Origin of the sequence: uncultured Chitinophaga sp. (assembly GCF_937898475.1) — a bacterium.
Classification (GTDB): Bacteria; Bacteroidota; Bacteroidia; order Chitinophagales; family Chitinophagaceae; genus Chitinophaga.
Window position 1 is genome coordinate 920,502 of sequence record NZ_CALEJS010000016.1, and the last position, 57,671, is coordinate 978,172.

Below are 57,671 nucleotides of genomic sequence, written 5' to 3' on the forward strand. Positions count from 1 at the left end.
GAAACTTCCAAGGCAGGTTTTCCCCACCTCATTTGCTTCTCAGGCAATCGCGAAGGCCTGGATGATGAAGCAGGACTGAAAAACTGCGCCCAGGGGCTGCAGCGTATCATGAACTATGCAGAGAAGAAAAAGGTAACCATCGTTATGGAACTGCTTAACAGCAAAGTAAACCATCATGATTATCAATGTGATCATACCGCCTGGGGCGTTGAGCTCTGCAAAGCCATCGGGTCTGAACGCTTTAAGCTACTGTACGATATTTATCATATGCAGATCATGGAAGGCGATGTGATCCGTACCATCCAGGAAAATCATCCCTACTTTGCCCACTACCATACCGGCGGTGTACCCGGCCGTAATGAAATAGACGAAACACAGGAACTGTACTACCCGGCCATCATGAAGGCGATACACGATACTGGTTTTAAAGGCTTTGTAGCACAGGAGTTTGTACCTAAACGCAGCGATAAACTGGCCTCGCTGAAACAAGGGGTGGAGATCTGTGATATTTAATCGCTTTTTGCCTACTTTTGCGTCCTTTAGTCTACAGAACTAATAGGATAAATACGCTGATATGCCACAATACTTCAGAAAGCCGCTAGGCTGGTTACTACAGGAATCCGCCCAGGAAGGCGCCCACACCTTAAAACGTACGCTTAGCGCTTTTCAACTGGTCACACTGGGGATAGGCGGCATTATTGGCGCAGGTCTGTTTTCCCTTAGCGGACTGGCCGCCGCCAATCATGCCGGTCCGGCAGTGACCCTGTCTTTCGTGGTGGCAGCCATCGGCTGTGCTTTTTCAGGCCTTTGTTATGCAGAGTTTTCCTCCATGATCCCGGTAGCGGGCAGCGCTTACACGTACGCCTACACTACCATGGGCGAAATGATTGCCTGGATCATTGGCTGGGACCTTGTGTTGGAGTTTTCCGTTGGCGCCGCTACCGTGGCTATCAGCTGGTCTAATTACCTTGTAAAATTCCTTAGCACATACGGGGTGTACCTGCCACCACAACTGGTGCATTCCCCGTTTGAAACAGCCAAACTGGCCAACGGCACGGAGGTGCAGGGCATCATCAACCTGCCCGCAGCATTGGTGGTGCTGGCCATGTCGCTGATACTGATACGCGGCACAAAAGGATCTGCCCTTTGGAACACTTTTGTGGTAATATTGAAAGTAGGGGTGGTAGTTTTATTTATTGCCCTTGGCTGGCGGTTTATACAACCGGCCAACCTTACCCCCTATATACCTGCTAATACCGGTATTTTCGGTGAATTTGGCTGGTCTGGCATCCTGCGCGGAGCAGGCGTGGTATTTTTCGTTTACCTGGGCTTTGATATCATTGCAGCTGCCGCCCAGGAAACCAGGAACCCGAGGCGTAACATGCCTATCGGCATCCTGGGATCATTACTGATCTGTACCGTTCTGTTCATCCTTTTTGCTCACGTAATGACCGGCCTCGCGCCTTATACGGCCTTCAAAGGCAATGCTGCGCCTGTGGCGGTAGCAATAGAACACACACCTTACATCTGGCTTGGACAGGCCATTATCATCGCTATACTGATCGGTTATACTTCTGTGATACTGGTAGATCTGCTGGGGCAAACCCGTGTGTTCTTCGCAATGTCTAAAGACGGCCTGCTGCCAAAGATCTTTTCAGATATACATCCCCGTTTCCAGACGCCCTGGAAGTCAAACATACTTTTCTGCGTTTTTGTGGGATTATTTGCCGCCTTTGTGCCCATCAGGGTGGTAGGCGAAATGACAAGCATCGGTACCCTGCTGGCTTTCGTGATCGTGTGCGCCGGCGTATGGATCATGCGTTATACCATGCCCGATGCGCCCAGAGCGTTCAAAACCCCCTGGGTGCCCTTTGTTCCGATTATGGGTATTGTTACCTGTGTTGGTATGATGTTGTTTCTGCCCGCAGATACCTGGATAAGGCTTATTGTCTGGATGGCTATCGGCATGATCATCTACTTTTGCTACGGTAAAAAGCACAGCCGCGTACGCCGGGAACTGCTTACTAAAAGCTAATACTTCCAGTCCTCCCTTAATACGCCCATTACCACCATGTCTACGTACTGGCCGTGTAATTTGGCACTGTGCCGCAGGATGCCTTCCTTGGTAAATCCAAGCCTGATGGGAATCTGTCCGCTCCGTTCATTCTGCAGCACAAACCGGATCTCTATCTTGTTCAGCCGCAGCTTTGTGAAGGCAAAGGAAATGAGCGCCTTACAACAGGCGGTGGCAATGCCTTTGCGCTGGAATGCCTCGCCCACCCAATAACCTATTTCAGCTTTTTGCAGTAAATGGTCCCACCCGTGCAGGTCCATTACTCCGCACAGCTCTTCCTGGTACCACATGCCAAGGGCCATGGCTTCCTGTTCATCAGCCTTACGCAGCATTAATTGTATAAAACGGAGAGAATGTTCTTCATTGGTATTGTAATCCACCCAGGGCAGGAATTTGCGCAGGCTTTTACGGGATAGATCTATCTGCCTGTACAACGGAGCAGCATCAGCCGGCTGCAGTTGCCGCATGGTTATCTTGTCATTAACGCGAAGTTCCAGCATATCAGCTCTAAAATAACAAAAAGCCCCGGCATTAACGCCAGGGCCTTTTGCGGATGATTATAGACTGACTATTATCACTGTTTCACTGCGGGTTGGTTATAAGCCATTAACTGTTGCTTGGCCATATCTTTAACGATCTGCCTGGCATACAGGTAAGCCTGCCGCGTTGCAGTAGGAGGGTCTACTGACTGTGTCTGCGCTGAGTATATCAGTTTGCGCTGATCCAGGTCGTAAAGGTTACTTTCCCAGTTGTATTGCACGTTTGACCGGTAATAACCAGGCTGGTACATAGTACCGTACCACCTGCTGTAATAAGGCCAGAAGCCGCCGTAATAATACGGGTAAGGACCATAGCCGGGACCATAAGGCACATAGTTCTTTTGTCTTGACTTATCCAGCAATACCACGGTAAGCACCTGGCTCGCATCACTGCCCTTCAGCTTGCGTAGCGCTGTTTTTTCATCCGTTTTGTCGTCAAATGCATTAGGGCCCAACTCACGGTAAGCAGAAGCGGCATTATATCCCTCCTTCTTCAGCTCAGTCACCAGGTTGTCCTCCATAAGCATACGCAACTGCTTTTCCTGTCTTGGTACCAGAGCCATTACCATTATCTTCCTGTCCCATTGCAATTGCGCGTCATTGGTCTTCCAGGATGAGGTAAGCTTGGTACTGGAACAGGCAGCCAGTAGCATCAATCCTGCACTGATGATGAATAATCCAAACTTTTTCATATCTACTTGCTTTAATCTTTACCTATTGATGGAGCATTTTTTAATTCCATCTTACAGCTATTAGACGTGAAAAGGAGCCGGAGGTTAACAGGGGGTTATGTTAAGGGATTGCTAAAAAAAAAGATCGTTAGTTGTTCATTGCCAGTTGTTAGCGCCTGCACTAGCCACCGGAAACAATCAACTAACGACCAGTATAAAAGCTATTAATAGTTAATGACCTGTTCTACAATAGACGCTGGTATTTCCCGGAATTCATACAGCTGTGTGCGCAGCTGCGGCTCAAAACCGGCTTCCCTTATCGCTTCCTGCATGGAGCGATAGGTAAAGCGGTGCGGTGCGCCGGCAGCGCTTACCACATTTTCCTCGATCATGATAGAGCCAAAATCGTTGGCGCCCGCGTGCAGGCATAACTGGGCAACCTGCTTGCCTACCGTCAGCCAGGAGGCCTGTATATTCTTGATATTCGGCAGCATGATACGGCTCATGGCGATCATGCGGATATATTCTTCTGCTGTGGTCATGTTATGCACCCCACGTATCCGGGCCAGCAGCGTGTCCACATCCTGGAAGGTCCAGGGAATAAAGGCCGTGAAGCCATAGTGCTCCTCCGGTTTTTCACTCTGTACCTGGCGGATGTCTACCAGGTGTTCAAAACGCTCCAGCACCGTTTCCACGTGGCCAAACATCATAGTGGCAGAAGAAGCAATATTCAGCTTGTGTGCAGCGCGCATTACGTCCAGCCACTCCTGTGCCCCGCATTTGCCTTTGGAGATCAGGCGGCGTACACGGTCATTCAGGATCTCGGCGCCAGCGCCCGGCAGGCTGTCCATACCAGCCTCTTTCAAGGCAGCCAGCACCTCAATATGGGTACTTTTCTCCAGCTTGGTAATATGGGCTACTTCCGGCGGCCCCAGCGTATGCAGCCTCAATGCGGGATATAGTTGTTTCAGCTGTTTGAACAGGTCTACATAAAAGCTCAGGCCCAGATCAGGATGGTGCCCGCCCTGCAGCAGCAGCTGGTCGCCACCGTACTTGAGGGTTTCCTCTATCTTCCGCTTATACTCGTCGATACTGGTAATGTAGGCTTCGGGATGGCCGGGAATGCGGTAAAAATTACAAAACTTGCAGTTGGCGATACAAACATTCGTAGTGTTCACATTCCGGTCTATCTGCCAGGTTACCTTACCATGTGGTACCTGTTGCTTACGCAGTTCATTGGCAATGTGCGTAAGCTCAGCCATAGGCGCTTTTTCAAACAGGTATACTCCTTCTTCCGCAGTCAGCCACTCAAACTGGAGGGCCTTCTGATATAGATCTTTCAATTGCATGTTACAACTTATGCAGACAAAGGTAATGATTGTGCATTAATAGTCGGCACTACTGTTACCTCACTGGCAACTTATACTACAGAACCTGCTGTTCATACGTTTTTCCTTCCGTTTGAAATATTTTTTTGCTATATGAAAGTATTTTAATGTTAAATTTATATGAACGAGAGCATCTCGCGCCTTCGTATGCGAAATACCTTACTGTTACTTTTCTGCTGGCTTTGCTTTCTAACGGCTTCCGGCAATTCCACGAACGCATCTGCCCTGGTTCCTGCCAGCACTGGTCAAGCCGATTCTACCATCAAAGATGCCGTGCTGATCACCAGTTTCCCCTTCAAACAATATTACGGAGGGGTAGTGGTTATCCTTGCTCAGCTGAACGGTATTCCCGATACCCTGCAATTCATTCTTGACACCGGCAGCGCCGGCATTTCTCTGGATACCGGTACCTGCGAACGGCTGGGTATACCGCTCACTCCCTCGGACAGGATCGTGCGTGGATTGGGCGGCGCCAGACAGGTGTCTTTTGCCATGGACCGCTCCCTCATACTACCCGGCTTAACGGTAGACAGCCTCGACTTCCACGTGAACGACTATGAGCTGATCAGCCAGGTGTACGGCCTGCAGGTAGACGGTATCATCGGGTACAGCCTGCTGAGCCGCTATATTGTGAATGTGGACTATGATAAAGAAAAGATAAACATTTATTCCAAAGGACGGTTCAGCTATCCAAAGGGAGGATTGCTCTTAAAACCATCGCTTACCCTGATACCCATCATATCAGCGCCTCTGCGTAATGGCAAGGCACAAACCAATAACCGCTATTACTTCGATACCGGGGCGGGCATGTGTTTGCTGCTCTCCAACCAGTTCGTGAAAGACAGCGGCCTGCTCTCTTCCCGCAAAAGGCAGCGCAAAATCATCCAGACAGAAGCACAGGGCCTGGGAGGCAAAATGGAAATGCATATTACCACCATCCAGGAGTTTAAGATCGGCAACTATAATTTTCGCAATGTGCCGGTGTACCTGTTCGATGATAAGACCAACATCACCGCTTACCCTTTCCTGGGCGGCATGATCGGGAACGACCTGCTGCGCCGCTTTAACCTGTTCCTGAATTATTCCAAAAAAGAGATCTACCTGCAGCCCAACACCCATTACCGTGATCCCTTTGACTACTCTTATACAGGCCTTATTATCTACCTGATCAACGGCCGGGTGGAGATCACCGATATCATAAAGAACTCCCCGGCAGAAAAAGCCGGGTTCAAAAAAGGTGATATCATCCTGGCCATCAACAACAACTTCAGCAGCAACCTCACCGTATACCGCGATCTGCTGAAGAATGTAGGCACCCGGCCTACCTTGGTGATCATGCGCAACAACGAATTGCAACTGAAGAAACTGCCAATAAAAAGTATCTTGTAGCCGTTATTAAGGTGTGAGCTTTTCATGAGGAAATTCGCCTTTTTATTACTGCTTAGTAGCAGCTGCGCTTTATTTGGTTACGCACAATCAGGCAAACGCCGCCCGGTCCAGTTGGAGAAAGGCGCCGTAGCAGTGATCCCTTTCCGCTTATACGGGCATCACATTGTGATCCCTGCCATGGTCTCCGGCCATAAAGATACCCTGCATTTTATTTTCGATACGGGCACCGAAGTGGCTGTGCTGCACTACGGACTGGCAGACACACTGGGCGTACAAGGCAGGCAGAAAGCAGGCGTTACCGCCACCAATAACCTTATGATAAAGGTGAACACCGCCACCCTGAACGTACTATATCTCGATAAAGCCCGCCTGCCATTTCTGAAAGTATATCTTGAGAATATTCCCGAATTCCGTAACGGCTCCCTGAAAATAGATGGCTTCATCGGGATAGATGTGCTGAAAGCTTATATCGTCAAGATAGATTATGCCCACCGGCAACTGGTGCTATACTCTTTCGGCACTGCGATTCCGGATATTGCAGGCCTGCAACCCATTCCCTTCCAGATCAATTTTCGCACGCCGGTGATCACCGCTTCCATAGAACTGCCTAACGGGCAGTCCCTGAGAGGTAACTATCACCTTACCACCGGCGGCGATTACGGCATCCTCTTTAACTGGCCCTATACTGATAAACACCAGCTTAACCAGCAACTGCCTACACTCAGTACAGACCGGGTGCAGGATCTGGTCAAAACCTATGACTATGTGAACAGCACCGTTCCTGCTCTCAGTATCTTCTCTTTTCGCCAGCAGAAAGTCCCCATCAGCTACTGCAAAGACGTAAACGATGATAGTCCTGTGATGGAAATAGCAGGCGCTATCGGTTACCACGTATGGAAACACTTCTCCGCCGTTATCATCAACTATCCCCAGAAAGAATTGTACTTACAGCAGTAAAAAGCTGTGATTGACCCGTGGGAATTGTAATTTTAATAACTTGCATTGTTCCCGCTTACGGCGGGATCATCTATATAAACCAATAAACGAATATGATCCATTATAATAAATTCAGTCTGGACAATGGTTTACGGGTAATAGTACATGAAGACCACACCACGCCAATGGCGGTGCTGAATGTACTGTACGACGTAGGCGCACGCGATGAAGACCCTCAGCGTACCGGTTTTGCCCATCTTTTTGAACATTTGATGTTCGGGGGATCTGTGAACATCCCCGACTATGATGAACCGCTGCAAATGGCGGGCGGGGAGAACAACGCCTTTACTACCAACGATCTTACCAACTACTATATAACGCTGCCGGCAGAAAACATTGAAACGGCATTCTGGCTGGAAAGCGACCGTATGCTATCGCTGGCCTTCAGCGAAAAAAGCCTGGATGTTCAGCGCAAAGTGGTAAGTGAAGAGTTTAAGGAGCACTACATCAACAAGCCCTATGGCGATGTGTGGCATAAGATGCGGGAGCTGGCCTACAGCACGCATCCCTACCGCTGGATGACCATCGGCAAAGAGCTGTCGCATATTGAGAATGCCACCCTGAAAGATGTGAAAGCCTTTTTCTCCAAACACTACTGCCCTGCCAACGCCATACTGGTGGTAGGGGGCAAGGTGACCACCGCACAGGTAAAAGCACTGGCACAAAAATGGTTTGGCAATATCCCCTCCGGAGAAAAATATCAGCGCCAGCTGCCCGTAGAACCAAAACAGACTTCCGCACACAAGCTGGAGGTAAAAGCAAACGTTCCGCTGGATGCACTGTATAAATGCTATCATATCTATCCACGTGGAGACAAACGCTACTACGCGGCAGACCTTGTTTCCGATGTACTGGGAGGAGGCAGCTCCAGCCGCCTGCACCAGGTACTGGTAAAAGAAAAAAAGCTGTTCAGCAACATAGAGTGCTACCACTTTGGCAGTATAGACGCCGGCCTGCTTACCATTGAAGGTAAACTGGTAAAAGGCGTTAAAATGAAAGATGCGGAAAAGGCCATCCGGGAAGAGCTGGAAAAACTGCAGCAAACCGTCATTCCCGAACGAGAACTGCAAAAAGTGAAGAACCGGGTAGAAAGTATGCTGGCCTTCGAAGATATGAGCCTGCTGAACCGAGCCAATAACCTGGCGTTCTATGAACTGCTGGGTGATGCTGCCCTGATGAATACCGAGTTTGATAACTATGAGGCCGTCACCGTAGCAGACATTCACCGCGAAGCCGGTATCATCTTTGACGATAGCAATTCCAACACCATCTATTACTACGCAGATAACCAGATATGATCAATAGAAAAATAGCCCCTGCTATCAAGGACGCAGTGGAGTTTGATATAACACTGAAACCATACGAAAAATTCACGCTGGATAATGGTATACCCGTATACGTTATAAAAGGCGAAGAACAGGATACCCTTCAGCTTGAAATGATCTTCTCCGCCGGCAGCTGGTACGAACAGGAAAGCCTTATTGCCGCCGCCACCAACTTCCTCATGAAGAATGGCAGCAGCAGGCATTCAGCGCTTGAGATTAACGAAAGCATAGAGTACTACGGCGCTTACCTGAACCGCAACAGCTACCACGAGAACGCTACCTACACACTGCATTGCCTTACCAAACATACGGAAGCCCTGCTGCCCATACTGCAGGAGGTGCTGCTGGACCCTGTTTTCCCTCCTGAGGAACTGGCCATCTACCAGCAGAATATGAAGCAACGGCTGGCGGTGAACCTCCAGAAATGCGATTTTGTGGCCAACCGTTTTATTGATAAATACCTCTTCGGAGAATTCCATCCATACGGCCGCATCAGCAGCATGATGGCGTATGATGCACTGCAGACAGAAAGCCTGCGCGCCTTCTACCAGAAACATTACACGTACAATAACTGTAAGATATTTGTGGCCGGTAAACTGCCCGCCAACATGATCACCCTGCTGAACCAGTATTTTGGCAGCACTCCCTGGAACGGTGAAACGCACCTGGTACGTCCCGAACTCCCGGTGCAGATGGCCGATGAGAAAAAGCACCGCATCTTTAATGATGAAAACGGGGTGCAGGGCGCGGTGCGTGTGGCCAGGCATTTCCCGAACCGCTACCATCCCGACTTTCCAAAAATGATGGTGCTCAATACGATCCTGGGCGGTTATTTCGGCTCTAGGTTGATGAGCAACATACGGGAAGAAAAAGGGTACACGTACGGCATTCATTCCCAGCTCTATAATTTCCGCCAGATCAGCGCACTCAATATACAGACCGAAGCAGGCCGCGACGTTTGCGAGGCCACTATCGACGAAGTATATAAAGAGATGATCCGCCTGCAGAACGAGCCGGTACCAGCAGAAGAACTGAACCTGGTTCGCAACTATATGATAGGCTCTATACTGGGCGACCTTGACGGCGCCTTTCAGCTTATACAACGCTGGAAAAGCCTGATCCTCAATGATCTGGACGAGCACTATTTCTACAACAATATCAATATCATCAAAACTATTACCGCAGAAGAGCTGCAGCACCTTGCCAAACAATACCTGTCGCCGGCCGACTTTTACGAACTGGTAGTTATATAAGTGGTAATTATCATATCTTTGCGGCTCCTATTATCCTAATAGACGAGCCTATGAGAAAATTGCTACTCTTCCTGTCCCTGTTGGTAGGCGTCCGCACTTTTGCCCAAACCAGGCGCGCTGCCGTAGACTCCCTGGAAATGAACTACCAGCTTTGCCTGGCTCAAAGCCGCTATACGTATGGTTGTGCCCTGGAGTATTATCAAAAGATGGATAGTATGCTGGATATTGTTTATCGCCAGCTGTACGCCAGCCTCGATACCACCCGTCGCCGCAACCTGAAGGTAGACCAGAGCGGCTGGCTGGAAAGAAAAGCATCCTACTTCAAACTGCTGGATACCAGGGTGGAAAAGTTCCGCACCAAAACCCTCGCCGGACTGGATGACCAGGCCATCTCTACCGATCAGAAAGCGGCTTACATAAAAGAACGTGTAACGGCCCTGATAAAAAACTACCCGGTAGCAGGCTGATTATTTTATTCCTAGCCCCTGCAGCCAGCTAACGCATAACTCCGGCCAGCTGTTCAGCACCGGGTCTTTCCCTCCAAGGCCATAACCATGACCGCCGTGGTCATAGACATGCAGTGTGGCGGGCACATGGTGCGCGCGCAATGCATTATAGAACAACAGGCTGTTTTCAACAGGCACTACGTCGTCGTCTGTGGAATGTATCAGCATGGTAGGAGGGGTTTGTGCAGTCACCCGGTTTTGTGTGCTCAAAGAGTCTATCATACTGGCAGCAGGCGAAGGTCCCAGCAGCATAGCAGTACTGCCTGCATGGCTGTAGGGCGTGTCCATAGTGATCACGGGATACACCAATACTGCGAAAGCCGGTTTAGTATCCGGTTGTATCATGGTAGCCACACAGGAAGCCAGATGCCCGCCGGCAGAAAAACCGATCACCCCAATCTTACCTGGATCCAGGCCCCAGGTAGCCGCTTTTGACTTTACCATCCGCATGGCCAGCGTAGCATCGTTATACTGGGCTGGGTACCTTGCGCCCTGCTGGGCTTCATCATTAACGCGGTAGTGCAGTACAATGGCATCATAACCCTTACTGGTAAAGAACTGTGCTATTTCTTTGCCTTCATGCCCGTCTGCCAGGAAAGTATAGGCGCCACCGGGTATCACCAGTACGCCGGCCCCGTTCTTAGTGCGGGCGCTGAAATGTTCTATATAGGGCGCTTCCTGCACCTTATCCTTTCCGCCTATATGCAGGTTTTTCTGATCGGGATACAGGTAGATCTTTTCCTGTGCTTGTGTACAATAAGTAAAGCCCGCCAGCAGAAGGGCCACCAATAGTTTTTTCATCATGGAATTATCTGTTTTATGGGTGATCACAATCTCTCCTGGTGTCTCAGCCACCTTTCGGGTATCTCGTTGTTGCTGGCCAGGAGGTAGTCGCTGTACGCACAGGGCACAAAATCCTTACCGGGCAGCTGCATCCACCAGCGGCCTGTTTTCTTGCTCTTCAGAAATACGGTGTCAATATCTGCAAAGGCTATATGAAATTCCCAGAAAGCATCCCTTTCTTCCAGCAGCGCTTCCTTGTTCCTGACAGAACGCCCGTCCATGAAGTACCACAGCATCTGGGCGATCTGTTTGGCGGTGAGCTGACTGGTATCATTAGCCGGACGGTATCCATAAATACCATAAGAGCTGAGTTGTGTGCTCATACCCGCATAGCGGGAAAGTGCACAGGCCTCTTCGCCGCTGAAACCGTTGGGTGAAAGCGTGTTGGCTGGTGCGTCTGTATGTTTGATAATATTGATGTCCAGGCTAAGCAGGTCGGTGTTACGCAATACCGGCTCGACTTCTTCCATGTTCTCTCTTATCTTACCCAGGCGGAAACAGTCAAAGCGCAGTTTATCGAGTGTTTCCAGCATACGCGGATGAACGAAATAGCTCTGGAAGCCAATGTGGTTATAATGGCGGATATAGTTGGGCTGCTCTGTTAGCATATCCATCAGGAAGCTGGTAGCAGGAACGGGGCTTTCCTCCTGCAGGTCTATCAATGCATCGGCCACGCTTACCTCGATAACGTACTGCTGGTGCGCATAGGCCTGGTATTGTGCATAGGTTAGATCATGTGAACCGCCCAGGATGATAACGGTCTTATGTGTATGCAGCAGCTCTCCCAGTACTGTTCTGAGCGCCGCATAGGTATCAGCCAGGCTAACCCCCTGTTGCAGGTTGCCAAGGTCTGCTATCTTTACATCTTTGTGCCAGTAATACAAACGGTAAAACTCTCTGCGGATAATATCAGGCGCATCGGTTCCCTTTTTACCAGGCCCATAGCCACGCTCTTCCCCTACGCCCAGCAATATGATATCTGCCGTTTCCAGGTCTGGTATATGGCCTTCCTCATAAAGGTCGGTAATGCCGCCTATCTGGCTTTCATCATACTCCTGGTCATCGTTCAGATATGCGCGTGAAACAGGCTGTAAAAAATCTTGCAGGTGCGTAAAGTCCGCCATTACAATAAGTTGTTTGTTTGACGGCAAACCTACAACAAGATTTTAAAAGTGAGAAAAAGGAAGAGACCGTATTTAAAAATTCAGGGCACATAGATCGCCCGTCCGGGCAGATAGGCTGGGAGTATAACTGTAAGCCTTTACCTGTATAGTGGAGTATACCGTTTTGATACTGGCTGTCTTAACATGGTCCCGACAGCTTTTGCTTACTGCTCATTACCGCCTGCTCATTACTGAGGCTGATACAAACTTAATCTTAAACTCTTCAACCGCTCAAACGTTCCATCTTCCCGGACGTCTGAGATCAGTTTTTGTGGATCACAAATTCGAATGGGCGCTGCGTCTTCCTGGAAAATACTTTCTCCAGTACAGAACGCTTGCTGGTAACCCGGTTCTTGTTGCAATCAACTACTTCCATTACTGCACACAGGTAGTCCATCGTTTCTACCACCGTCAGCATCTCGCTGATCTGCTTAACAGCAAACTGTATCTGTTGCTCGTTATAACGCTCCTCATGCAGCAAGATCAATAAATCCCTCTCTACAGGTTTCATGAAAAATAATGTTTGACGTTCCCTATAATTTTTATCCCGGGTTTTCAATAGGAAGATAGGGTGGAGGTATAGTGCTTTACCAATTAAGGTAAGGTTATTCTCTTAATGATGGGTATCAGTGCAATCGTGATTAATGCATGCGTTTTTTGTTCATGGTTGGGCAACCACAATCATTCTTCTTAAAAACATTGCAACCCTGCATTACAAGACTTCCGCACAAAAAAAAGATCAACAGCCATTTAAATTGCTTCATACGTATGTTTACTAATTCGTCGCTTGTTTAGCCTGTTCGAAGAGTTTACCTTTTCTTAACAATACACCTACTCCAATTTACGCTAAATTCGCAAAAAAATTTTAAAATATTTGTCCACAAGCTTTGCATCAAAAAAAATACTGGTAGTACCGCTTGACTGGGGCCTGGGACACGCAACTCGCGATATTCCACTCATCTACGAGTTATTAAACGCTGGATGCGAGGTGCTTATTGCAGCCGAGGGCAAACATGCCGCCCTGCTGCAGCAGGAGTTTCCGCAACTTACCATGTTGCCCCTGCCCGGATACCGGATACAATACGCGCAAAAGGGCAAATTCTTTGGTTGGAAGATCATTCAGCAAATCCCGCAGATCCTGCGCGCCATGCGTTACGAACGGCAGTGGCTGCAAAAAACCGTGGAAACACATGGTATCCAGGCAGTTATTTCAGATAACCGTTTCGGCCTCTACCACCCACGTATACCCTGTGTTTTCATCTCACACCAGTTGCTGATCAAAACGCCTTTTGGCGGTTTTACCGAGCGGCTGCTTCAGCGGATCAACTATCGCTATATACGTAAGTACAGCGCATGCTGGGTACCCGACTTTGCAGGAGATAATAACCTTTCCGGCGTGCTGGCCCACCCTGGTAAGCTGCCGCCGCATACCACCTACCTGGGCTGCCTCAGCCGCTTCAGTTTCCGCGAAGACGTAAAAAAACAATACGATCTGCTGGTGCTGATATCCGGCCCGGAACCGCAACGCTCCCAGCTGGAAAAGCTGGTGCTGGAGCAGGTTAAAGCGCTGCCGCTGCGTACTCTCATCGTTAGCGGTAAACCCGGAACGCCGCTAAGGGAACAGCTTACACCCAACGTACTGCAGGTGAACCACCTCAACGCAAGGGAGCTGAACGAGGCCCTGCTGGCGGCTGATATGGTGCTCAGCCGCAGCGGCTATACCACCCTGATGGATCTGGCCAAGCTGAATAAAAAGGCCATCCTTGTACCCACACCTGGGCAAACAGAACAGGAATACCTGGGTGAGTCCCTCATGGAAAAAGGCTACTTCTACAGTGTGCCGCAGGAAGGGTTTAACCTGGCCAAAGCCCTGGAAGCCGCGGCCATATTTCCTTTCCGCTCATTTCAACATGAACAGGATATGGAACAATATAAAGCGGTAGTTCGTAACTTCCTTATGCTTTTTTAACCGCCTTCTCCCGGCTTCACATAGGCTTTAGCCAGACTCAGGCTATTTGCCAAAATAGTATCGTTACCATGTTGTCGCTGTATACTTCTCAGCCGCTGTGCCGGACTTTTACAGGTTCTTCACCTCAGCCCCGATAAAGATTTTCTTCCCGTCAATAGCCACCGGCCGCTTCAGAAAAGTATACTCCTGTAATATCAGGCGGCGGTAATCTTTCTCCGTCAGCGTTTGCTCATGCAGCCCCATAGGCCTGAACTGCTGGCTGCGGCGGCTGAACAGCGCCTCATAGCTTCCCGCCAGCTTTGCCATCTCATCCAGCTGCTCCGGCGTTATCTTTTCAGTCTTGATGTCCTGCAGCACAAAGCCCTTCTCTTTGATCCCCGTATCTGCGATGATCCTTTTACAGGTACTACAGGTAGATAAATGATATAATTTCTTCATGTCTTGATAAATTACCGTCAAACTTACGTCCCTGTCAAATACTTTCAAACTTTAAACTCCTAACTTTGCACATTCCACATTTTCACGTAGGTTTAGCGCATGCAAAAGAAACTGTTTTTACTGGATGCAATGGCACTTATTTACCGTGCCTACTATGCACTGATAAGAAACCCCCGGCTCACCAGCAGCGGACGTAATACCAACGCCCAGTTTGGTTTTACATCTACCCTGCTGGACCTGATCAATAAAGAAAAGCCTACCCATATTGCGGTAGCATTTGATACCATGGCGCCTACAGACCGCCATACTTCCTTTGCTGAATACAAAGCCAACCGCCAGGAAGCACCGGAAGACCTCATTGATGCGCTGCCTGATATAAAACGCATCATAGAGGGCTTTAACATCCCGGTAATTGAGTTTGATGGTTATGAAGCAGACGATGTCATCGGCACCCTTGCCTGGCAGGCCGCCGATGCCGGTTACTCCGTATACATGGTAACGCCCGATAAGGACTACGGGCAGCTGGTGAAAGAGAATGTATTCATCTACAAACCTCCCTACCAGGGTAATAAGGAAGAAATAATGGGCCCCCGCGAGGTCTGCGCAAAATGGCAGATCGCTAATGTGAACCAGGTGATAGACATCCTGGGGCTCATGGGCGATGCGGTAGACAATATCCCAGGCATTGCGGGCATTGGTGAAAAAACAGCCATGAAACTGCTCTCGCAGTACCACAGCCTGGAAAACGTACTGGCTAACGCAGATACCATTGGCGGTAAAATGGGAGAGAAGATTAAGGCCGGTGCTGCAGATGCTATTTTATCCAAACAACTGGCCACCATCATCACAGATGTGCCGGTTACTTTCCATGAAGAAGACTTTTGTATCAAAGAACCTAATAAGGAAAAGCTTACCGAGATCTTTACCGAACTGGAGTTTAAAACCCTTGGTAAAAGAATCCTCGGAGACAGCTTCTCTGCCGTAAATACCGAAGCGCCCCTACCGGCTAAAAGCCAGCAGCAGGACCTCTTCGGTAATATCGTGGAAGATGCTGCCGTGCTCACCGCACGCGACGAAACGCCGGATACCGGTATCAATGTACTGCTGGCAGACAAGAACATAGACAACACGCCGCACACCTACCACCTGGTAGACACCGCTGAAAAGAGAGCCGAACTGATTGCCCGCCTTATGCAGGAAAAGGAAGTCTGCTTTGATACGGAAACCACCGGTACAGATGCCAATGCCGTAGAAATGGTAGGAATGAGCTTTGCCTGCTGCAAAGCAGAAGGATGGTACGTACCTGTGCCCGTTGATCAGGCAGCAACAAAAGCGATACTGGAAACCTTCCGCCCGCTCTTCGAAAATGAACAGATCACCTTTGTTGGCCAGAACATTAAGTACGATATGATCGTGCTTAAATGGTACGGTATTGATATCAAAGGCCCCATATTCGATACCATGCTGGCGCACTACCTCATTGAACCGGAAGGCCGCCGTAGTATGGACCTGCTCAGTGCACAATACCTGCAATATGCACCCGTATCCATAGAAACGCTGATTGGTAAAAAGGGCAAGAACCAAGGCAACATGCGGGATGTGGAGCTGGAAAAGATAAAGGAATACGCCGCAGAAGATGCAGATATTACGCTGCAGCTGAAAGAGAAATTCATTCCCCTGCTTACGCAGAAAAAAGTAGATAAGGTATTCTATGATGTGGAGAACCCGCTGGTGAAAGTGCTGACAGATATGGAATACGAAGGCATCCGGATCGATACACAGGCCCTCGCCGATTATTCACGGGAGCTGGAATCAGAGATCAGGCGCGCAGAAGAAAGTGTATACCAGCAGGCAGGCGTACGCTTCAACCTGGCTTCTCCGAAGCAACTGGGCGAAGTGCTGTTTGAAAAACTGCAGCTGGACCCCAAAGCCAGGAAAACACGTACCGGGCAGTATGCCACCGGTGAAGATGTACTGGCCAAGCTCTCGCACAAACACAAGATCGTGGAAGACATCCTTGTATTCCGCGAACTGAGTAAACTTAAATCCACCTACGTAGATGCGCTGCCGTTAATGATCAACAAACGCACCAACCGTGTGCACACTTCCTATAACCAGGCTGTAGCGGTTACGGGGCGTTTAAGCTCCAATAATCCCAACCTGCAGAATATTCCCATCCGTACAGATCGTGGCCGCGAAGTACGCAAAGCATTTGTTCCGCGCAATGAAGAATTTGTGCTGCTATCCGCAGACTATTCCCAGATAGAGCTGCGCATCATTGCCGCCATCAGCGGAGATGAGCACATGATAGATGCTTTCCGCCAGGGGCTTGACATTCACGCGGCCACTGCAGCCAAAGTATACGGCGTAGAAATGAGTGCAGTAACATCAGATATGCGACGCAATGCCAAGAGCGTTAACTTCGGCATCATATACGGTGTAAGCGCCTTCGGCCTTTCAGAGAACCTGGGTATTGCACGTTCTGAAGCCAAAACCCTCATCGATAATTACTTCGCGCAATATCCTTCCATCAAATCATACATGGAAAACCAGGTACAGTTTGCGCAGAAGAACGGCTACGTACAAACGCTGCTGGGACGAAAGCGCTGGTTGAAAGATATCAACTCTTCCAACGCAGTAGTAAGAGGCTATGCAGAACGCAACGCCATTAATATGCCGATACAGGGTACTGCCGCCGATATGATCAAACTTGCCATGATAGCCGTGCACAAAACTTTCAGGGAACATAACCTGCGCTCCCGCATGATCCTCCAGGTGCATGATGAATTGGTGTTTGACGCCCATCGCGATGAAGTAAACATCATCAAACCCCTCATACTTGAATCTATGCGCAACGCGCTTCCCATAGCAGTTCCGGTAGATGTGGAAATAGGAGAAGGACAGAACTGGCTGGAAGCACACTAAATTATGAACCGCTGGTCTTTAGCTATTAGCTTTTAGCCGGATGCCGGGTTGTAAGATCCGCTCTTGCCGGGAGCAGATAGCTAAAGCTGATGGCGGTAAAAAAAGTGCTATGATTTCTCGATTTAACTTTGTATTTTATTTCACAAAAAACTGCCATTGTCACCCGTAAATAATTAGTATTTAATCGCTTAGAGTACTTGCATTTCCCAATTACGTTTACTAGCTTTCAATCATGATCCAAACATCACGTTTACAGATATTACCGTGTTCCCTGCAGTACTTTGAAGCGCTGTTGCAGGGCAATGATGTTTTGGGAGAACTCCTTGGCATTGATATCCCCGAATATTGGACCGAGTATCCCGAAATGGTGCTCGTAGCCTACGATAAACTCCGCAACGATCCTTCCATGCTGGGTTGGTTCTTTTACCTGGTAGTTCACCGCCTGGACAGGCGTCTTATAGGCGCAGGCGGTTTTAAAGGCCGCCCCAATGAAGAAGGAATTGTGGAAATAGGCTATGAAATTGCTGCCGCCTACCGCGAGCAGGGTTACGGCACTGAACTGGCAGAAGCCCTTATCCGTTTTGCCTTTGGCCATCACTATGTGAACAAGGTTGTGGCCCACACAGAAGAAGAGTACAACGCCTCCGTCAAGATCCTCCAGAAATCAGGCATGCACTTCGTAGGTGAAATATCCGATAAAGAGAATGACCAGCTATGGCAATGGGCCATTACCCGGGAACAATACGAAGCCTTACTTGAAAAGAACACCCTTCAGAGCCGCTCATAGATACACACCACCCGCTGATCTTTGTCCCGCCGGCAGCCAATAGCTGCCGCTGATCCACTTTTTGCCGCTTGTTTCTTCCATTCCCTTATTTTTGGCCCCGCTGAGCCATAAGGCAGGCAACTACCAAAACAACTACGCTTAACAAACAAAAACTAACAATGAAAAAATGGATCCTGTGTGCTGCTTTCTTCTCCTGTACAGCAGCAATGGCACAAAACACCAACAAAGAGGGCAGCCAGTACCAGTTCACTACCATTAAAAACCTTGATGCCTACGATGTGCAGAACCAGGGCCGTACGGGTACCTGCTGGTCTTTTTCCGGCCTTTCTTTCTTTGAGTCTGAACTGCTGCACAACGGCAAAAATAAAGGCCTTAACCTCAGCGAAATGTTCGTAGTACGCAAGATGTACCCGCTCAAAGCCGCCAACTATGTACGTATGCACGGTAAAGCCAACTTTGGCGAAGGCGGTGGCTTCCCCGATGATCTGTTATGTCTGCGCAAATACGGACTGGTGCCCCAGAACGTATATGACGGCAACCGTGATAAAACCTATAACCACGCCGAAATGGAAAGCCTCCTGGAAGGCCTGGTAAAAACCATCGGCGCCAGTGAAAACGTGATCAATCCCAGCTGGCAGCAGGCATTCAACGGTGTGCTCAACGCCTATATGGGTGATGCGCCGGAGCAGTTCACCTTCAACGGTAAATCGTATACCCCGCAGAGCTTTGCAAAAGAACTGGGGCTGAATGCAGATGATTACGTGATCCTGACATCCTTCACCCATCATCCTTATTACGAGCAGTTTGTGCTGGAAGTGCCGGACAACTGGAACTGGGAAAAAGTATACAACGTAACGCTCAATGATATGATCAGCATCGCTGAAAATGCCATCAACACCGGTTATACCATTGCCTGGGCTGCGGATGTAAGCGAAAAATACTTCAGCTTCCGCGACGGACTGGCCATAGTTCCTGAAAAAGACTGGGCAGATATGACACCCGATGAAAGGAAGAAAGTGTTTGAAATTCCCGGTAAGGAAAAAGAGATCACTCCGGAAGTACGCCAGCAGGCTTTTGACAACTTTGAAACGCAGGACGATCACGGCATGCACATCGTAGGTCTTGCCAAAGACCAGAATGGCAACAAATACTTCCGCGTTAAAAACTCCTGGGGTACTGATAACCCGGGCAACGGTTACTTTTATGCATCTGTTCCCTACTTTGCATACAAAACCACCAATATCATGGTAAATAAGAAAGCCATCCCGGCTGATATAGCGAAGAAAATGGGTATTAAATAATGTTTGAAGGTTTGAGGGTTTGAAATTCTGACACGTTCAAGTGCATTTAGACTTTCAAACCCTCAAACGTTTAAACTATTTCCCCTCTCTCTTTTGGGTATACTCGTAGTTTCCCAGTCTTAGCTTCACCGGTACCCCTGTCCGCTTTTCCCAGTCCCATTCCTTTTTACAGAAATACCCGAAATGCTGGCGGTAATAGCCGTCAGGTGCAATACTGCTTGTGGGTGTAAGCAGATAAGCCGGTAAAGGCGCATGGAGCGCTGTATCGGCCAGGTGCGCAGGTCTGAGGGATTGGGCGCCCGCCATGGCGGTGGTGAGCAGAAAGATTGTTATGAATAAGATTCGTTGCATCATCTAAAGGTCGTTTGTTTATAAGATCTTAAGCCCCAATACTTCAGTGCTGCCCGCGCCTTCCCTGACCAGTTCCGGTTCAGGCCCGCTGAAGTCTATCACGGTACTGAAGGTGGTGCCACCCGTACCGCCATCTACCACAATATCCACTATCTTCCCGAATTTTTCATAAATGATCTCCGGGTCAGTGTATTCTTCCACGTAGTGCTCTATCGGGAGAGATGTACTCATTACCGGGTTGCCCAACTCCTTTACAATCGTACGGCAGATATTGTTGTCCGGCACACGGATACCTACTGTGTCTTTCTTCGTTTTCAGCATCCTGGGCACCTGTTTGCTGGCCTGCAGTATAAACGTATAAGGCCCGGGCAAGGCTGCTTTCAGCATGCGGAATACAGGCGTATCTACACTCTTGGCATAATCAGACAGATGGCTGAGGTCATGACAGATAAAGGAGAACTGTGCCTTCTTAGGATCTATCTGTTTGATGCGGCAAATACGTTCTATCGCCTTGGGATGGGAGATATCGCAACCCATGGCATACACCGTATCTGTTGGGTAAATAATCACCCCGCCGCCCTGCAGACAACTGATGATTGTTTTTAAATGGCGGGGATTCGGATTTTGCGGATGGACGTTCAAAAGCATGAATTCCGATTGAATGATTAAAAATTACCTTTCATAACAAAGGTAGTACCATTTCTTAAACTAAAATTTCCCTAACTTTCGTCCCGATTTTTTCTAAACCTGACAACTGGATGGAATTAAAAGGCATTGTTCCCAGAACATGGCGAAAAGTAAAACGTATACTGCTGATAATGTTCATTGCTCAATTTGTTTACATTATCCTCCTGCGCTGGGTCAATCCGCCAATCACCCTTACCATGATCTCCAGCTGGTTCAGTCTCTGGGGTACAGATAAGCACTTCAAAAAGAAATGGGCCAATACAGCAGAGATATCAAAGTATGCCAAGCTTGCTGTGATTGCCAGTGAAGACCAGCTCTTCCCCGATCACGATGGGTTCGACTTCAAATCCATTGAAAAAGCCATGAAGCACAACCAGAAAAGCAAAAAGATCAGGGGCGCAAGCACCATCAGCCAGCAGGTAGCAAAAAATGTATTCCTGTGGCAGGGGAGAGGTTGGTTCCGCAAAGGCCTGGAAGTGTACTTTACCTTCATGATAGAAAAGATCTGGGGCAAGCGCCGCATACTGGAAGTATACCTGAACGTAGCAGAGATGGGTGAGGGCATCTTTGGAATAGAAGCCGCCTCCCGGGAATATTATTTCAAACCTTCCATTAATCTCAGTCGTGAACAGGCCGCTATGATCGCCGCCTGCCTGCCCAACCCGGTTAAATATACCGTGGTACCGCCTGCACGCATCACCAGCTGGCGTCAGCGCAGGATCTTACAGCAGATGCGCAACATCGCTGCCGATCCGGATATTGCGGCACTGATCAAAGAATAAGCTTATTAACGGCGGCTATGGCCGCCTTTTCTCTTTCTTCATAGCTTCCCCTGATGTCTGCCCAGGGAACCCCTGCATTCACCACAATATCGCGGTAAATACGATAGAAATACTCCCGCATCCCGGGGTCAGGATACTCCCTTTGCGGATCTTCCTCCCAGGGGATATCTATATAAGTAAGCAGGTAAAGATCATACGGCCGGGTGGCTATCTGTTCCAGTATACGGGGGTCTGCCTGCCCGTATTTGTGCTCGCTCCACACCTTCAGCACATACAGGTCTGTATCGCAGATCAGCAGCTTGTTGGCCCGCTCAGCCATCTGGTCTTCCAGCTGCAGCTGTCCTTTGGCAATCTCCCACAGATCGTGCTGTTCATAGGGGCGCCCCAGTTCTTCCAGGTACCCCCGTGCATACTCGGGAGTCCACACCGTATGAAAGTGCGCCGCCAGCTTTTCACTGAGTGTGCTCTTACCAGTGGACTCGGGTCCTATTACAACTACCTTCTTCATGCAGCTTGTTCCTCCCATATTTTTTTCCAGCTGAAGTAACCCATTACCGCTACAATGAACAAAAAGATGGTGAGCAGGGCCGTAGGCAACAGCTTCTTATGGAACAGCAGGGGGATGGCCGCCAGGTTGGATATATTCAGCACGATCCAGTTCTCGATTTTTCTTTTGGCCAGCAGCCACATACCGCTGCAGGCGGTAGCAGAAACAAAGGCATCTGCCAGGGGCACGTCTGAATTGGAAAAGTTCTTCAGCAGCAGGTAAAATACTGCCCAGCCAAGCCCCGCAATGAGGGTGGCAATGGTCCATTCCCGGCGACTGGCCCACGCAACGGCAGGGGTATGCTGCTGTTTATCTTTATGGGCCCAGTGATACCATCCATACACGCTCATCACAAAATAATAGGCATTCAGGGTGGCTTCCGCATACAGCCTGAACTGTTCGCGGGATAACAGGTACGTATATATGCCCGTGCTAACCAATCCGGTAGGGTACAGCCAGATGCTGTTCTGTTTACTGCAGATAACGCTGATAGCGCCAAACAGCGCAGCAACTATTTCCAGCCAGCTCATGGCATGAATGCCCTCCAGCAGGCTTTGGTATATGGCCTGAAAATTCATGGTGCAAATATGCAAAAATAAAAAAGCACAGCCGCTAAGACTGTGCTCCTTTTAACACTATCATTCTTCTCAACTATGGCTTATTCTGCTTCTGCCACTACTTCCCTTACTTCAGGTATCATGCGCTTCATCATCCCTTCAATACCTGCTTTCAGGGTGATCATGGAAGAAGGGCAACCGGAGCAGGAACCCTGCAACATCAGTTTCACTACACCTTCGTTATAGTCTTTGAACTGAATGGCGCCGCCATCCATTTCAACGGCAGGCTTCACATAGTTCTCCAGTAATTCTTTGATACGTTTTACCACATCGCTGTCATCAGCACTCACTTCATTGCTGGCGGCCGCCTTTACAACGATCTCGTCTTCATTGATCACCGGGCGGTTATCTTCCAGGTATTCTTTCAGGAAAGCCTTTACCGTGGGAATGATGTCCATCCAGTCCGTCTCAGCGGTCTTGGTCAGGGTAACGAAATTGGCCATTATAAAAACGCCCTTAATGAAGGGGAAACTGAACAGCTCCGTTGCCAGGGGCGAAGGCTTCGCACTGGCCTCATCAGGGAAGTCGATGCTCTTACCGGGATACAGCAGTTTGTTGGCCACAAACTTCATTGTTTCCGGGTTCGGCGTCATTTCCGTATATATGCTGATGATGGGATTACCTGTTTTGATCATTTTTTTCTTATTTAACGCTTAATCTACGCAAAGGTAGCAACTTTCGGCCAGAACTGGGAGTATAATTGACCCCGAATTCCATCGATTTTTGCAATAACCTTATAGGCAAATGATTATATTCGTACAGAATAATGCATTTGTGCAAAGCCTTTAAACGATTTTCCCATGCTATATAAAAAACTAGCCGCAAGCACCGAAAAAGCGCTGAATGAGCAGGTGCAGCTGGAAGCGGAGTCTTCCCAGTATTATCTCGCCATGGCTTCCTGGGCCGAAGTACAGGGTTATAATGGCATAGCCCAGTTCCTGTACCGCCATTCAGACGAGGAGCGGGTACATATGCTCAAACTCATCCGTTTTATCAACGACCGCGGCGGTCATGGCATAGTACCCACACTTAAGCAACCGGCGGTAACCTTTAAGAACATCCTGGAGATCTTTGAGCTGGTACTCAGCCACGAGATACTGGTATCTACAGAGATCAATAAACTGGTAGACCACTGCCTGCAGGAAAAGGATTATACCACGCACACCTTCCTGCAATGGTATGTAGCCGAGCAGATCGAAGAAGAAAAAATGGCTACTCAGATACTTGATAAACTGAAACTGATAGGAGAGGATAAAGGCGGTATGTACATCTTTGACCGCGATATGGCTACCCTGCAGACGGAAGACAGAAGATAAACCAGTATGCAATCTGCAAAGACTTTAAAGGCGCGTAAACGCGTGGCACTCATTGCCCACGATCATAAAAAGCCCGAGCTCATAGAATGGGCTGTTTATAATAAGGCGGTGTTAAGCCGTCATGAACTGTATGCCACCGGCACTACCGGCAAGCTCCTGGAGGAACAGCTGGATGTGCCGGTGCGTAAAATGCTCAGCGGACCCCTGGGAGGCGATCAGCAGATCGGCGCCATGGTGGCCCAGGGTGAGCTGGATGCCGTGATCTTCTTCTGGGATCCGATGGAAGCCCTGCCCCATGACCCGGACATAAAAGCCCTGCTGCGCCTTTGCGCCGTATGGAATATCCCGATGGCCTGTAACCGCACCACGGCAGATTTTCTGCTTACTTCACCCCTGATGCACCAGGATTATGAAGCCATTCTGCCGGATTACTCCCAGTACCTGGGTAGAAAGGTTTAGTGAAGATGTGCTGCCTGGTAGTGCTCTTCCAGGGCGTCCCCGAAATCATTTTTCAGGTCGCGCAGCACGGTATGCACATGGTTGCCGTTATTCTGGGTATTATCGTACTCAATAAGAATAGCGGGATTTTGTATCCGGTAATAATGACCTCCGCCCCAGGCATGTACACCAGCCCAGGCAAAATGCATCTTGTCCCAGCCGGCTGCCGAAATCTCCTTCAGCAGTAGGTCCGCATACAGCTTGGTATAATTATCAATATACACCCCCACCAGTTGTTTCAGTAATTGCTGTTGCCGCGCGGTCATTTCAGAGAAGGGCACTCCGGGCGGATCCAGCAGCATTGCTTTACGCCGGTTACCGGTTATAATATCACCCGGGGCATTGCTTTGGATAATAGCCTGTTCCTGCTGCGATTTATCCAGTGCATTAAGCAGTTCAAAGCCCAGCACAGCTTCCTGTTTCAATACCTGCTTTCCCTTTTCCGGTCCCGAAGGCACAATGCCGGGGTTGGACCCCAGGAAAGCAGGGGTGCCCGCTGCCAGCTTGTTGTTAACGGAAGAGAAGTTTAATGCTACATGATGACCTTCTATCCGCCAGCCCCATAACTTTTCACGCCCCGGCGTACCAAAAATGCTGATGTAATATTTACCCGGGTCCCGGTAATCATCGTCTGCACCCCGCCCTTCCAGTACTTTCAGCACATTCTCCAACGCAATAATGGAGGTAGCCTTTTGATACCCCTGGGCGCTCATACAGGTCTGCAGCAGGCGCAGGGCAGCCGCCTTCTGCCGGGCGTTCATCGCCTTTAAAGGCAAACCCTTCCGGGCTTTGGGCACAAAATGCCAGTTAAGTCGCTCAGCATCGTTATAGGCAAACATTGTCTGGCCTTTTGCACCTGCATCCAGCGTTTGCAGAAAAGCCTGTGCCGCAGCAGTGATATCGCCTGGCGCCTGCGCATGAACCATTAGATCTGTGAGTAATAATATCGCGGTCAGCAGTAAATTGTATACCAAAGGTTTCCGTAACATATACGTGGAATTTCTTCCAACAAAATAATAAAATCCATTTACTTATTTTCGCAGTTTTAGCAGCTTAAAGTAATTGCTTTGTTGATGATATTGAAGCATTTAGCCGCAGCCCTGCTGTTAACGGCTTGCATGATGACGACTGTTTATGCACAGCTGGCTCCCAAACGCGAGCTCAGGGCTGTATGGATTGCCACCGTGGAAAATATTGACTGGCCGTCACGCAGGGGCTTGAGTACTGATCAGCAAAAGCAGGAATTTATAGCACTTCTTGACAGGCAGCAGCGCAACGGCATCAATGCTGTAGTGGTGCAGGTACGCCCCGTAGCGGATGCCTTCTACTCTTCACCCTTCGAGCCATGGTCAGAATACCTTACCGGCAGACAGGGGCAGGCCCCCAACCCATACTATGACCCGCTGGAGTTCATGGTAGCAGAAACCCACAGGCGCGGCATGGAATTCCATGCCTGGTTTAACCCTTACCGGGCGGTCTTCAATATCAACCGCAGCAGTATTGCCCCTAATCATATTACCCGGCTCCGTCCCCAGTGGTTCCTTACCTATGGCGACCGCAAATATTTCGATCCCGGTATACCTGATGTACGCCTTTATGTTACCCAGATCATTACCGATGTGGTAAAACGCTATGACATAGACGCCGTACATTTCGACGATTATTTCTACCCATACCGGATTCCCGGCAAAGAGTTCCCTGACAATAATTCTTACCGCCTCTACGGTGGTCAGCTATCCAAAGACGACTGGCGGCGGCATAATGTAGACACCATCATCCAGATGCTGAACCTGGCTATCAAAGCCGCCAAGCCCTGGGTAAAGTTCGGGGTCAGCCCGTTTGGAGTATGGCGTAACCGCGACAAAGATCCGGAAGGGTCCTACACCCGTGGTGGCCAGACCAACTACGACGATCTCTATGCCGATGTGCTGAAATGGCTGAAGAACGGCTGGATCGATTACGTAGCCCCCCAACTGTACTGGGAACACGGCCACCGGCTGGTGGCATATGAAGTGCTGCTAAACTGGTGGGCGCAGCACAGCTACGGGCGGCATGTATACATCGGGCACGGCGTGTACCGCATTAACAGTAATGCGGTCTGGCGGAATCCCGGCGAACTGACCAGCCAGATCACCGATGCCCGTACCCTCAATACCGTACAGGGCAGTATTTTCTACAGCGCCAAATCCTTCTCCGGCAACCCCCTGGGCATAGAAGACAGCCTGCACAACCATCTTTACCGCTACCCGGCCCTCCGCCCCCTGATGCCCTGGCTCCAGGGCCAGGAAGCGCCAAAAGCGCCCTATTTTATTGATGCCTTTGAACGGGAAAACGGCTTGCAGGTGTACTGGTCTGATGACGATACCCTGCATCGTACCAAACAATACGTGCTGTACCGTTTTGAAAGCTCTGAGCCCATTAACCTGAATGATCCGGCAAAGATCCTGGCCATTGTGCCGCAAATGCCTGATCCTCAGTATACAGACTTTACCTATCAGAAAGGACGTAATTATGTTTACGTAGTCACCGCCTTGAACCGCCTGCAGAATGAAAGCCTGCGGAGCGAATCACTGGAGGTAAAGGTCGTGAACGGAAAGGCCACGTTCGAGTTTCCATAGGCCAGCAGCTCCTGAGTGCTCGACACAAAAGAAGTTTTATTAATATTCAGATTAATCCTGTTGTATACGGCGGGCCGGACTTTTGATCCGGCCTGCCCGCTCCTGTATTCCCCCGTTCGTGTGTCCTTTCCCGGTCCCCAAAAGCGCTCAAAAATTCATTAATTTCCAAGTTATTCACTTATTTTTTTAATCTTTTCTAAATTTTTCCCCTTAAACAAATGTTTATAAAAAAAATACCGCATTCCTTTAGTATCTTTAAACCGTTCCCGAAACAATTACGGTACCTCCCGGCCGCAAAAAACGCTAAGGCGTAGTGTACCTGATACAAAAAACCTAAATGAATGCGAAAAGTGAGAAAACAGGAGGGCCTTTATCGTCCGGAATTTGAACATGATGCCTGCGGAACTGGTTTTACTGCCCATATAAAAGGCCGTAAATCCCACCAGATCATAAAGGATGCCTTGACGATGCTGGAAAATATGGAACACCGTGGGGCCTGCGGTTGTGAACGTACTACCGGAGACGGGGCCGGTATCCTCATTCAGATGCCGCATGAGTTTTTCTTTGACGAGTGCCTCAAAATGGGGGTCGCATTACCCGAATTCGGAAAATATGGTGTAGGCATGGTGTTCTTCCCCAAAGAACCCCGCTGGCGTGAAGAGTGTCGCGAAATAATCAACCGCGCAGCAGAAAAGCTGGGCCTCGATATACTGGGATACCGCAAAGTGCCGGTACGCCCCGATGGCATTGGTGAAAGCGCCCTTTCCGTAGAACCTGAAATAGAACAGGTATTCATTGCCTGCCCCTACCAGATCTCCGACCAGGAATCCTTTGAACGTAAACTGTTCATACTCCGTAACTATGTATCTAAAACAGTGCGCAATACCGTACCTAAGGAAAAGGCACTGTTCTATATAGCTTCTCTTTCTTCCAAAACCATCGTTTATAAAGGACAGCTTACCACCTACCAGGTAAGGCATTACTATCCTGACCTGAGCGATGAGAAAATGGTGTCTGCCTTTGCACTGATCCACTCCCGCTTCGCTACCAACACGTTCCCCAGCTGGAGACTGGCTCACCCCTACCGCTATATTGCGCATAACGGTGAGATCAACACCCTGAAAGGGAACCTGAACTGGCTGCGCGCCGGCGAAAGGGACTTTGCTACCAGATACTTCTCTAAAGAAGAAATGGATATGCTGCTGCCGATCGTAGAAGAAGGCCAGTCAGACTCCGCCAGCCTCGATAATGTAATAGAACTGCTCACCCTCACCGGACGCTCACTGCCCCATGTAATGATGATGCTCATCCCCGAAGCATGGGACGGCAACGAAGACATGGACCCGGTGAAGAAAGCTTTCTACGAATACCACGCCTCCCTGATGGAGCCCTGGGACGGTCCCGCTTCCATCTCCTTCACAGATGGTAAGATTATCGGCGCTACGCTGGACCGTAACGGTCTGCGCCCCAGCCGTTTCGTGGTAACCAAAGACGATCGGGTGATCATGGCCTCAGAAGCCGGCGTATTGCCCATCGATCCCAAGAACGTAAAAGAAAAAGGCCGCCTGCAACCTGGTAAAATGTTCATTGTTGACATGGACCAGGGCCGCATTATCGGTGATGAGGAGCTGAAACAGACCATCTGTTCACAGCAGCCTTATGCAGAATGGCTCAATAAATACAAGATCCGCCTGGAAGAACTGCCAGAGCCCCGCGTAACATTTACCCACCTGGAGCACGAGCAGATCTTTAAATACCAGCGCGCCTTCGGTTACAGCACCGAAGACCTGGAGCACATCATCGCTCCCATGGCCATAGACGGCAAAGAGCCCATCGGCTCTATGGGTACCGATGTGCCGCTGGCCGTGCTGAGTGATCAGCCGCAGCACCTGAGCAGCTACTTCAAACAGCTGTTCGCACAGGTAACCAACCCGCCCATTGATCCTATCCGGGAAAGACTGGTAATGTCACTGGCTACCTTTGTGGGCAACAACGGCAACCTGCTGGATGAAGATCCGCTGCACTGCCACGGCCTCGCACTGCGCCACCCCATCCTGAACAATCATGAGCTGGAGAAGATCCGCAGTATCGATACCGGTATCTTCCAGGCCAAAACATTACAGACCTATTTCAAGGCAGACGGCAAACCCGGCTCCCTCGAAAAAGGACTGGCCCGCCTTTGCCGCTATGCAGTAGATGCCGTGGAAGACGGGTTTGAAGTGATCATCCTTTCCGACCGGGCCATTGATTCTGAGCATGCGCCCATACCTTCCCTGCTGGCTGCTTCCGCAGTTCACCACCACCTTATCCGTAAGGGAGTACGTGGACAGGTAGGTATCATCATAGAAGCCGGTGATGTCTGGGAAGTGCACCACTACGCATGCCTGCTGGGTTTTGGCGCTACCGCGATCAACCCCTACCTGGCACTGAGCACCATCCGGGATATGAAGCTGAACGGCAAACTGGATACCGAGCTGGATGTGGATAAACTCAAAAAGAATTACATCAAGGCTGTTTGCGAAGGCCTGCTGAAAGTATTCTCTAAAATGGGTATCTCCACCCTGCAGTCTTACCAGGGTGCACAGATCTTTGAGATCTTGGGTATTAACCAGAGTGTGGTAGACAAATACTTCACCGGCGCCGTCTCCCGCTTGCAGGGTCTGGGCCTCGATGAGATTGCCCGCGAAACACTGGCCAAGCACTGGATGGGTTACGGCCGCAAGGAAACACCCGTACAGCGTTTAACGGTGGGCGGTATCTACCAGTGGAAACGTAAAGGCGAGTTCCACCTCTTTAATCCAACAACGATCCACCTGCTGCAATACTCCACCCGCATGGGGGATTACGGCATCTTCAAAAAATACTCCAAGGCCGTGAACGACCAAAGTGAAAAAGCCGCCACCCTGCGCAGCATGTTCACTTTCAAGCGTACACGTCCCTCCATATCTATCAATGAGGTAGAACCGGCAGCATCCATCTTCAAACGCTTCGCTACAGGCGCTATGAGCTTTGGCTCCATATCCCACGAAGCGCATTCCACCCTGGCTATTGCCATGAACCGTATCGGCGCCAAAAGCAATACCGGTGAAGGTGGTGAAGATGAGATCCGCTACGAGCAGCTGCCTAACGGCGACAGCATGCGCTCTGCCATTAAACAGGTGGCCAGCGCCCGCTTCGGGGTTACCAGCTATTACCTCACCAATGCAGACGAATTACAGATCAAGATGGCGCAGGGCGCCAAGCCCGGCGAAGGTGGCCAGCTGCCCGGCCATAAAGTGGACGAATGGATCGCTAAAGTGCGCCACTCCACCCCGGGTGTAGGCCTCATCTCTCCGCCGCCGCACCATGATATTTATTCTATCGAAGATCTGGCACAGCTGATCTTTGACCTGAAGAACGCCAACCGCGCCGCCCGTATCAGCGTTAAGCTGGTATCCAAAGCAGGGGTAGGCACCATCGCTGCCGGTGTGGCCAAAGCTCATGCAGACGTTGTGCTCATCTCCGGCCATGATGGCGGTACCGGTGCCTCTCCCATCAGCTCTATCAAACATGCAGGGCTGCCCTGGGAACTGGGCCTGGCAGAAACCCACCAGACACTGGTACGCAATAAACTGCGCAGCAGGGTAGTGGTACAAACAGACGGACAGCTGAAAACCGGCCGCGATATCGCTATCGCTACCCTCCTGGGCGCCGAAGAATGGGGTGTGGCAACCGCCGCCCTCGTAGTAGAAGGCTGTATCATGATGCGTAAATGCCATCTCAATACCTGCCCGGTAGGGGTGGCTACCCAGGATCCTGAACTGCGCAAACGCTTTGCCGGCGATCCTGAAAATGTAGTGAACCTTTTCAAATTCCTGGTGGAAGAGCTGCGCGAGATCATGGCAGAACTGGGCTTCCGTACCGTAAACGAAATGGTTGGCCAGGTAGAAAACCTGCAGGTCCGCGAAGGTGTAGACCACTGGAAGTTCAAACATCTTGACCTTTCTCCGATATTATACAGAGAACCCGCTGGTCCTGAAGTAGGCCAGTACAAACAGGAAGAACAGGACCACGGTATCAGCGAGGTGCTGGACTGGCAGCTGCTGAAAGCCGCCCAGCCCGCACTGGAAAAGAAAACCCGGGTGTTCCAGCAGTTCGGTGTAAAGAATACAGACCGTACCATCGGCACTATTCTCAGCAACGAAATATCCAAACGCTATAAAAGCGAAGGTCTGCCGGAAGACACCATCCACTTCAAATTCCTGGGCTCCGCCGGTCAGAGCTTCGGCGCCTTTAACACCCGCGGTGTAACGCTGGAACTGGAAGGCGAAGCAAATGACTACTTTGGTAAAGGGCTTTCCGGTGCAAAACTGATCCTGTATCCCTCCGCTGAAGCTGGTTTCAAGGCAGAAGAAAACATCATTGCCGGTAACGTGGCCTTCTATGGCGCAACCTCCGGCGAAGCATACATACGCGGTAAAGCCGGTGAGCGCTTCTGTGTACGTAACTCAGGCGCCACCGTAGTAGCAGAAGGCGTAGGCGACCACGGTTGCGAATATATGACCGGCGGCAGGGCAGTGATCCTGGGCGAAACCGGCCGCAACTTTGGCGCTGGTATGAGCGGCGGTATTGCCTATGTATACGATGTAAAAGGCGTATTCGCCAACCGCTGCAACAAAGACATGATCGATCTTGATCCGCTGGACCAGGAAGATATAGCCCGCCTGCATGACCTGATCACCAAACATCATGCATACACTAACAGTACCGTGGCTAAGTTCATATTGAAGGACTGGGAAAATCAGTTACGCCATTTTGTGAAAGTGTTCCCGAAAGAATACAAAGCCGTACTGAAATTAGCGAAGTCAGAATCAGAAGGTCAGAAAGTAAAGAAATCCTGACCCTGGTAAGGTCCATGAACTATTAAACTATTATTAAAAGATCAGAAGAAGATGGGTAAACCAACGGGTTTTTTGGAATTTACACGTGAATTGCCGGGCAAAGCAGATCCCGGGCAAAGAACACAGCACTATAAGGAGTTCGTGGAGCGTTACAGCGAACCAAAGCTGAATACGCAGGCAGCTCGTTGTATGAACTGCGGTGTACCGTTCTGCCATAGCGGATGCCCGCTGGGCAATGTGATCCCGGAATTTAACGATGCCGTTTACAAAAAAGACTGGCAGGATGCCTACGATATTCTTACCAGCACCAACAACTTTCCGGAGTTCACCGGCCGTATATGCCCGGCGCCCTGCGAAAGCGCCTGCGTACTGGGTATCAACCAGCCGCCGGTAGCCATCGAAGAAATTGAACGTCATATTATCGAGATAGCGTTTGATAAAGGGCTTGTACAGGCTAAAACACCGCGGGTACGCACCGGTAAAAAGGTGGCCGTAATTGGTTCCGGTCCCGCCGGACTTGCAGCGGCAGCACAGCTGAATTATGCTGGTCACCAGGTGACTGTATTTGAAAGGGATGATGCCCCCGGCGGACTGCTCCGCTACGGTATCCCCGATTTCAAGCTCGAGAAATGGGTGGTGGAACGCCGTATTAAATTGATGGAAGAAGAGGGCGTAAGCTTCCAGTGTAACGCCAACGTAGGGGTGAACGTAAGTGTGAATGACCTCCTGCGCGAATATAATGCCATCGTGCTGGCCGGTGGATCTACCATTCCCCGCGATCTGAATATTCCCGGCCGTGAGCTGAAAGGCGTTCATTTTGCAATGGACTTCCTGAAGCAACAGAATAAAAGGGTGTCTAACCGCCCTGTAGAAGGCGATGATATCTGGGCAACTGATAAAAACGTAGTAGTAATTGGCGGCGGCGACACCGGTTCAGACTGTGTGGGCACCTCCAACCGCCACGGTGCAAAAAGCGTTACGCAGCTGGAGCTGTTGCCAAAACCTCCCGGCGAACGTACACCGTATATGCCCTGGCCTACCTATCCTATGGTACTGAAAACATCTTCTTCCCACGAAGAAGGAGCAGACCGCAAGTGGGCAATCGCTACCAAGGAATTTATAGGTGATGGCAAAGGCAATTTAAAAGCCCTGAAACTGGTAGACCTGCAATGGTCACTGGGTCAGGACGGCAAACCAGGCGGCTTTACCGAAGTTCCTGGTTCCGAAAGAGAAGTACCCTGTGAGCTGGCCTTACTGGCAATGGGCTTTGTGCATCCGCAGCACACGGGTATGCTGGATGATCTGGGTGTGGAAAAAGACGAGCGCGGTAATGTGAAAGCAACAGAAAAGGCCTATCAGACCTCCATCCCCAAAGTGTTTGCCGCCGGCGATATGCGTCGCGGTCAGTCACTGGTGGTGTGGGCAATCAGCGAAGGCCGTGAGTGCGCCCGTAAAGTAGACGAGTTCCTGATGGGCGTATCCCAGCTGGAAAGCAAGGATCATTCCTTACAAGCAATGGCTATTTGACAACTTGATCAAAAGTTTTCTCATAAGCAGGTTTAGATTTTGTTGTAACCTTCAGCCGGGCTGGGTTTTTACCCGGCCCTTTCTTTTTCTTATAACGGCATAATCCTTCCTTTAGCAGGCACAATCTGCCTGTCCGCCTATTATTCATCACTTTTCCTGTGCCGCCCGCTATTTTTGATCTCATGCGGCGCCTGTTTCCCTTATTGGTGATGTACATCCTGGTCGGTTCCACTGTTCCTGCTTTCGCGCAGGATACGGCAGACTTTTCCTCTGCAGCCGGTTTCATTTTTAACACAAATGCTTACAGGAAAGGCATTTACAAGTCCTTCAAAGAGTTCCAGCTCAACAGCCCTTCAGAACATGGCAATATGGTGGTAAAAAACCGCAGCACCGCCGCCCAGATCTACCTGCTGGCCAGCAGGAATGAACTGCATATTGCAGACAGCACCGGGAAGGAAAAGAAAGTGAAGGACTATTGGGGATTTTCTGACGGAAAAAATGTGTACATAAAGGACAATGGCCTCAATAAATTACAGGAGATAGGCTATTACTGCCTCTATGAGATCCATGCAGTTGCGCCCACACCCGTGGCTAACCCCAACGCCATAACGTTTAATAATACACCCCCGCCCAACCGGAAAAAGAAGGTGATCAACATCATCACCGGCCAGGTATATGACCTTACCCTCTACAATCTGAGAAAATATATTCTCCCTCCCGACAGGCAACTCCTGGAAATGTTCAATACCGACGCACAAAAGCGCGGGCGCATGGAGTATTATATCCACTGGTTCAATGAACGCAATACTCCCGTGTTGTAACAGGTACAGATTTTGCTGATCTCACTTTTTGTGCTATAATGCGCCAAAGCATTTATTTTCAGTATATTACTATAGTAATCATTCATAGTGACAGAACCTGCTTCCAACGGTGAAAAACGTCGTGGCCGCCCATGGTGGCGCTGGCTTGTATGGATCATTGTAGCCATCCTATTATTGCCTGTAATGGCCGTACTGCTGCTGCAACTTACTCCCGTGCAGGACTACCTCCGCCGGCAGGGAGAACTGTATCTCCAGAACAAGCTGCATACAAGAGTAAAGATCGGCTACCTGCGGGCAAGGGGCTGGCGTTATCTCGAGCTGCGGAACGTAGCGGTATCAGACACCAGCAACAAAGCCCTGTTCTACTCCGGGTCGCTCAAAGTACACTACAACCTGCTGGCCCTCCTGAACAATGAAATACGCGTAAATAAGCTGGAATGGGACAGTGTCCTGGTCAACGCCTATCGTCATACGCACGACAGCGCTTTTAATTTCCAGTTCGTGATCGACGCCTTTGTAAGTCCCGATGCCACACCCGATACGCTGGCACAGGAAACCGGTACTACTCTGCAGTTCCATATCCGTGATGTAAAGCTGCACCAGCTAAGGCTCAGTTACCTGGACGGACTGGAGGGCATGCATACCGTGCTCCGCCTGGATTCACTGGAGATAGACCCCGACGAGCTGCTGGTGAACGATGGCGTGTATGCTTTCAGGGGTATCAGCCTCAATGGCCTTACCGGCTTTTTCCGACAGTTCTACCGGCCCAAAACAACCGTAGCCGCTGCACCACCGCCACCGGCAACAGACACAACGGCAGCCCCTTTCCATCTCCTGCTCAAACAGCTAAGGATCCGCAACAGTACTTTCTGGTATGAAAGCGAAGACATCGGCATATCTACCGCCTGGAATGTTGGCAGCTTCCAGCTGAACAACGCCAATATAGACCAGGACTCTACCCGTATCCAGGCCCAGGACATTCGCCTCAGCCGCACACGTGGCATACTTACCATGTCTGCCCCAAAAGATACTACCCCGGCGCCGTTGCCATCAACCCCTAATACCTGGCGGGTGCTTACCAGCCAGGCGCTGCTGGAAAAGATCACCTTAAAATACGATAACAATACGGGCCCTGCACCCGGCGGCGCGGGCAGCGATCCGGACTATAACCACCTGCTGATCAGAGATTTCAATACCCGGGTAGGCAATATCAACTATCGTCCGGATACCGTCAGCGCGCTGCTCCACAGCCTTAGCATGCGCGACAAATCAGGCTTTGCCGTAAAGCGCGCACACATGTATTTTACCTTTACGCCGCAAAGCCTCTCCCTGCAAGACCTGCTGGTGGAAACCTCCCGCAGCATACTGCGCAAACATATAGTCGTGAACGTTCCTTCCTGGGAAACCGTGGCAGATCATCTCGAACAATTGCAGATCAGGGCCAATATCGACTCTTCCCGCATAGCACTGGGAGAGTGGCTGGCATTTGTGCCGGATTCACGCAATAATCCCTACATGAAACCGCTGTGGGATAAACAGTTAACAGTATCGGCTATATTAAAAGGCCCGCTCAGCAACCTGGATGTGCAGCACTTTTATGTAAGGGACAATGTGGGCAATACCCTGCAGACACAGGGAAAGATTTTTTATGCCGCCAATACAGACAGCATAAAGGCCAACCTGCCTTCCATCATGCTGCAAAGCGGCAACAGCGCATTACGCTCCTGGCTGCCGCCCGGCACCATGCCGGATACGCCGCGACTGCCGGAGCAGATGCTGATCACCGGTTCCTTTACCGGCGGCATGGCTGATATGCGAACCGAGCTGCAGCTAAAGAGTGACATTGCCAATGCAGCCCTCACGGCTCACCTCGTAAACATTACCGACAGCCTGCGTGCCCGCTACTCACTGCACATACCTTCCTTCCAGCTCCACCCCGGTATCATGCTGTATGATACCACCATGGGCTGGATAAGCGGCGGCCTGCAGGCGGAAGGCAGGGGCTATGATCTCAATACCATGTCTGCCAGTGCCGCAATGCAGCTTAACAACGCTACTTACAACCGCTATACCTACCAGGACATCAATGCCAAGGCAAATATCGCACAGGGCAGGTTCCAGCTGTCCGGCCAAAGTGCAGACACGGCTATCACCGCTGTTTTTGATATCACCGGCCTGCTGAAAGATACCACCCTGCAAAACCTGCAGGCAGATATAAAACTGGAAAGGGCAGACCTGTATGCCACCAACTGGTATGCAGATCCCTTTCTGCTGAAAGGCGCCCTCACCGCAGATTTCAGCAGCCTTTCCCCCAGCAGGCTGGAAGGCAATGCCTTTTTTACGGGCTGGCAAATGGTGACCGGCGGAAACGCCTTCACCCTGGATACAATAGCTTTACGCGCCCACTACCAGGACCAGCAATACCTTGCTCTTACGGGGCCTTTTGGTTTTATAAATGCCAATGGCAGGGTAGATTACACAAAGCTGGGCAACACTTTCAGCGCCCTGATCAACAAACCACTGCAAACACCGGATAGTACAGTTGTAGACTCCCTGCTGCCCGGACAGCTGCTGGAGTGGACCGCCTCTCTCCGCTGGCCCCGCAGCCTGCAGGCCATGATGCCAACACTGCGCATGAATAATCCGCTGGACATTAAAGGCCGCCTCAACTCAGACAGCAGCCTGCTGGTAATGAATGCCTCACTGCCCAGGGTAAGCTACGATTCTATTCATGTAGACAGCCTGTTGCTGGATGCCCGCATACAGGATACTTCCCTGAAAGCCATTGTTTCACTGGCTTCCCTCCGCCACCCGGTAGCGCCCCTGTATCATACAGCACTCCTGGCCAATGCAAGCGCCGGGAAATTGACCTGGGACATGAACCTGGATGATGTGGCAGGAAAGCCCAAATATAAAGTGGGCGGATTGGTACAGTTCCTGCCCGACAGCGTGATCGTATTCTCACTGAAACCGGAGCTGCTGCTGAATAAGCAGCAATGGACCGCCGGCGCAGATAATATCATTCGCCTTCACAAGGGAGCACCTGATTCTGCCAACCTGGAGCTTGCCTACCGCGAACAGTCTATCCGTCTCAGCACCGTGCCCGATACCAGCAGCCAGCTGCCCGCCCTGCAGGCAGATATCAAAGATTTTCAGCTGGCCACCATAACCGGCCTGCTGGCAGCAGACACCATGCTGGCTACCGGCACATTGAATGGTAAAGCCATGGTCCGCAACCTGGATCAGTCGCCACTGATAGCCACTACGCTCCAGATAGACAGTCTTTCTTTCCGCAACACCGGCCTGGGGACGCTGACGGCAGACCTCCAAACACCGCAGCCGGATGCCTACCACATCAAAGCAGGGCTCACCGGAAACGGCAACGACCTCCAGGTGCAGGGCGTGTATGATACGGCCATCAATGCCACGGTGAATATTAACCGCTTCAATATGGCGGCTGCAGAGCCTTTTACCTTCGGCAATATGACCCGTATGCACGGCTCCGCAGATGGCCGGTTCACCATCACCGGCACTACAGACAAACCAAAAGTGAGGGGTAACCTGCATTTCAGCGATGCCGGCGGTACCATCACCTACGTGGGCGCTCCGCTTACGCTGCCTGATGAAACCATTGTGCTGGACGAGCGTGGCATTGTGTTCAATAACTTCGTTATTGCAGACAGCCTGCAGAATGAACTGGTAGTGAACGGCCGTGTAAATACCAACGATTTCACCAACTACCGCTTTAACCTGGATGTGAATGCAGAGAATTTCATGGTGCTGGGCAAACAACAGAACCCGGACCAGCTGTACTACGGCCCGGCGTTCATAGACAGCCGCATAAGCCTGCGCGGCAATATGGATCTGCCACGTATAGACGCCTACGTGAAGCTGCGCGATAAATCCAACGTAACGGTAACCATCCCGCAGGATGAACCGGGCGTGGCCAACCGGGAAGGCATCATGGTGTTTGTAGACAAGGACGCACCCGTGGATTCTGCCATGCTGGCCGCTCAGGATAGCACCCGCTACGAAAACCCCCGCCTCAAAGGCATGATGTTCAGCGGCAACGCAGAGATCACGCCGCAGTCTGTTATCAAGATCATCATCGACCAGCAGAACGGCGACTATGTAGAAGCAAAAGGCACCGCCAACCTTAACGCCACCCTGGACCCCAGCAGTAAAATGAGCCTTACCGGGCGCTATGAGATCCAGGAAGGTAAATACCAGATGTCGCTCTATGAAGTGATCAAACGTTCCTTTGCCATTGAAAAAGGCAGCTTCATCTCTTTCAATGGCGATGCCATGAACGCCGATCTGGACATCACCGCCAAGTATACCGTATATACTTCCGCATCCGGGCTGGTGGCTGATCAGCTCTCCGGCAAATCAGAACTGGAACGCAACCAGTACAGGCAGCGCCTGCCTTTTGAGGTATACATGCAGATTAAGGGCGAGCTCATGAAACCGGAGATCACCTTCCGCCTCGATATGCCGGAGGCAGAACGTAATGCCTTCAGCGGTGCGGTATACAACCGGCTGAAGCAGATCAACCAGATCACGTCAGAGCTTAATAAACAGGTAATGGGCCTGCTGGTACTGAACTCCTTCATCCCGGACGATCCCTCCGCTGCCGGCGGCGAGGGCGTGGATGTTGGCCGTGAAGCCCGTAAAAGTGTGAGCAAGATCCTTTCACAACAGCTCAATAACCTGGCAGGCAGCCTCATTAAAGGAGTAGACATCAACTTTGATCTGCAGCAGAATGAAGACTACTCCAGCGGCAGCGCAAGAGAAAGCACCACACTGAATGTGGGCGTATCCAAAAATCTTTTCAACGACCGTTTAACCGTAGCCGTTGGTTCCAACGTATATCTTGAAGGAGATAAGTCAGCCGGCAACAACACCGGTGCGCTGGTAGGCGATGTTTCTGTAGAATACAAGCTTACCCGTGATGGCCGCTACCGTGTAAGGGTATACCAGCGAAATGCAAATGAGACCATCGTGCAGGGCCAGGTAGTGGAAACCGGCGCTGCTTTTATGATAGTAATGGATTATGACCAGTTCCGCGAAATACTGGGTAAGGCTAAAAAGGAAACCAGGAAAGAAAGGCTCCGTAAAAAGAAAACTGATAAGAAATCTTAAATATTGCGACAAACCAGTTTACATATCATCTCCCTCCTGGCAGGTTTATGTTTATGCGCCTGCAGCACTACCCGCACCGTGCCCGAAGGCGACCGCCTTTACACCGGCGCCGATGTGAAATGGGAGGGTAAAAAACCTAAAGACTACGGCACCCTGAAAGCTGCCCTGGACGCCAGCGTACGGCCAAAGCCCAATCGCAGGTTTCTCGGTATGCCCATCCGCCTCTGGCTATATAACCTGGGCAATGAGCCCAAAGGCAAAGGCCTTAATTACCTGTTCCGTAGAAAATGGGGAGAGCCGCCCGTACTGCTTAGCCAGGTGAAACGCGACTATACCTCGGAGGTGTTGCGCGAGTACCTGGTGGACAACGGTTACTTCCAGTCTGAAGTAAGTTCTGCCATCAAAAACAAAGGCCGGAAAAAAGCATCGGCTGCCTACACTGCTACGCCCAACCTGCGTTACCTCATAGAACAGGTGGTCTATGAAACAGACAGCTCACAGCTGGGCAGAACCATCGCCGGCATCAAGCGCGACGAGAGCCTGATGTATATGGAACCCTATCGCCTGGATAGTATAAAAGCTGAACGCGAACGTATTCACCGCTACCTGAAAGACCGGGGTTACTATTATTTTACGGCAGACCATCTGCTGGCGGAAGTAGACAGTACCCACAACGGCAAGGTGCATATCTTCATTCGGGTAAAAGATGATATCAGCCCACTGGCACGTAAACCTTATTTCATCAGGAGGGTAACCCTGTATCCTACCTACTCACTGGATGCGGATTCTTCTTCCCGCATGGGAGAGGAGGTCACCTTGTACCGGAACTTCGGCGTGGTAGACCCCGAGAAGAAATTCCGCCCGCGCATATTCAGGCGCTCCGTATTCCTGCGGCCAGACAGCCTGTACCGCCTCAGCAATCATGACATTACATTGCAACGCCTGATCAACCTGGGCGTGTTCAAGTTCGTAAAAGGTCAGTTCCGTCCTACGTTTGGCCGGGATACCCGGGATACCACCCGCTTCCGCCGCTCCCGTACTGATACCGCGAGGATCGCCATGGCCGTAGATTCCAGCCGGCTGCCACTTGATTCCTCTACCGCCGCATCCCGCAGGCGTTTTTATACAGACACTACCGGGGTGGCAAAAGATACCGGCCAGCTGGACGCCAGCTTTTACCTGACGCCTTATCCGCAATACTCGCTGCAGGCAGAACTGCGGGGCACCTCCAAATCCAACGGTTTTGTAGGCTCTGAAGTGAAGGTTACACAACGCAACCGCAACTGGCAACGGGCGGCCAACCTCCTGGAAATATCCGCATCCGGCGGTATGGAATGGCAAACCGGCGGCAACCTGGCCAGCAATAATTCGTATAGCCTTAAAGGCGAGGTGGCGCTTACGCTGCCCAGGTTCCTGGTGCCTTTCCGTGCCTTTAACATCCGCACACCATATGTGCCCCGTACCCGTATCAGTTTAAGCTATGAGCTTTTCAGCCGGCAGAACCTGTATAACCTGAATGCCTATACTGCGCAGTGGCAATACCTGTGGCGGCAAACACGTTACCTGGAACATGCATGGGCGCCGCTCTCCGTTACCTTTGTAAGGCCCAGCAGCACCACCCCTGCATACGACAGTATCCTGAAGGTGGATCCCGTACAGCGCCGCTCCATAGAAAAGCAGTTTATCCTGGGCGGATTCTATAACATCACCTACAACAACCAGGCGCCCAACCGGGTACACAGCGTGTATTTCAGCGGCGATGTAGACGTATCCGGCAACCTGGCAGGGCTGGTGATACCGAAGGGCGACAGCTCCAAAAACATTTTCGGCAGCCCCTTTGCCCAATACGTACGCCTGGGTGCAGACTTCCGGCACTACTGGCAATACAGCAGAGGTATGACCTGGGTAAACCGCCTGTTCTTTGGCTATGGCATTCCTTACGGCAACTCCCGCACCCTGCCCTTTATCAAGCAATATTTTACCGGTGGCAGCAGCAGCCTTCGCGGATTCAGGGCCAGAACATTAGGCCCGGGTTCCTATCACGATACCACCAGCCGCTTCCTGGCTAACGAAGCCGGCGATGTGAAACTTGAATTTAACTCAGAGTTACGTGTGCACCTGGTGAGCATGATCAATGCCGCCGCTTTCATTGATGCGGGTAATATATGGCTGCAGAAAAGTGATACCAGCCGTCCCGGCGGACAATTCAGCTCTCATTTCCTGAAAGAGATTGCCGTGAATGCCGGCGTTGGTTTACGTATAGACGCTTCTATTGTTGTAGTGCGGCTGGATCTTGCCTTCCCGCTGCGAAAACCCTGGCTGCCTGAAAATGAAAGATGGGTCATTAAGGACATCCGCTTTGGTGATCCCGACTGGCGCAGGGAAAATCTTATATTAAACATTGCCATCGGATATCCCTTCTGATTTATGAGCAACAAACATATTAAAAAGGAGTATATTTGTGTAACAACCTGATGCATGCCTCCTGTTAAGCACATTCTGTACATACCGCTGTTGGCAGCCTGCCTCTTAAGCTTAAATGCCTGTTCCCGTAAAATAACTGAAAGCGGGAAAGCTTCTTACTATGCCGACAAATTTGAAGGCCGCCGTACGGCCAGTGGCGAAACCTTTCATCAGAACGCCATGACTGCCGCACACCGCACCCTTCCTTTTGGCACAAAAGTAAAAGTGATCAACCTTGCCAACGGCCGCTCAGTAAAAGTACGCATAAACGACCGCGGACCTTTTGCGCAAGGCCGTATCATTGACCTTTCCAAAAAGGCCGCCCGTAAACTGGGCATTATCAGTACAGGCGTTGCGCCCGTAGAGATCCAGTATAAAAAGAAAAAGTAGTCCATGGCCGATGGCCCCATCAACCATGGACCATCCTCATCTACGCATGCACGCCCTCGGCTATCTCTTCCACCATTTTCTTACAGAAGGCCGGCAGATCATTAGGATTACGGCTGGTTACTAATCCGTTGTCTACCACCACTTCTTTATCTACCCACTGAGCGCCTGCATTGGTAAGATCTGTCTTCAGACTGGGATAAGATGTTACCTGTCTGCCTGTGAGTTCACCGGTTTCGATCAGGGTCCAGGGACCATGACAGATAGCGGCAATAGGTTTACTGTCATCAAAAAATCCGCCTACAAAAGCTACCGCGTCAGGGTTCATCCGTAACTGATCCGGGTTCAGTACGCCGCCCGGCAATACCAGCGCGTCATAATCTTTTGAATTAGCCTGGTCAATGGTTTTATCCACAGGGTATTCTCCGCCCCAGTCCTTTTCATTCCAGGCGCGTACTTTCCCATCATGCAGGGATATTACTTCTACCTGTGCAGCGGCTTCTTTCAGGGCTTCCAGCGGTTTGGTGAATTCTGATTCCTCAAACCCGTCTGCTACCAGGATAGCCACTTTCTTGTTGCTGAGTTGTTTTTCCATAATACTGCTTGTTTTATGCTGCTTGTTATAAAATAGGATTTACCTGAGTTGCCCCAGGGATGCTTTCTCGCGGTAATAAAAAAGATCTTTGTTAGCCGGCCCGTTGATCACCTTCCCTTTATAGGTGAAACGGCTGCCATGACAGGGGCAGTCCCAGCTTTTTTCATCATTGTTCCATTTTACAATGCAATGCAGGTGGGTGCACACGGCGGATATGATATGCAGGTCATCATCTTCATCACGATACACGCCATACTTGTTGTTGCCCAGCTCTACTATCTTACCTTCTCCCTGTTGAATGGAAGATATTTCCACCACATCTGCATCGTAAGGATATTCTTTCATGTACCGCAGCAGGCCGCCTACAAATTCTTTCAGCCAGGTTTTACCCGAACGGAAAAATTTCATTCGTTGCGGATCATAGATCTTTTTCCACTTATTCACATTTCCCAGTATCAGATCCGGTATCAGCAAGGCCGCAACAGTAGCATGCGTCATACCGTTGCCCGAATCTCCTGTAACGATGAAAACATTATCCTCATCTCCGGGATTACGCCCTATATAGGCCAGTGAATCCATAGGCTCCATCACCTGGCCAGACCAGCGGTAGATCACCTCTGTTATACCAAAATGTTCCCTGGCCCAGCATTCCAGCTGACGGTAACGTTCCTCGTCTGTTGTCTTTTCTGAAAAGGCCAGGCCCGTGGCATGATCTTCCCCGCCGCAGATCAGCAGGTCATGCGTTTCATTGTATGCCTGTAAACGGCAATAATGATAGGGTGGGATGGAAGAGTTGACCCGTGTATCGCCCGTGTCCCACCAGAGCGCATGCGGCTTGCTGTCTTTCTTTATCAGGCCGCCTATTACGTAGGTGCGGTATGCAAACTGCTTAAAATGCATAGCGTACTTATCGTTCACCGGTGTGTTGGTGGCCACTACTACGTACTGCGCATCTACGCGGTAACCCTGGTCTGTTACAATACCGCTGTGATCAATTTCCGTTGCCCTGGTGGAGGTAAATATCCTGCCGCCGGCGCTGATGATGGCTTCGCAGAGCCCGTGCAGGTATTTTAACGGATGAAACTGGCCTTGCCGGGCAAACACCAGGCCCGGACCTTTAGCCAGTCCGGGAATGTTGTCTGTCAGCGCCACATCCAGTCCGGCTTCCCTGGCGGCATGATATTCTTTTATTAAGGATCCTTCCTCATCAGAAGGATGTAAGAACAGGTAGCCGGGCAGTCTTTCAAAATCACAATCAATATTTTCCTGCTGTACGGTCTGCTCTATAAAGTCTATGGCTGCCTGGTGGCTTTCTGCAGCGCTGCGGACGCCTTCTTTTCCAAAAATGCGTTCCAGCTCATAATAGCGGTCGTCCAGTGCACTGGCCAGGTGTGCAGTGGTGCGGCCAGATTCGCCGCTGCCAATGGCACCGTCTTCTACCAGTACCACCTGTTTACCCAGTTTGGTTAGCCGGTAAGCAATACTTACACCCGCCATACCGCCGCCAACGATCACTACATCTGTTTTCAGATGCTCCTGCAGGGGCACATACTCCAGAACAGGAAAAGTATCTGTCCAGGAACTGTTGTGCACGCCGGAAGTAAGACTGCTTTGAATGCCTTTTTGTTCATGCTGTTGCGCTTGCTCCATAATCACTCCGTTTAAGGTCACAGCTTATTAATAACAAAAACAATTCCCGTTCATCGCATCCGTAAAAGCGCGCCAACAAAACCCTTATATAGAAAGCATTCAGGCGGCAAACAACTGGGCATTTTTTTACTCAATCCGTGGTAATCCGGTAGCTGTTCATGCATGTTTACATTACCGGTATTTTAACTAACTTAAAGTTTGAAGGTTTGAAGGTTTAAGCGCTAGAAAGTTTGTAGAACACCCGGCACCACAGCACACGTTCAAACTTTCAAACCTTGAAATGCTCAAACAATTTTGACTAACTGTTATGGCCAAACGTATTTTACCGATCCGGGATGTGCTGAATCCTTTCAGGGAAAAGAAGCAGCGCATCATGAACTATAACCCCGTAACGGGTAGTGCTTCCCGGAAACCCCCGGCGGAAGTGAAGATCACTGTATTTGATTATAGCGCCAGCGGGTTCGAAGAAGTAGTAGCAGACAAAATGGAAGACGTATTCAGATACCTGGATACACCTGGTGTAAGCTGGATCAATATAGATGGCATCCGTAAAGAAGAAGTACATGCCATCTGTGTACGTTATGGCATTCATTACCTGATAGAAGAAGACATCCTGAATGTAGGCCAGCGTGCAAAAATGGACGAGATGGGCGAGGCGGTCTTTGGCGTATTGCCCATGATCTATTTTAATGCGCATGCCTGTACCATAGAACAGGAGCAGGTTAGTATAGTGCTCGGAAAAAATTTCGTGATCTCCTTCCAGGAAGATCCCAGCAGGGATCTATTTGATCCTGTAAGGGATAAACTGCGTATGAACGGTTCCCGCTTGCGGTTAGCAGGAGCGGATTATTTATGTTATGCCCTGCTGGATGTGATTGTAGACAGCTATTATATTGTGCTGGACAAACTGGGCGAACGTATAGAACTGATGGAAGACGTGGTACAGCATCAACCCAATACCCGCGCGCTGGCCCGTATCAACCAGTTGCGCCGCGAGCTGCTGCTGTTCAGAAGAGCCATAATGCCCGTACGTGAACTGATGAACGGCTTTCTCAAAACAGAAAGCCCTTTGATAGACGAGCGCACTTTCAAATACTACAAGGATGTATATGACCACATTATACACGCCAACGATCTTACCGATAACTACCGCGATATGGTGCTGAACCTGCAGGAACATTATCACACGCAGTTAAACCTTAAAATGAATGAGGTGATGAAAGTACTGGCGGTGGTAACTACTTTAATGGCGCCACTCACCGTGATTGCAGGTATCTACGGAATGAACTTCGATAACATGCCTGAGCTGCACTCGCCCAACGGCTACTTTTTTACCATAGGAGTGATGGTAGTTATCCTGATCGTCATGATCATTGTATTCAGGAAAAGAGGATGGTTCTAGGGCGCAGACGGTTCCCAGTTCTCCAGCAGTTTGTTTTGTGTATCGTATTTCCAGATAGCAGGCAGCAGTCTGTCCTGTTCATCATAAGTGCCACCGGCTATCAGTATAGTGTGATCATCTATCCACACAGCCTGTTTCACCACTGTAGATGGCCCGCAAAATAAAATGCGTTCCCGTTTTTTCGTTTGTACATTTACGATAGACACTTCTGTATCCGGCTCTCCCGCTTCCAGCACTACTTTGCCGTTCCTGCCCTGGTGCAGGAAATTACCATAGCTTACCATATCCACTACCTGGCTGCTGTCAGGGCTGTACACAAAAAATTGTTTGAACTGCTCAAACCTTTCCTCTTCCATATAGAGACTGTCGGCCAAAGCAAGCGTATCTGTGGTGGTACGCTGCAGGTTGTCTGTTGCTACCTGGCCTGCCGTACTGCTGTCTATCCAGCTCTTCCACTGTATCAGTTTGCGCTCTGTCCAAAATGCCAGGCTGTCTTTATCAGCAGGAGTGAGGGGTGTTTCCTGATCGCTGTCTCCGGGTACCTGTTGCGTGTCTGTTGTTTTACTGCTGTTGCAGCCGTTACATCCCTGCAGTATGCAGGCAACCAATAGAACGATTGTTATATATAGTGCCCGGTTGGGTTGATATTGCACGCTGTTATTTTTTCTTATAGATGGGCACTGTAGAACAGGGCTCTCCGTACATAATGCTTTTTACAACAGGCAGCAGCAGGCGGGTTATTTCCGCATAGGCGGCCTCTCCGGCGCCTTTATCGCCACAACCTTTTACCACAACACGTTTATCCACATATTCACTGGTATCAATATCCCGTAACTGCTGCAGGAATACGCTGCGGTAAACGGCCTCCGCATCGCCAAAGGCAGCATAACGCGCTACCGGCTGCAGGTAAGTCATTACCAGCATATAGGCCCACATCGGCACAACCGCATCTGCCGTACAGGTAATGGCTACTATCTTATCCCGGTATTGTTCCCAGTCATGTGTTTGCAGTGCCGCACGGAAATCCTTTTCCTTCAGGATCATTTCCATGAACAGGTAGTGCTTTATGTCAAATACTACAGTCTCCTCTTTAGGATAATAATCCTCCAGGTCTAAAGAAATTAATCCGCTCTGTGCTACTTTATTAACAATCTCTTCCATGTCAGTACTTATTTTCCCTGCAAATTTACTAAATACTCCGTTGTCATTGATCCGTGCCCCTAAGTCCTTAACTGCCAATTCCATAATCCGCGCCAATCGCTAACTGCTAACAGCCAACAGCTAAAAAAAAGCCGTCCTGCTGTAGCGGGACGGCTTTTTCTATTGTCAGTTATGCTGCTTAAAAGAATTTGGCGCGGTTGTCCTGGATCTTGCTCTGTTTTTTCAGCACTTCGAACAGTTGCTGACCCAGCATGCCTTTCATACTCTGCTCGTAGGCCTGGCGTACGTTGTCCAGCTCCTGAACAGGCTGACCGGTAGGCTGGTAGCTGTTTACCTTGATCACATACACACCGGCATTACCTTCAATGGGTGCAGAAACTTTGGCAGTGCCCCAGCTCTTGTTGAAGGAAGCGCCTACTACTTTAGGTTCGAAACCAAGAGAAGGTACAAAGGGAGTACCGAAGTTGATGCCTTCTGCCTGCTGTACCGGCTGGCTGGAAGCTTTAGCTGCGGCGTCCAGTGATGCAGGGTTCTGCAGTTTGGCGATCAGCTGTGCTGCCTTTTTGTGCTTCTTCACTTCAGCTTCTACCTGCGGTCTTACTTCTTCCAGCGGGGTAAGACCTTCTTCGCGGATACCTGTGAGCACCGCTACAACATATTTATCTTCAAAAGTAAATACCTGGCTGGCGTCTCCTTTTTTGGCTTCATATGCCCAGCGAACCAGTTCGCGGGCCTGGCCAATACCGGGGATCACGTGATCCATAGGGCGGAGGTTATCGGCAATACGTTTGTTATATCCTTTAGCCTGCACATTCTTATCGAATGATTTCTGATCGCGGTTCTCGCTGGCAAACTCGCTGGCTGCAGCATAGGCTTTACTGTCAGTTTCCTTGCTGGCTTCCACGGGTTTGCTCAGGTAAGCCACTTTCAGGGCAGGGCCCAGGTTCTTCTGCTCCATGATCTCAATCAGGTGATAGCCAAATTGTGTTTTCACCACTTTCAGCTGACCTTTGGATCCTTCAAAAGCAAAGTCTTTGAATTCTTTTACAAAAGTAGTGGCCGGCGTTACTTCGTATTCGCCGCCGTTGTTTTTGCTGCCCGGGTCATCAGAATACTGGGCAACCATTGCTTTAAAATCAGCACCGCCTCTTACGGCTTTTTCAATACTGTCTATACGGGCTTTGGCAACAGAATCTGCCAGGCCGGTTTGCGTACCTATTAATATATGACGCACTTTAACGGTGTCGTACATATTTTTACGGTCTACCATTTTAGCCAGCACCAGGTAGTTGTTATCCACATAAGGACCATAAATACCGCCTACGGGAAGATTGACGATGCTGTCTTTGTTGGGCACCATCACCGCGCTTTTCGATACATACCCGTCATAATATTTTATTTCGGAGTTGCGGTTGATGAAACCTTCAATATCATGGGTGGTATCCATTTCTGTTTTCAGCTCGGCCATCTGCTGCAGGGCGGCTGCAGTATCTGAACCGGAGGGCAGCGCATCAAAAGATACGTATTCCACTTTACGGGCTTCTTCTGTTTTAAACAGGGATTTGTGATCCTGTATAAATTTATTCAGCTCGTTATCATTTACCTGGATGGTGGAATCCGGGATAGTGGCGTAAGGAACGTTCACATAAGATACGGTAGCATTCTGGCTGTTATCCTGCTGCTGCTGAGCGGCCATCCATTTGGGATAGTAAACCGCCTGCGTGATCAGCGCGCCGTATTTCTGTGTTTTCTGGTATTTGCCTACGGCAACTTCCAGCCTGCGGAGACCTTCGCGGGTCTGTCCGGTAGGATCCTGGTTAACGTTGCGCAGGATCTGCATCATGGTTTCGCGGTTAAACTCACCGGTCTGGGGATTGGTAAAGTTCTGCACCACCACCGGGTTAGGATTTTTCCCGTTGAATTGGTCTACTATTTCAGCTTCAGTAACATCGATGCCCAGTTTGCTGTACTCTTCCTCCATGATCTTGTCACTGAGGAATTCGTTCCAAACCTGCTCGCGGATGGTCTGACGGGTTTGTTCGTCAACACTGCCGCCGGCGCGGTAATTGTTTTCTTGTTCCTGGATGAGCCGCTGGTATTCTGTAACATCCAGCTCTTCACCATTTACTTTACCTACAGTAGTGGAACGACGGAATAGGGAATTCCTGCCAAAAAAGGCATCCTGCAACAGGAAACTAACTATGGCAAGGCAGATCACAACTACGATCACCACCGCATATTTATCCCTGATCTTCTGAATAACTGACATATATTATATAATATAAAATTTTAGGGAAAGCAAAAATAGAATAAAATAGTTGTAACTGCAAAACAGTATTTTTTGGGCCTAAAAGCAATACAGTAAAGGATTTCAGGGCTTTTCACCTCCCGTTTTGATCAATCCCCATTCACAGGTTATCCACATTCCGGGGTGTTTTACGGGCAGATGGGGATATCTGTTAGGTATTTGTAAATCAGCCACCAGTAAAGATTTTCAGCCGCTGATAGTGCAGCTTTTCCCGGGGCAGTTATCCACAATTACCATCGCGAAAATTGCTCATCCACATAAAATTGTGTATAAACCTGGTAATAAAAAACTTACAGCAGCTTTTACCCGGTTTCAGTTTTCGGGGTCTATTTATCCACAGGAATTGTGAAAAACCATGGCATAAGCGGGTGATTATGTGGGTAAACAGCCCCATGCATACAGGGAAAACTAATTTTGTTATTCTGCCGGAAGTTTGTCCGGGGTCAAAAAGGGGATAAACGTGGAAAGTAAGCGGCTACTGTTAACACTTTCTTAATATACCACACACTACAAAGATGTTCACCAAAAACGATATCCACGGGTGTGGATAGAGAGGGCTAAATCCAGTCTGGTAGCGGAAAAGAACTGTTAATTTCCTGTGGATAGCTCAGCAAAACAGATTAACAACTACCTTTGTATTTTACCGGAAAATTCGATTTCCACATATTCACCCCCCTAATAGTAGTGGGTTTTTCTTTTTTAAATAAATAATTAAAGTATATAATTATGATTAGGGAGCTAGCCGAAGCGAAAAAAAATTTGCAGCGCAACGGATTTCTGGATGTGCCCGTTAATGTGAACCTGGATCTGTTTGCCGAAATAGAAAGGCTGAAGAAAGAAAAAAACGCCATTGTACTCGCGCACTATTACCAGGAGCCCGATATTCAGGATGTGGCAGACTACATTGGCGACAGCCTGGGGCTGAGCCAGGAGGCCGCCAAAACAGATGCCGACATCATTGTGTTTGCCGGCGTGCATTTTATGGCCGAGACTGCCAAGATACTGAGCCCACAGAAGAAGGTGCTGCTGCCGGATCTGAAGGCGGGTTGTTCCCTGGCCGACAGCGCCCCTCCCGAGCTGTTCAGGAAGTTCAGGGAAAAGTACCCCGATCACCTGGTGATCTCTTACATAAACTGCTCTGCAGGTATCAAAGCACTGAGCGATATCATTTGTACGTCCTCCAATGCCGAAAAAATCATCGAAAGCGTTCCGGCTGACCAGCCCATCATTTTTGCCCCCGACCGGAATTTAGGCAGCTATTTGCGCCGTAAAACGGGTCGCGACATGATACTGTGGAATGGCGCCTGTATGGTACACGAGATTTTTTCCCTGGAAAAGATCACCCGGCTCAAGGTAAGGCACCCCAAAGCCAAGGTGATTGCCCACCCCGAATGCGAAGCCGCCGTACTGGAGATCGCCGACTATATAGGGTCTACCACCGGTTTGCTGAAATTTACACAGCGGGATGATGCCCGGGAGTACATTGTTGTGACCGAAACCGGTATCCTGCACCAGATGGAAAAGGCCAACCCGGGTAAGACTTTCATTCCCGCACCCCCTAATAATGCCTGCGCCTGTAATGATTGCCCGCACATGAAGCTCAATACCCTTGAAAAACTTTACCTCTGTATGGAGTATGAAGAGCCGGAAATCACCATGGATGAGCAATTACGCATTGCTGCAAAGAAGCCAATAGACCGTATGCTGGAGATCAGCGCACAGTATGGTTTGTAAATATTTATAAACCAGTATTTTACAACTATTATTTAATTTAATATTACTTTATCGGACGGAAGGCCCCGAGAATGTGCTATCCTGGCGCATCCCCGGGGCTTCTTCTTTATATGTAATTCTCAGCGCATAGGTAGTGTGCTGAGAATCGTGTATTTGCCTGCCTTCCTGTACTCTCTACGGTATAACGCACGCTAAAGCCCTTCGCGGCGGTTTCATGAAATCTTCCTCATAATGCTGCGCAACAAGTGAAAGAACTTGTGGTTACACCATCCTCTTTTCAAACTATCATGATACAGATCCATAGATATTCCGTTCCTTATAAGGTAGGGATGAACAAGGTCTGAAGTAGGGAGCAATAAGGGCTTATATAGGGCTCATCTCTTATCAAACATAAGATGGCACAGCATTTCAGCCCGAAAATCAGACGAAGGTCACGCTTGTACTGCGTGGAAGGCAAACGGTAATGTGATCGGGAACAAATGAAGGGGTACAGGGAAACTATCGGATAAGGATCCAAAGAAGGCAGGAACGGGGGATAAAAATGAATAAGCTGATCAGTTGATCTCTTCTACCCAGATGAAGTCAGCTTCTGTTTTGCGGAGCGATAAATTGTAGCCGGCTACCATGATAGAGATGGGATCTCCGAGGGGAGCGATCTTTTCCACTTTTACTGTTTCACCAGGCACACAACCCATTTCCATTAGTTTGATATGAAGGTCATCTTTTTCAAATGCTGTAATGATCGCACTTCTGCCAATTGCCAGGGAAGATAACTTTATCTGACGTTTACTCATTTCAAATCCACTTTGTTAGAACATTCAAGTATTTCAGGATAGGCAAAGGTACCTTTCTAAAGCCATCCGGCAAAAAAGAGGGGCGCGTCAATCAGAAATTTCACTATACTTTTACATCCGGGATCAGAAATCTAATATGGCGATTCAATTTACCGCGCACGAAGTTAAAGTACAGATCAGGAACAGGACAAAGCTGAAGGCTTTTCTCAAAGCGCTCTTCCAGCGGGAAGGGCAGGGCCTGCTGGGCCTGCAGTATGTTTTTTGCAGCGATGCCTACCTGCTGGAAATGAACCAGCAGTTTTTACAGCATGACACTTATACAGACATTATCACTTTTGAGCTGAGTGATGATCCAGCCAACACGGAGGGCGAAATCTATATCAGTATAGACCGCGTAAGGGAAAATGCACACAAGTTTGCCGTCAGCGAGGAACAGGAATTACACCGGGTGATCTTTCACGGAGCACTGCATTTGTGCGGCTATAAGGACAAATCAAAAAAAGATGCTGCGCTGATGCGTCAGAAGGAAGATGAATGTCTCGTGGAATATTTTGGTGAATAATTGTCAGTGACGCTTTTAAAGGGCGATGCTGTTTCAGCTTGTTTTAAACAATCTTTTTATCCTGTTCTTCAGGCGCCGCGACTCCCGGTATTGTGCCAATCTTTGCGCTTCCATTGCCGCCCTGGTAACTTCCACCTGGAAATCATAATTGAGTGTGGCAAAATCGGCATCTTTTTCCGGCAGCACAAAGAGCGGATGGGTGATCTCGCCCAGTTCTTTCCGGGGAATGTTGGCGTACACACTGTCTTCCTGGCTGGTGTGTGTGGAGTTGGCCCCAAACCCGATGTTGCTGATCATATTGATGTTGGGGATAATGGAGAGGCCGTGTTGAAAAAAGTTGATCAGGGTGAGCTGATAATCCCAGGTGTTAATCTTCCCGGCTTTGGTTTCTTCAAAAATGCGGTGCCAGCTTTCAATCACCAGCGGATCGGTAAAGATCTTGGGCAGTTGTTTACTTACATCGGCGCCATTGTATAAAGCAAGTTCGCGGTCATAATCTTTCCACACCCTGCGCCAGCTGGCCCATCCCCAGGCATGTGTAAGGTTGGAGTAATAGTAGGTGGCGGTACCCCAGGTTTTTCCATGCTGGAGGTTACAACCGGAGATATGCCGGATGCGGGTGTCGTGGCGGTACTTTTCAAGCATGGCATCGCAGAAGCGGAAGAAGCTCTGGTTAGGCAGGCAATCATCTTCCAGGATAATGCCTTCTTCTTCATGATCAAAGAACCAGTCGATAGCCGAAGAGATGGCCATTTTGCAACCCAGGTTCTTTTCCCTGAAAAGGGTTTTTACTTCGCAGTCCCAATCTACCTGTTTGATGATGTTCCTTGTTTCATTGCATAACTGTTGTTCTCCTTCTTTCTCAGGCCTTGGTCCGTCTGCAGCGATGTATAATTTTTTTGGCTGAACGTTCCTGATCTGCTCAAATACGCGCGCCGTAAGATCCGGCCGCCTAAAGATCATGAATAATACAGGTGAACGGGATGTGTAGTGCTCCATAAATTAAAGATGTTCTTTTTAAAGATATAAATAATTATGGTTCACCCTGCTCAAATCAATTGTTTATATACCTCTAAAGTGCCCTGCATACATTGTTCCATGGAGAACCTGGACAGCTGCCGGATGCCACGCTGTTTCAGCTGTACAGCCTTATCACTGCTATTAATAACAGATTCAATTACTTGTGTCATTTCTTCCTGCTGGTAGGGATCGAAGTAGGCGGCGGCATCGCCGCCAACTTCTTTAAAGCAGCTGGTATTGCTGGTGATGACCGGGCAATTGTTTTTAAATGCTTCCAGGATGGGAAATCCAAAGCCTTCGTACAAAGAAGGGAAGATAAATGCGATGGCATTCTGATAAAGGGTATTCAGCTGCGCTTCTGTCGCTGCAATTTGTTTGGTTCTATCCTGGATACCTGCCCGGAGCAGCAGTTCACGCTCGGCAGATCCCCAGTTGCCACCACCTGTACACACCAGGTTAATATCATAGCGGTGCATCAATGGTTGTACCGCGCGAACAAACCTGCTGAAGTTCTTGTAGCCATTGGCCCGGTCTCCTACATAGAGTATATAATCCCGGAAGGGAGGAGTAAAAGCTGGATCTTTTTCCTGTTGGCTCTCCATGTATCCATGGTATACCACGCTGATCTTATGATCAGGAATATTGAAGACCTGCTGCAGATCATTTTTGGTAGACTGGGAGATGGCGATGATATGATCAGCTTTTGTGATGGTGGCTCTTTTGAAAGGAACGAAATGATCGTGAGGGGAGAAGAACTCCGGGAACAACTCATGGATCATATCGTGAACGGTCAGCACAAAAGGTTTCTTCAGTTTTGTCAGGAAGTAGGGATGATAATAGGTGGGATGCAGCAGATCAAAATCATTCTTTTTGATCATGTGGCGGGCGTACTTTTTGTTCCAGCGCTCCAGCTTATGCTGTTTCTTCAGGAAGGTTTCACCCAGGAATGAGGGCAGGGGCAGTTTCATATCCTGGATGTAATGATTCCTGCTATACAACACCAACAGTTTGCAGTCCGGATGTCCGTGATTGTTCAGGTAGCTGTAAATATTAGCGAAGTATCTTGAAATCCCGCCGAAACGTTGCATTGAAAATATCTGGTGATCGAAATATACTTTCATTCTTGTTGGTTAGTATAGGACTGTAAAATTAACCGGGTATGGTTTAGTATTCTATAAAGTTTTGTCTTTTGTATTTATATCGTTTGATGATATACCGGATCATGTTTTTATACCCAAGGTATTTTCCTACCAGGCGGATCCTGTCTTTTTTAAATGCTTCATCTTCCACTTTACCAGACATACCGCCGGCGGCATAGCGGGCAATCAGCAGGGGATGGAATTCAAAGCGGAAGTTTTTGTCTGCCCATATCTGCATGTTGAGTACATAGTCTGCCCGTACAATATACTTTTCGTCATAGCGGTATTTGTCGAACACGGCCCGGGGGTAGAACATGGCCTGGTGGGAAAAATTCTCTTTTGCCAGTTTGTAGCCGTTGTAGCCTTGTCCCATAATCATATTCTTCCACAGGGTACAACCATGATACACACAGTTTTCATCATCGATATTTTCTTCGATCATCTGGCTGAAGCCAGGGAACAATTCATCGTCTGCACCCAGGAACAGGAACCAATCCCCCCGGGCATAGGTAACCGCTTTGTTCATGGCGTTGTACACACCAGCGTCGGGCTCACTTTTCCAGTAGGCGATCTGGTCGTTATACTTTTTAAGTATCTCGACGGTATTATCTGTGCTTGCACCATCCAGGATGATATGTTCCAGGTTAGGATAGGTTTGTGCCTGTACACTTTGGATAGCCTTTTCGAGGCAGTCTGCAGCATTTCTGGTAACCGTTATGACTGAAATAAGCGGTCCATTAGGTTTAGGAGATTGTTGGAATAGTTTACGGTTTCCACCTTCTATCATGGTACAAAAGTTTGTAGCTGTTTTTTAGAGCGCGCCAAGTTACAAAGAATAATAATGTGTAGCATGGTGTTATGATGGCTGGTAGAATAAGTTGGCTTATTTGCAGGAGGATGAGTGTCCTGCGTTCCGAAAGGTTTCCCCGGAGTATGGTTTCCGGTTAATTGTTGTTTAAAGCCATGCTGATAGTCTAACTGCCATTTGAATATCTAACTTTTCCACGCTGTAACTTATGCCAATACTAAACGAAGTTAGGGTGGATAATGTTACCGGGGAAGAGATAGCATGTTCTGATGCATTTAGGGTGAACGTTTGTGAACGGGTGGGTAGTATGTGGGAGAAGGGTCAGGAAGGTGAAGGTGCTGGATTGGGATGGATTGGTTTCATGAGTGTGGAACATGAAATTGGAATGTTCCACGTGGAACATACATGTTTTTGCAGCGGGTGATATTTATGAGAAATCTTTTTGGTTGTTTGGAGCTTGCAGTTCCCTATAGTAATGCGCCGGTATTTCTTCCAGGAGTGTAGTTGTTTATCTGCCTCGCTGATTACGGATTATTACTACGGGCTTTCTCATCGAATAGGCAAATGCTAAATGGTGGACAGGTTGTATGGGCTTGACGATTTCTAAGGAGTACAATTGTTTGGGGAACGGATTGCTCCTAACCTGATTCATGGGAGTTTATTAACGTACTTCAGGTTGCTTGTTAATGAACAGGTGAATGGTAAAGATTAGGGGAGATTGCTAAACCAGGATGGATCGCCCGGTAGACCCTCGGCGTGCTGTTCTGAAGGATGTAGGAGATATTATAGGATCGGACACCCTCCTAATACATCGGTCATAACGTCCCGGTTTTATAGCGAGCGGCACTGAGGTATGGTTCTTTCTGAGTGCAGTAAGTTTTGATCGGGATTGCAGGTAGTCTGTATCCTGCAATTTCTATGGTGGCAAAATGTGAAGTAGGGTGGAGTTGCTGTAACAGATAGATTGTACTATTGATATAAAAGGGATCAGTACCCTTGGGTAGTTTTTATCACCTTGCGCTGCTGGTTATCCATCGATGTGGGGCGAAGCAACAGGTGTTAAGCCTGGGGAAAGATTATACAGGAGCATGGCGGGCATCCTTTATAGGGTGTTTGTAGAATAGGTTGGTCTTTCATTGGAATAGGGCCTGTCATTGGAGTGGTGTTTTGTACCCACGGGTTGGTTTTACAGGTTAGTAGTATATCACCTGTTCCGGGAACATGGTACTGAACAGGTCAATACCTTTGTTTGGTTTGCCTGACTGATGCTGATATATAGGTCATAGGGATCAAAAGGTGTCTACCTGGTGCCAAGCTTTGAAGGTATTGATAACAGGACTACAAAACGGTGAGGGAAACTTAGTAAGGGCTCAGAGGCAGTTTGTTTTGAGCGGGTACTTCTGATGCCTGGGTTATTGAATGGGTAGGTGATTGCTGGCAGGCGTAGTGGGAGATATGTTATGTTCCACAAGGTTGGCATCAATGAGGTTTATTCCCCTGGTTTGTTGTATAATGCATACATACCGATCTTATTCTTCGACGTTGTGGGATGGTCTGATGGACAGCTTTACCACTTAATTACTGGATACCTTAGCTGGTGGCTTGGTGATTGCCAATGACTGAAGTGGGACGGGTATAGTATGTGGGTTAGTTTTAACCCGGTTTGTTTTAAGCCGTTGTTTTACAAGGGTGCATACCGGCTTTGCTATCTGAAGATAGCGTTCGGGGAAAGGAATAGCCTGATCCCATAAGACTTTTGATAGCTTCCGTATTTAGGGAGTGGTGATTGCCGGGAAGATGGGTATGGTGAATCTGAACAGTGTAGATATTCATGCCTTGTACTAGCGGAACCAGGTTGAGGAGTACAAGGACAGGTATAATAGCAATCTACCCTGGGGGGATATCTTGATGGCGTTTTGATAGGGAGGTGTATGGTTAGCCGGTGGTGCCTGGACCCGGATGTAACAGACGCGATGGGTAGGTATTGACAGAATCTTGTTTGGAGTATTATTATTCTGCATGCCATCAGCATCAACCGTTCAGGAGGGTGGATACCTGTGTATATTTTGATGAATGGAAATGGGACCCTACACCTTATAAAGTCTTTATCGGGATAGAATGGATGGTCCTGTAAAAGGGGCTGGTTTGTTGTTGTGGATGTGTACAGGAGCAAGCTGATGCAGGAAGTATATAATATCGGTTTTAGGGAAACCATAAGGCTAGAAGTCTACATTAGCCGGACGCTTTACCAGAATAGTTGGGAAGAGAGCGCTTAGCCCCCGGATTAGTAATCGG

At 49.4% G+C, this 57,671-nt stretch carries 46 protein-coding genes (1 of these 46 only partly in view); 24 read left to right on the forward strand and 22 right to left on the reverse strand.

Annotated features, from left to right (window positions below; genetic code table 11):
* Both Q0577_RS13605 and Q0577_RS13610 read left to right on the forward strand, forming a co-directional pair.
* Window positions 1–513, forward strand: partial view of a TIM barrel protein gene (locus Q0577_RS13605; RefSeq protein ID WP_298737172.1) — the 3' portion only. The gene continues 381 nt to the left of window position 1, outside the view; only the last 513 of its 894 coding nucleotides appear in the window; its start codon lies beyond the left edge, outside the window; it ends in the stop codon at window positions 511–513.
* Between the two features lie 61 nt (window positions 514–574).
* Window positions 575–2,035, forward strand: coding sequence for an amino acid permease (locus Q0577_RS13610; protein WP_298737174.1), 1,461 nt, complete (start codon window positions 575–577; stop codon window positions 2,033–2,035).
* On the opposite strand, the gene Q0577_RS13615 is transcribed toward Q0577_RS13610, so the two are convergent.
* The 3 genes from Q0577_RS13615 to mqnC all read right to left on the reverse strand — a co-directional run bounded on the left by Q0577_RS13615 (window position 2,032) and on the right by mqnC (window position 4,633).
* Window positions 2,032–2,574, reverse strand: coding sequence for a GNAT family protein (locus Q0577_RS13615; protein WP_298737175.1), 543 nt, complete (start codon window positions 2,572–2,574; stop codon window positions 2,032–2,034). The genes Q0577_RS13610 and Q0577_RS13615 overlap by 4 nt on opposite strands.
* A gap of 74 nt (window positions 2,575–2,648) precedes the next feature.
* On the reverse strand, window positions 2,649–3,305 hold the full coding sequence (locus tag Q0577_RS13620) for a hypothetical protein (protein WP_298737176.1): 657 nt from the start codon (window positions 3,303–3,305) through the stop codon (window positions 2,649–2,651).
* 203 nt (window positions 3,306–3,508) lie between these two features.
* Window positions 3,509–4,633 (reverse strand): cyclic dehypoxanthinyl futalosine synthase, encoded by a 1,125-nt coding sequence (mqnC, locus tag Q0577_RS13625; protein ID WP_298737178.1) that lies wholly within the window; start codon window positions 4,631–4,633, stop codon window positions 3,509–3,511.
* A gap of 159 nt (window positions 4,634–4,792) precedes the next feature.
* On the opposite strand from mqnC, the gene Q0577_RS13630 reads away from it, so the two are divergent.
* From Q0577_RS13630 to Q0577_RS13650, 5 genes are all read left to right on the forward strand, one after another.
* Entirely contained in the window at window positions 4,793–6,061 is a 1,269-nt protein-coding gene (locus tag Q0577_RS13630; protein ID WP_298737179.1) for an aspartyl protease family protein, read from the forward strand.
* Window positions 6,062–6,085: 24 nt separating this feature from the next.
* The gene (locus tag Q0577_RS13635) at window positions 6,086–7,018 is read left to right on the forward strand and encodes an aspartyl protease family protein (RefSeq protein ID WP_298737181.1); all 933 of its coding nucleotides are present in this window, start codon (window positions 6,086–6,088) and stop codon (window positions 7,016–7,018) included.
* 92 nt (window positions 7,019–7,110) lie between these two features.
* The gene (locus Q0577_RS13640) at window positions 7,111–8,355 is read left to right on the forward strand and encodes a pitrilysin family protein (protein WP_298737183.1); all 1,245 of its coding nucleotides are present in this window, start codon (window positions 7,111–7,113) and stop codon (window positions 8,353–8,355) included.
* Entirely contained in the window at window positions 8,352–9,635 is a 1,284-nt protein-coding gene (locus Q0577_RS13645; RefSeq protein ID WP_298737185.1) for a pitrilysin family protein, read from the forward strand. Before Q0577_RS13640 ends, Q0577_RS13645 begins: the two co-directional genes overlap by 4 nt.
* A gap of 50 nt (window positions 9,636–9,685) precedes the next feature.
* Complete coding sequence (locus Q0577_RS13650; protein WP_298737186.1) at window positions 9,686–10,102, forward strand: lysozyme inhibitor LprI family protein; 417 nt, start codon at window positions 9,686–9,688, stop codon at window positions 10,100–10,102.
* On the opposite strand, the gene Q0577_RS13655 is transcribed toward Q0577_RS13650, so the two are convergent.
* The 3 genes from Q0577_RS13655 to Q0577_RS13665 form a co-directional block, all read right to left on the reverse strand.
* Complete coding sequence (locus tag Q0577_RS13655; protein WP_298737187.1) at window positions 10,103–10,996, reverse strand: alpha/beta hydrolase; 894 nt, start codon at window positions 10,994–10,996, stop codon at window positions 10,103–10,105. It abuts the gene before it with no gap.
* Window positions 10,969–12,108, reverse strand: a complete 1,140-nt coding sequence (locus tag Q0577_RS13660) for a formimidoylglutamase (RefSeq protein WP_298737188.1) — start codon at window positions 12,106–12,108, stop codon at window positions 10,969–10,971. Before Q0577_RS13660 ends, Q0577_RS13655 begins: the two co-directional genes overlap by 28 nt.
* 301 nt (window positions 12,109–12,409) lie before the next feature.
* Window positions 12,410–12,658 (reverse strand): hypothetical protein, encoded by a 249-nt coding sequence (locus Q0577_RS13665; RefSeq protein ID WP_298737189.1) that lies wholly within the window; start codon window positions 12,656–12,658, stop codon window positions 12,410–12,412.
* Between the two features lie 363 nt (window positions 12,659–13,021).
* Between Q0577_RS13665 and Q0577_RS13670 the strand changes: the two genes are divergently transcribed.
* Complete coding sequence (locus tag Q0577_RS13670; protein ID WP_298737190.1) at window positions 13,022–14,116, forward strand: glycosyltransferase; 1,095 nt, start codon at window positions 13,022–13,024, stop codon at window positions 14,114–14,116.
* A 108-nt stretch (window positions 14,117–14,224) separates the two neighbouring features.
* Here the strand turns inward: Q0577_RS13670 and Q0577_RS13675 are convergent, their stop codons facing one another.
* The gene (locus tag Q0577_RS13675) at window positions 14,225–14,554 is read right to left on the reverse strand and encodes an ArsC/Spx/MgsR family protein (RefSeq protein WP_298737191.1); all 330 of its coding nucleotides are present in this window, start codon (window positions 14,552–14,554) and stop codon (window positions 14,225–14,227) included.
* A gap of 99 nt (window positions 14,555–14,653) precedes the next feature.
* Between Q0577_RS13675 and polA the strand changes: the two genes are divergently transcribed.
* The 3 genes from polA (at window position 14,654) to Q0577_RS13690 (ending at window position 19,567) form a co-directional block, all read left to right on the forward strand.
* Entirely contained in the window at window positions 14,654–17,479 is a 2,826-nt protein-coding gene (gene polA, locus Q0577_RS13680) for a DNA polymerase I (RefSeq protein WP_298737192.1), read from the forward strand.
* Between the two features lie 232 nt (window positions 17,480–17,711).
* The gene (locus Q0577_RS13685) at window positions 17,712–18,266 is read left to right on the forward strand and encodes a GNAT family N-acetyltransferase (RefSeq protein WP_298737193.1); all 555 of its coding nucleotides are present in this window, start codon (window positions 17,712–17,714) and stop codon (window positions 18,264–18,266) included.
* 158 nt (window positions 18,267–18,424) lie between these two features.
* Window positions 18,425–19,567, forward strand: coding sequence for a C1 family peptidase (locus Q0577_RS13690; RefSeq protein ID WP_298737194.1), 1,143 nt, complete (start codon window positions 18,425–18,427; stop codon window positions 19,565–19,567).
* Between the two features lie 75 nt (window positions 19,568–19,642).
* Here Q0577_RS13690 and Q0577_RS13695 read toward each other — a convergent pair whose 3' ends face one another.
* Complete coding sequence (locus tag Q0577_RS13695) at window positions 19,643–19,921, reverse strand: hypothetical protein (protein WP_298737196.1); 279 nt, start codon at window positions 19,919–19,921, stop codon at window positions 19,643–19,645.
* Window positions 19,922–19,936: 15 nt separating this feature from the next.
* Window positions 19,937–20,566: an L-threonylcarbamoyladenylate synthase gene (locus Q0577_RS13700; protein ID WP_298737198.1), complete on the reverse strand. Its 630-nt coding sequence runs from the start codon at window positions 20,564–20,566 to the stop codon at window positions 19,937–19,939.
* A 110-nt stretch (window positions 20,567–20,676) separates the two neighbouring features.
* On the opposite strand from Q0577_RS13700, the gene mtgA reads away from it, so the two are divergent.
* Entirely contained in the window at window positions 20,677–21,387 is a 711-nt protein-coding gene (mtgA, locus tag Q0577_RS13705; protein WP_298737199.1) for a monofunctional biosynthetic peptidoglycan transglycosylase, read from the forward strand.
* Here the strand turns inward: mtgA and Q0577_RS13710 are convergent.
* From Q0577_RS13710 to Q0577_RS13720, 3 genes are all read right to left on the reverse strand, one after another.
* Window positions 21,377–21,895, reverse strand: a complete 519-nt coding sequence (locus Q0577_RS13710) for an ATP-binding protein (RefSeq protein ID WP_298737200.1) — start codon at window positions 21,893–21,895, stop codon at window positions 21,377–21,379. The genes mtgA and Q0577_RS13710 overlap by 11 nt on opposite strands.
* Window positions 21,892–22,512, reverse strand: a complete 621-nt coding sequence (gene pnuC / locus Q0577_RS13715) for a nicotinamide riboside transporter PnuC (RefSeq protein WP_298737201.1) — start codon at window positions 22,510–22,512, stop codon at window positions 21,892–21,894. Before pnuC ends, Q0577_RS13710 begins: the two co-directional genes overlap by 4 nt.
* Window positions 22,513–22,592: 80 nt before the next feature.
* Window positions 22,593–23,186, reverse strand: a complete 594-nt coding sequence (locus Q0577_RS13720) for a NifU family protein (RefSeq protein ID WP_298737203.1) — start codon at window positions 23,184–23,186, stop codon at window positions 22,593–22,595.
* A gap of 165 nt (window positions 23,187–23,351) precedes the next feature.
* Between Q0577_RS13720 and Q0577_RS13725 the strand changes: the two genes are divergently transcribed.
* Window positions 23,352–23,867: a ferritin gene (locus Q0577_RS13725; protein ID WP_298737204.1), complete on the forward strand. Its 516-nt coding sequence runs from the start codon at window positions 23,352–23,354 to the stop codon at window positions 23,865–23,867.
* 6 nt (window positions 23,868–23,873) lie between these two features.
* The gene (locus Q0577_RS13730; protein ID WP_298737206.1) at window positions 23,874–24,326 is read left to right on the forward strand and encodes a methylglyoxal synthase; all 453 of its coding nucleotides are present in this window, start codon (window positions 23,874–23,876) and stop codon (window positions 24,324–24,326) included.
* On the opposite strand, the gene Q0577_RS13735 is transcribed toward Q0577_RS13730, so the two are convergent.
* A complete protein-coding gene (locus Q0577_RS13735; protein WP_298737207.1) occupies window positions 24,323–25,354 on the reverse strand; it encodes a DUF3500 domain-containing protein in 1,032 nt (343 codons plus the stop codon). The genes Q0577_RS13730 and Q0577_RS13735 overlap by 4 nt on opposite strands.
* Window positions 25,355–25,483: 129 nt before the next feature.
* Here Q0577_RS13735 and Q0577_RS13740 point away from each other — a divergent pair, with 129 nt between their 5' ends.
* The 7 genes from Q0577_RS13740 to Q0577_RS13770 all read left to right on the forward strand — a co-directional run bounded on the left by Q0577_RS13740 (window position 25,484) and on the right by Q0577_RS13770 (window position 42,206).
* Complete coding sequence (locus Q0577_RS13740) at window positions 25,484–26,983, forward strand: family 10 glycosylhydrolase (RefSeq protein WP_298737211.1); 1,500 nt, start codon at window positions 25,484–25,486, stop codon at window positions 26,981–26,983.
* A 341-nt stretch (window positions 26,984–27,324) separates the two neighbouring features.
* Entirely contained in the window at window positions 27,325–31,863 is a 4,539-nt protein-coding gene (gene gltB, locus Q0577_RS13745; protein WP_298737212.1) for a glutamate synthase large subunit, read from the forward strand.
* 51 nt (window positions 31,864–31,914) lie between these two features.
* Window positions 31,915–33,390, forward strand: a complete 1,476-nt coding sequence (locus Q0577_RS13750; protein ID WP_298737214.1) for a glutamate synthase subunit beta — start codon at window positions 31,915–31,917, stop codon at window positions 33,388–33,390.
* A gap of 182 nt (window positions 33,391–33,572) precedes the next feature.
* On the forward strand, window positions 33,573–34,211 hold the full coding sequence (locus Q0577_RS13755; protein ID WP_298737216.1) for a hypothetical protein: 639 nt from the start codon (window positions 33,573–33,575) through the stop codon (window positions 34,209–34,211).
* Window positions 34,212–34,298: 87 nt separating this feature from the next.
* Window positions 34,299–39,353, forward strand: a complete 5,055-nt coding sequence (locus Q0577_RS13760) for a translocation/assembly module TamB domain-containing protein (RefSeq protein ID WP_298737218.1) — start codon at window positions 34,299–34,301, stop codon at window positions 39,351–39,353.
* A 3-nt stretch (window positions 39,354–39,356) separates the two neighbouring features.
* Entirely contained in the window at window positions 39,357–41,777 is a 2,421-nt protein-coding gene (locus tag Q0577_RS13765) for a BamA/TamA family outer membrane protein (RefSeq protein ID WP_298737219.1), read from the forward strand.
* Between the two features lie 54 nt (window positions 41,778–41,831).
* Window positions 41,832–42,206 carry a septal ring lytic transglycosylase RlpA family protein gene (locus Q0577_RS13770; RefSeq protein WP_298737221.1) on the forward strand — a complete coding sequence of 125 codons (375 nt, stop codon included), beginning with the start codon at window positions 41,832–41,834 and terminating at the stop codon, window positions 42,204–42,206.
* 40 nt (window positions 42,207–42,246) lie between these two features.
* Here the strand turns inward: Q0577_RS13770 and Q0577_RS13775 are convergent, their stop codons facing one another.
* Complete coding sequence (locus tag Q0577_RS13775; RefSeq protein ID WP_298737223.1) at window positions 42,247–42,798, reverse strand: type 1 glutamine amidotransferase domain-containing protein; 552 nt, start codon at window positions 42,796–42,798, stop codon at window positions 42,247–42,249.
* Window positions 42,799–42,837: 39 nt separating this feature from the next.
* Window positions 42,838–44,448, reverse strand: a complete 1,611-nt coding sequence (locus tag Q0577_RS13780) for an FAD-dependent oxidoreductase (RefSeq protein ID WP_298737224.1) — start codon at window positions 44,446–44,448, stop codon at window positions 42,838–42,840.
* Between the two features lie 307 nt (window positions 44,449–44,755).
* Here Q0577_RS13780 and corA point away from each other — a divergent pair, with 307 nt between their 5' ends.
* Entirely contained in the window at window positions 44,756–45,850 is a 1,095-nt protein-coding gene (corA, locus tag Q0577_RS13785) for a magnesium/cobalt transporter CorA (RefSeq protein WP_298737226.1), read from the forward strand.
* Here the strand turns inward: corA and Q0577_RS13790 are convergent.
* The 3 genes from Q0577_RS13790 to Q0577_RS13800 all read right to left on the reverse strand — a co-directional run bounded on the left by Q0577_RS13790 (window position 45,847) and on the right by Q0577_RS13800 (window position 49,280).
* Window positions 45,847–46,503, reverse strand: coding sequence for a hypothetical protein (locus tag Q0577_RS13790; protein WP_298737228.1), 657 nt, complete (start codon window positions 46,501–46,503; stop codon window positions 45,847–45,849). The genes corA and Q0577_RS13790 overlap by 4 nt on opposite strands.
* A 4-nt stretch (window positions 46,504–46,507) precedes the next feature.
* Window positions 46,508–47,011 carry a DUF2480 family protein gene (locus Q0577_RS13795; RefSeq protein WP_298737230.1) on the reverse strand — a complete coding sequence of 168 codons (504 nt, stop codon included), beginning with the start codon at window positions 47,009–47,011 and terminating at the stop codon, window positions 46,508–46,510.
* A gap of 178 nt (window positions 47,012–47,189) precedes the next feature.
* A complete protein-coding gene (locus Q0577_RS13800) occupies window positions 47,190–49,280 on the reverse strand; it encodes a peptidylprolyl isomerase (RefSeq protein ID WP_298737232.1) in 2,091 nt (696 codons plus the stop codon).
* A gap of 765 nt (window positions 49,281–50,045) precedes the next feature.
* On the opposite strand from Q0577_RS13800, the gene nadA reads away from it, so the two are divergent.
* Window positions 50,046–51,053: a quinolinate synthase NadA gene (gene nadA / locus Q0577_RS13805; RefSeq protein ID WP_298737234.1), complete on the forward strand. Its 1,008-nt coding sequence runs from the start codon at window positions 50,046–50,048 to the stop codon at window positions 51,051–51,053.
* A gap of 554 nt (window positions 51,054–51,607) precedes the next feature.
* Here nadA and Q0577_RS13810 read toward each other — a convergent pair.
* Window positions 51,608–51,847, reverse strand: a complete 240-nt coding sequence (locus tag Q0577_RS13810) for a FeoA family protein (RefSeq protein ID WP_298737236.1) — start codon at window positions 51,845–51,847, stop codon at window positions 51,608–51,610.
* A gap of 136 nt (window positions 51,848–51,983) precedes the next feature.
* Between Q0577_RS13810 and ybeY the strand changes: the two genes are divergently transcribed.
* Window positions 51,984–52,409: an rRNA maturation RNase YbeY gene (ybeY, locus tag Q0577_RS13815; RefSeq protein WP_298737238.1), complete on the forward strand. Its 426-nt coding sequence runs from the start codon at window positions 51,984–51,986 to the stop codon at window positions 52,407–52,409.
* Between the two features lie 33 nt (window positions 52,410–52,442).
* On the opposite strand, the gene Q0577_RS13820 is transcribed toward ybeY, so the two are convergent.
* Genes Q0577_RS13820 through Q0577_RS13830 form a run of 3 tightly spaced genes read right to left on the reverse strand, consistent with a single transcriptional unit; the run spans window position 52,443 to window position 55,355 of the window.
* Window positions 52,443–53,408 (reverse strand): hypothetical protein, encoded by a 966-nt coding sequence (locus Q0577_RS13820; RefSeq protein ID WP_298737239.1) that lies wholly within the window; start codon window positions 53,406–53,408, stop codon window positions 52,443–52,445.
* Window positions 53,409–53,458: 50 nt separating this feature from the next.
* Window positions 53,459–54,550, reverse strand: a complete 1,092-nt coding sequence (locus Q0577_RS13825) for a glycosyltransferase family 1 protein (RefSeq protein WP_298737241.1) — start codon at window positions 54,548–54,550, stop codon at window positions 53,459–53,461.
* 43 nt (window positions 54,551–54,593) lie between these two features.
* Complete coding sequence (locus Q0577_RS13830) at window positions 54,594–55,355, reverse strand: glycosyltransferase family 2 protein (RefSeq protein ID WP_298737243.1); 762 nt, start codon at window positions 55,353–55,355, stop codon at window positions 54,594–54,596.
* Window positions 55,356–57,671: the final 2,316 nt, after the last annotated feature.

What these genes read in the sequence shown, in the direction of transcription:
- Q0577_RS13640 (WP_298737183.1), top strand. Translation starts at nt 7,111, where the DNA reads ATGATCCATTATAATAAATTCAGTCTGGACAATGGTTTACGGGTAATA.
- Q0577_RS13830 (WP_298737243.1), bottom strand. Translation starts at nt 55,355, where the DNA reads ATGATAGAAGGTGGAAACCGTAAACTATTCCAACAATCTCCTAAACCT.
- Q0577_RS13730 (WP_298737206.1), top strand. Translation starts at nt 23,874, where the DNA reads ATGCAATCTGCAAAGACTTTAAAGGCGCGTAAACGCGTGGCACTCATT.
- Q0577_RS13750 (WP_298737214.1), top strand. Translation starts at nt 31,915, where the DNA reads ATGGGTAAACCAACGGGTTTTTTGGAATTTACACGTGAATTGCCGGGC.
- pnuC (WP_298737201.1), bottom strand. Translation starts at nt 22,512, where the DNA reads ATGAATTTTCAGGCCATATACCAAAGCCTGCTGGAGGGCATTCATGCC.
- polA (WP_298737192.1), top strand. Translation starts at nt 14,654, where the DNA reads ATGCAAAAGAAACTGTTTTTACTGGATGCAATGGCACTTATTTACCGT.
- Q0577_RS13755 (WP_298737216.1), top strand. Translation starts at nt 33,573, where the DNA reads ATGCGGCGCCTGTTTCCCTTATTGGTGATGTACATCCTGGTCGGTTCC.
- Q0577_RS13700 (WP_298737198.1), bottom strand. Translation starts at nt 20,566, where the DNA reads ATGCTTTTGAACGTCCATCCGCAAAATCCGAATCCCCGCCATTTAAAA.
- Q0577_RS13650 (WP_298737186.1), top strand. Translation starts at nt 9,686, where the DNA reads ATGAGAAAATTGCTACTCTTCCTGTCCCTGTTGGTAGGCGTCCGCACT.
- Q0577_RS13685 (WP_298737193.1), top strand. Translation starts at nt 17,712, where the DNA reads ATGATCCAAACATCACGTTTACAGATATTACCGTGTTCCCTGCAGTAC.
- Q0577_RS13610 (WP_298737174.1), top strand. Translation starts at nt 575, where the DNA reads ATGCCACAATACTTCAGAAAGCCGCTAGGCTGGTTACTACAGGAATCC.
- Q0577_RS13770 (WP_298737221.1), top strand. Translation starts at nt 41,832, where the DNA reads ATGCCTCCTGTTAAGCACATTCTGTACATACCGCTGTTGGCAGCCTGC.
- Q0577_RS13820 (WP_298737239.1), bottom strand. Translation starts at nt 53,408, where the DNA reads ATGGAGCACTACACATCCCGTTCACCTGTATTATTCATGATCTTTAGG.
- Q0577_RS13735 (WP_298737207.1), bottom strand. Translation starts at nt 25,354, where the DNA reads ATGTTACGGAAACCTTTGGTATACAATTTACTGCTGACCGCGATATTA.
- mqnC (WP_298737178.1), bottom strand. Translation starts at nt 4,633, where the DNA reads ATGCAATTGAAAGATCTATATCAGAAGGCCCTCCAGTTTGAGTGGCTG.
- Q0577_RS13660 (WP_298737188.1), bottom strand. Translation starts at nt 12,108, where the DNA reads ATGGCGGACTTTACGCACCTGCAAGATTTTTTACAGCCTGTTTCACGC.
- ybeY (WP_298737238.1), top strand. Translation starts at nt 51,984, where the DNA reads ATGGCGATTCAATTTACCGCGCACGAAGTTAAAGTACAGATCAGGAAC.
- Q0577_RS13780 (WP_298737224.1), bottom strand. Translation starts at nt 44,448, where the DNA reads ATGGAGCAAGCGCAACAGCATGAACAAAAAGGCATTCAAAGCAGTCTT.
- Q0577_RS13710 (WP_298737200.1), bottom strand. Translation starts at nt 21,895, where the DNA reads ATGAAGAAGGTAGTTGTAATAGGACCCGAGTCCACTGGTAAGAGCACA.
- gltB (WP_298737212.1), top strand. Translation starts at nt 27,325, where the DNA reads ATGCGAAAAGTGAGAAAACAGGAGGGCCTTTATCGTCCGGAATTTGAA.
- Q0577_RS13810 (WP_298737236.1), bottom strand. Translation starts at nt 51,847, where the DNA reads ATGAGTAAACGTCAGATAAAGTTATCTTCCCTGGCAATTGGCAGAAGT.
- corA (WP_298737226.1), top strand. Translation starts at nt 44,756, where the DNA reads ATGGCCAAACGTATTTTACCGATCCGGGATGTGCTGAATCCTTTCAGG.
- Q0577_RS13725 (WP_298737204.1), top strand. Translation starts at nt 23,352, where the DNA reads ATGCTATATAAAAAACTAGCCGCAAGCACCGAAAAAGCGCTGAATGAG.
- Q0577_RS13795 (WP_298737230.1), bottom strand. Translation starts at nt 47,011, where the DNA reads ATGGAAGAGATTGTTAATAAAGTAGCACAGAGCGGATTAATTTCTTTA.
- Q0577_RS13800 (WP_298737232.1), bottom strand. Translation starts at nt 49,280, where the DNA reads ATGTCAGTTATTCAGAAGATCAGGGATAAATATGCGGTGGTGATCGTA.
- Q0577_RS13825 (WP_298737241.1), bottom strand. Translation starts at nt 54,550, where the DNA reads ATGAAAGTATATTTCGATCACCAGATATTTTCAATGCAACGTTTCGGC.
- Q0577_RS13615 (WP_298737175.1), bottom strand. Translation starts at nt 2,574, where the DNA reads ATGCTGGAACTTCGCGTTAATGACAAGATAACCATGCGGCAACTGCAG.
- Q0577_RS13635 (WP_298737181.1), top strand. Translation starts at nt 6,086, where the DNA reads ATGAGGAAATTCGCCTTTTTATTACTGCTTAGTAGCAGCTGCGCTTTA.
- Q0577_RS13630 (WP_298737179.1), top strand. Translation starts at nt 4,793, where the DNA reads ATGAACGAGAGCATCTCGCGCCTTCGTATGCGAAATACCTTACTGTTA.
- Q0577_RS13690 (WP_298737194.1), top strand. Translation starts at nt 18,425, where the DNA reads ATGAAAAAATGGATCCTGTGTGCTGCTTTCTTCTCCTGTACAGCAGCA.
- Q0577_RS13695 (WP_298737196.1), bottom strand. Translation starts at nt 19,921, where the DNA reads ATGATGCAACGAATCTTATTCATAACAATCTTTCTGCTCACCACCGCC.
- Q0577_RS13620 (WP_298737176.1), bottom strand. Translation starts at nt 3,305, where the DNA reads ATGAAAAAGTTTGGATTATTCATCATCAGTGCAGGATTGATGCTACTG.
- Q0577_RS13675 (WP_298737191.1), bottom strand. Translation starts at nt 14,554, where the DNA reads ATGAAGAAATTATATCATTTATCTACCTGTAGTACCTGTAAAAGGATC.
- Q0577_RS13720 (WP_298737203.1), bottom strand. Translation starts at nt 23,186, where the DNA reads ATGATCAAAACAGGTAATCCCATCATCAGCATATATACGGAAATGACG.
- nadA (WP_298737234.1), top strand. Translation starts at nt 50,046, where the DNA reads ATGATTAGGGAGCTAGCCGAAGCGAAAAAAAATTTGCAGCGCAACGGA.
- mtgA (WP_298737199.1), top strand. Translation starts at nt 20,677, where the DNA reads ATGGAATTAAAAGGCATTGTTCCCAGAACATGGCGAAAAGTAAAACGT.
- Q0577_RS13775 (WP_298737223.1), bottom strand. Translation starts at nt 42,798, where the DNA reads ATGGAAAAACAACTCAGCAACAAGAAAGTGGCTATCCTGGTAGCAGAC.
- Q0577_RS13740 (WP_298737211.1), top strand. Translation starts at nt 25,484, where the DNA reads ATGATGACGACTGTTTATGCACAGCTGGCTCCCAAACGCGAGCTCAGG.
- Q0577_RS13665 (WP_298737189.1), bottom strand. Translation starts at nt 12,658, where the DNA reads ATGAAACCTGTAGAGAGGGATTTATTGATCTTGCTGCATGAGGAGCGT.
- Q0577_RS13645 (WP_298737185.1), top strand. Translation starts at nt 8,352, where the DNA reads ATGATCAATAGAAAAATAGCCCCTGCTATCAAGGACGCAGTGGAGTTT.